Origin of the sequence: Mesorhizobium sp. (assembly GCF_004963255.1) — a bacterium.
Lineage (GTDB): Bacteria > Pseudomonadota > Alphaproteobacteria > Rhizobiales > Rhizobiaceae > Mesorhizobium.
This window is the reverse complement of the sequence record NZ_SUGA01000021.1, coordinates 57,672-104,637: the sequence shown is the minus strand read 5'-3', so window position 1 is coordinate 104,637 and position 46,966 is coordinate 57,672. Positions and strand designations below refer to the sequence as shown.

The following is a 46,966-nucleotide window of genomic DNA, read 5'->3' as shown; positions in this document are numbered from 1 at the left end:
GACCCTCCCCACAAGGGGGAGGGTGAGGAGCGCAACATCTGCCGCGCCTTGTCGATCGCCATATATTCGAGCTGGCCGCCGCCGATAGTGCCGAAAATGGCCGATGCCGAGACAAGCATGAAGGCGCCGGCCTCGCGCGGCGTCGAGCCCTTGGTGGCCGCGACCTCGACGAGGGCAACACGGCCGGTTTGGCCGAGGAACGCCTTCAGATCTTGTACTTTCGAGTTCATCGTCTGCATTTCCATTCTGGAAATATAACGTTTTGCCCCTCGATTTGCACGTTTAGGCAGATTCAGGCCGGCTGCCTGGCCTCCCGCTTCAGCCTCTCGATCGCCATCAAGACACGCTCCGGTGTCGCCGGCGCGTCGAGGCGCGGGCAGATCCTGTGGTCCGCGACGCTCGCGACGGCGTCGGAAAGCGCATGCAGAACCGACATGCCGAGCGGGAAAGGCGGCTCGCCGACGGCCTTGGAGCGATGCACGGTCGGCTCATTCGCCTCCGACCAGTCGGCCAGCGTGACGTTGAATATCTTCGGCCGGTCGGAGGCGAGCGGTATCTTGTAGGTCGACGGCGCGTGGGTGCGCAGGCGGCCCTTTTCGTCCCACCACAGTTCCTCGGTGGTCAGCCAGCCCATACCCTGGATGAAGCCGCCCTCGACCTGGCCGAGGTCGATGGCGCGGTTCAGCGAGCGGCCGGTCTCATGCAATATATCGGTGCGCTCGACCACATATTCGCCGGTCAGCGTGTCGACCGAGACCTCCGAGCAGGACGCGCCATAGGCGAAGTAGTAGAAGGGGCGGCCCTCGCCCTTGTCGCGGTTCCAGTGGATCTTTGGCGTCTTGTAGAAGCCGGCAGCCGACAGCTGGATGCGGGCCATATAAGCCTGCTTGACCAGATCGCCGAACGGTATCTCCTGATTGCCGATGCGGACCCGGTTGGGCAGGAACAGCACCTGGTCGCGCGGCACCTGGTACTTTTCCGAGGCGAAGTTGGTCAGCCGGTCCTTGATCTGGCGGGCGGCATTCTGCGCCGCCATGCCGTTGAGGTCGGAACCCGAGGATGCCGCGGTGGCCGAGGTGTTCGGCACCTTACCGGTGGTCGTCGCGGTGATCTTCACCTGATCGAGGTCGATCTGGAACTCCTCGGCCACCACCTGCGCCACCTTTAGGTAGAGGCCCTGCCCCATCTCGGTGCCGCCATGGTTCAGGTGAACCGAGCCGTCGGTATAGACATGCACCAGCGCGCCGGCCTGGTTGTAGTGCGTTGCGGTGAAGGAGATGCCGAACTTGACCGGGGTCAGCGCCAGCCCGCGCTTGATGAAGCGGCTGTTGGCGTTGAAAGCGCTGATCTCGCGCCGGCGCCGCGCATAGTTCGAGCTCGCCTCCAGCTCGGCCACGATGCGCTGGATGACATTGTCCTCGACCGTCTGGTGGTAGGGCGTGACGTTGCGGTCGCCCTCCTTGTCGCCACTCGCCCCATAGAAGTTCTTCTTGCGGATCTCCAGTGGATCCTTGCCGAGAGCAAAGGCCACCTCGTCGATGACGCGCTCGGCGCCGATCATGCCTTGCGGGCCGCCGAAGCCGCGGAAGGCGGTGTTCGACACCGTGTTGGTGTAGAGCGGCGCCGACTGGGCGTGCACCGCCGGCCAGAAATAGGTGTTGTCGCAGTGGAACAGCGCGCGGTCGGTGACCGGGCCGGAGAGGTCCGAGGAGAAGCCGCAGCGCGCGGCGAACATGAAGTCGACGCCGAGGATGTTGCCGTCGTCGTCGAAGCCGACCTCGTAGTCGATCAGGAAATCATGCCGCTTGCCGGTGGCGGTCATGTCGTCGTCGCGATCGGGCCGTATCTTGACCGCACGATGATGGCGCTTGGCCGCGATGGCCGCGAGTGCGGCGAACTGGTTGCCCTGCGTTTCCTTGCCGCCGAAGCCGCCGCCCATGCGGCGGATCTCCACCGTTATGGCGTTGCTCGGGATACCCAGCGCATGGCTCACCATATGCTGGACCTCGCTCGGATGCTGGGTCGAGGCATAGATGGTGACGTCCTGATCCTCGCCGGGGACGGCCATGGCGATGTGGCCTTCGAGATAGAAGTGTTCCTGGCCGCCGAGACGCATCTTGCCCTTGAGCCTGCGGGGCGCTGCCTTGATCGCCGCCGCCGCATCGCCGCGCCTCAATGTGAGCGGCGGCGTGACAAGCTTGTCCTTGCGCGGGTCGAGCGCGCCTATGTCGGTGACGAAGGGCAACTGCTCGTACTCGACCTTGGCCAGCCTGGTGGCGCGGCGGGCCTGCTCGCGTGTTTCGGCGATGACGCAAAAGATCGGCTGGCCGTAGAACTCGACCTTGCCGTCGGCGAGCACCGGCTCGTCATGACGGCCGGTGGGTGAAATATCGTTCTCGCCCGGCACGTCCTTTGCCGTCAGCACATCGACGACGCCAGGCGCGGCGCGCACGGCCGAGAGGTCCATCTTCGTGATCGTCGCATGCGTCGCGGCGGACAGGCCGAGGCAGCCATGCAGCGTGCCGGCCGGCTCCGGCATGTCGTCGATATAGACGGCCGTGCCACTGACATGCTTGTGCGCTGAATCGTGGCGCTGGTCGCTGGCGACGCCACCGGAGATCTTCTGCGCCTTGAGGTTAGGGACATGCTTGGTCATCAGGCCGCCTCGCTGCGGGAAACCTGGAGCGGCGCCTTGGTGCCGGTCGTCTCGGCATAAAAGCGCAGCAGAAGGTTCTTCGCCGCCAAGGCCCGATATTCGGCGCTCGCCCGCATGTCGGTGAGCGGCGTGAAGTCACTGGCGTATTCGGCCATGGCCGCCTCCACGGTCGCTTCGTTCCAAACCTTGCCAATCAATGCCTTCTCAACCGCTGGGGCGCGCTTCGGCGTCGCCGCCATGCCGCCATAGGCGATGCGGATATCGGCCACCGTACCGTCTTTTGCCAGGGTCAGATAGAAAGCCCCGAGCGTCGCCGTAATGTCCTCGTCACGGCGCTTGGTGACCTTGTAGACGGCAAACTTTTCGCCCTGTGCCGGCACGGGCACGTGGACTGCCTCGACGAATTCGCCGGGCTGACGGTCCTGCTTGCCATAGGCGATGAAGAAGGTTTCGAGCGGGATCGTGCGGCGCTTTTTGCCCTTGCGCAGGGTAAGCTGCGCGCCGAGCGCGATCAGCGGCGGCGGCGTGTCGCCGATTGGCGAGCCGTTGGCGATGTTGCCGCCGATCGTGCCCATGTTGCGCACCTGCTCGCCGCCGATGCGGTCGACCAGCGGTCCCAAGGCCGGGATGCGTTTCGACAGCGTCTCGAAGGCTTCGGTGTAGGTTACGCCCGCGCCGATGGTGATGACGCCGTCCTTCTCCGACATGGCGCGCAGGCCGTCGAGACCGCCGATGAAGATCGCCGGCGAGATGTCGCGCATATGCTTGGTGACCCAAAGGCCGACATCGGTCGAGCCGGCGACGATGGTGGCGCCCGGGTCCTTCTCGAGCACGGCGGCGAAGTCGTCGACGCCGGCCGGCACGATCAGCCGCGCCTTGCCCGACCCGATCTCGACTCTCGCGCCATCGCGCAATGCCTTCAGCCGCGCGGTGATGTCCTTGCGCTCCACCGCCAGCGGATCCTTCGCCGCCTTGCCGTAGCTCGAAATGGCATGCGCGGCGCGCATGATCGCCTCATAGCCGGTGCAGCGGCAAAGATTACCCTGCAGCGCCTTTTCGATCACGGCGTTGGACGGATCGGGCGTTTTCATCCAGAGCCCGTAGAGCGACATGACGAAGCCCGGCGTGCAGAAGCCGCATTGCGAGCCATGGAAATCGACCATCGCCTGCTGCACGGGGTGCAACTTACCAGGCTCGCGCAGATGCTCGACGGTGACGACATGGGTGCCGTCGAGCGAGCCCACGAAACGAATGCAGGCATTGACGCTTTCATAGACCAGGCCTTCGGAGGAGAGCTTGCCGACCAGCACCGTGCAGGCGCCGCAGTCGCCCTCGGCGCAGCCTTCCTTGGTGCCGCGCAGCGAGCGGTTGAGCCGCAGCCAGTCGAGCAGCGTCGCATCGGGCGCGACGTCTTTCAGGGCCACGTCGCCGCCGTTCAGGATGAAACGTATCTCGTTGCGGATCTTGGTATCGGCCATGTCTCAGCTCCCCCGATAGGTCGAGTAGCCATAGGGCGAAATCAAGAGCGGGACATGATAGTGCCGCTCTTCCGCCATGCCGAAGCGGATCGGCACGATGTCGAGGAAAGCGGGCTCGGGCAGGTTGGTGCCCTGGCCGCGCAGATAGTCGCCGGCGGCGAAGACAAGCTCATATTCGCCGGTGCGGAACTCGGCGCCGGCCAGCAGTGGCGCGTCGCAGCGGCCGTCATCATTGGTGGCCACGGTCTTGAGGTGGGTGCGGTTCTGGCCGTCGATGCGGAAAAGCTCGATCGACAGGCCTTTTGCCGGCCGTCCGGTCGCGGTGTCCAGCACATGGGTCGTCAGGCGCCCGCCATCGGCTTTCGACGTTTCTGCCACTGGCGGCCTCCCATCCCGGTACAATTTCAGGTCAATTGTGCGCCAATTAAAGGCGATGCATAAGCCCCGGTCGAGCGGAGTGCGGCAAAAAGCACTTTCAAAAATTTTCGGGGGAATGCATGCGCGCTCCTTTCGATATCTTCATCTCAACCATCGGGCAGGAGCGACAATGCGTTACGATAGGGACATGCGCGGTTACGGGGCCAATCCGCCGGACCCGAAATGGCCTGGCGGCGCGCATGTCGCGGTGCAGTTCGTCGTGAACTATGAGGAAGGCGGCGAGAATTGCGTGCTGCACGGCGACAAGGCCTCGGAAGCCTTCCTGTCCGAGATCGTCGGCGCAGCGCCCTGGGTCGGCCAGCGCCACTGGAACATGGAATCGATCTATGAGTACGGCGCCCGGGTCGGCTTCTGGCGGCTCTACCGGCTGTTCACCGAAGCTGAGGTGCCGGTGACCTGCTACGGCGTCGCCACGGCGCTGGCGCGCTCGCCCGACCAGGTGACGGCGATGCAGGAGGCCGGCTGGGAAATCGCCTCGCACGGGCTGAAATGGATCGACTATCGCGACCATGCGGCTGAGGATGAGAAGCGCGACCTCGACGAGGCCATTAGGCTGCATTACGAAGTGACGGGCGCGCGCCCGACCGGCTGGTACACCGGGCGCACCTCGGTGAACACGGTTCGGCTCGTCGCCGAGGAAGGCGGCTTCGACTATGTCTCCGACACCTATGACGACGAGCTGCCCTACTGGTTCGACCGCGACGGGCTGGAGACGCCGCAGCTCATCATCCCCTACACGCTCGACGCCAACGACATGCGCTTCGCGACGCCGCAAGGCTTCAACTCCGGCGACCAGTTCTTCGCCTATCTGAAGGACAGTTTCGACACGCTCTATGCCGAGGGCAAGGCAGGCCGGCCGCGCATGATGAATATCGGCCTGCACTGCCGGTTGGTCGGCCGCCCTGGACGGGTCGCCGCATTGAAGCGCTTCGTCAACTATGTGAAGTCGCATGACAAGGTCTGGCTGACGCGACGCATAGACATCGCCAGGCACTGGCGCGAAACGCATCCCTACGAGGCACCGGCGCTGCGTCCCTCGCGGATGGAATTCGAGGAATTCGTGCACGCCTTTGGCGGCGTGTTCGAGCATTCGCCCTGGATCGCCGAGCGCGCCTACGAGCTGGAGCTTGGCCCCGCGCATGACAGCGCGGGCGGCCTGCACAACGCGCTCTGCCGGGTCTTCCGCGCGGCGACGGAGGCCGAACGTCTTTCCGTGCTCAACGCGCATCCGGACCTTGCCGGCAAGCTGGCGGCGGCCAAGCGGCTGACGCCGGAATCGGCCAGGGAGCAGGCCTCCGCGGGGCTCGACGCGCTGACCGACAAGGAGCGCGAGCTGTTCTCGAAACTCAACGCCGCCTATGTCACCACCTTCGGCTTTCCCTTCATCATCGCGGTCAAGGGCAAGAGCAAGGACGAAATCCTGGCGGAGTTCGAGGCGCGGATCGGCAACAGCCGCGGCACCGAGTTGGAAACCGCCTGCAAACAGGTCGAACGCATCGCACTGCTTCGCCTGAAAGACATGCTCCCACTCTGATGTTTGTTTTTGCGCAATTCCGGACGGAAGGCTGCGGCGAAGTCGCCGAACCCAACCCCTTTACACTGGAATTGCTCTGAGGGTCAGGACCCCATGGATATGATCAAGACTGCCGAGCGAACCTATTACGCGCCGCAGGGTGGCCATCCCGGTCAGAACGAGCTTTTGACCGGCCGCGCCGTCTTCACCGAGGCCTATGCGGTCATTCCGAAGGGCGTGATGCAGGACATCGTCACCAGCCCGCTGCCGTTCTGGAACGAGACGAGGGCCTGGATCATTGCAAGGCCGCTTTCGGGCTTCGCCGAGACGTTTTCGCAATATATCGTCGAGGTCCTGCCGGGCGGCGGCAGCGACCGGCCGGAACTCGACGCCGGCGCCGAGGGCGTGCTGTTCGTCGTCGAGGGCGAGATCACCGTTTCACTTGCCGGCAAAAAGCATGTGCTTGCCCCCGGCGGCTTCGCCTTCGTACCGCCGGCGAGCGGCTGGACGGCGCGCAACGAGAGCGCCGCCGCCGCCCGCTTCCACTGGATCCGCAAGACCTATGAGGCAGTCGACGGCCTCGACGTGCCGGAAGCCTTCTTCTCGAGCGACCAGGACGTTGCGCCGAGCCCAATGCCGGGCACGGAAGGGCGCTGGGCAACGACCCGCTTCGTCGATCCGGCTGACATGCGCCACGACATGCATGTCACCATCGTCACCCTGAAGCCGGGCGCGGTCATACCCTTCGCCGAGACCCATGTCATGGAGCACGGGCTCTATGTGCTGGAAGGCAAGGCGGTCTACCGCCTCAACCAGGACTGGGTCGAGGTCGAGGCCGGCGATTTCATGTGGCTGCGCGCCTTCTGCCCGCAGGCCTGCTATGCCGGCGGCCCCGGCAATTTCCGCTATCTGCTCTACAAGGACGTCAACCGCCACGCCAGGCTTGGCGGTTACCTTGGCGGCGGCTACCTTGGAGGCAAGGCGCGGTGAGCCGCATCGTTGCCAAGCCACTGACCCGCGAGACCTTTGCGCCGTTCGGCGACGTCATCGACATGGGCGGCGACAACCGCTACCCGATCAATGGCGGCAAGGCGATGCGCTATCACGACCTCGCCACTGCCGTAGCGGCCGGCCCAAACGCGCGCGTGCTGATCTCGATGGTGCGCGGCACGCCCTACGAGATGCCGCTCAAGCTCACCATGGTCGAGCGCCATCCGCTCGGCAGCCAGGCTTTCATCCCGCTGTCGCCGCGGCCCTTTCTGGTGGTCGTCTGCCATGACACCAAGGACGGCCCGGGTGAGCCGCACGCCTTCCTCGCCGGACCCGGACAGGGCATCAACTACCGCCGCAACCTGTGGCACGGCGTGCTGACGCCGATCGGCGAGGAACAGGATTTCGTCATCGTCGACCGCGGCGGCGACGGCTCCAATCTCGAAGAATTCTATTTCTCGCATCCCTACGAGATCCACCTTCCCTGAAAGCTTTCCCATGACCGACGTTTCGCTGATCGACCGCCTGCTCGACGTGATCGAGCACGACATCGTGCCGAAGACGGCTCAAGGCGTCGCGCATGGCAACAAGCTGTTCGGCGCCGCGATCCTCAGGAAGGACGACCGCTCGCTGGTGCTGGCCGAGACCAACAATGAGATGGAAAATCCGCTCTGGCATGGCGAGGTGCATTGCCTGAAGCGTTTTTATGAGATGCCGAAGGCCGAGCGCGTCGACACCAAGGATGCGTTGTTTCTCGCCACGCACGAACCCTGCTCGCTCTGCCTGTCAGCGATCACCTGGACCGGCTTCGACAATTTCTACTATCTCTTCAGCCACGAGGATTCGCGCGACAGCTTCGCCATTCCGCACGACCTGAAAATCCTGAAAGAGGTCTTCACCCTCGACCCCGGCGGCTACAATGCTGAGAACGCTTATTGGAAAAGCTTCTCGATCCGCCGGCTGGTGCGGGCATTGCCGGAGGCCGAACGTGAGCGGCTGGAGGCGCGCATCGGCAGGATTTCGGAGCGTTATGACGAGCTGTCCGACGCTTACCAGGCAAGCAAGGCGGAGAACGACATTCCGCTGAACTGACGCGGATTGACCAGCCGATTTCGCCGGCTGGCCCACGACGCAACGGCGCGGGCTTCATCATGTGCCCGCATGAAAACCGTCACAGAATTCCCCCGCAAAGTCGTCGAATTTCCCGATATGGGCATCGTCATGCCGGATGGCTGCCGGCTGTCGGCGCGCATCTGGATGCCCGAGGATGCGGCCGACAATCCCGTGCCGGCGATCCTCGAGCATCTGCCCTACCGCAAGCGCGACGGCACCATTTTTCGCGACCAGCTCACCCATCCCTATTTCGCCGGGCACGGTTATGCCTCGATCCGAGTCGACATGCGCGGCAATGGTGATTCCGAAGGGCTGATGGACGACGAATATTCCGAGCAGGAACTGCAGGACGCCTGCGACGTCATCGCCTGGGCGGCGGCGCAGCCCTGGTGCAACGGCAATGTCGGCATGATGGGCATTTCCTGGGGCGGCTTCAACTGCCTGCAGGTGGCGGCGAAACAGCCCCCGGCGCTGAAGGCGGTGATCAGCCTGTGCTCGACCGTCGACCGCTATGCCGACGACATTCACTACAAGGGCGGTTGCCTGCTCTTGGAAAATTTCGGCTGGGCCTCGACGATGCTGTCCTACTCGTCGCGGCCGCCGGATCCGGCGATCGCCGGCGGCAACCGTTGGCGCGATTTGTGGCTGAGCCGGCTGGAGAACCAGCCCTTCCTTTTGCCGCTCTGGCTCGGCCACCAGCACCGCGACGCCTATTGGAAGCGCGGCTCGATCTGCGAGGATTTTTCAGCGGTCAAAGCCGCCGTGCTGTCGATCGGCGGCTGGCATGACGGCTACCGCAACACGATCTCGCATCTCGTCACCAACATCCAGTCGCCGGTAAAAGGCATTGTCGGCCCCTGGATCCACAAATACCCGCATTACGCCGGGCCCAATCCGGCAATCGGCTTCCTGCAGGAAGCGCTGCGCTGGTGGGACCGCTGGCTTAAGGGCGCGGAAACCGGCGTCGACGCCGATCCGGCCTACCGCGCCTATGTCATGGACAGCGTGCGGCCGGCGCGCTGGCACCCGGAGCGTCCGGGCCGCTGGATCGCGGAGCAGGAATGGCCGTCCTCAAACATCAAGATTGAAGCGATCGAGCTCATATCGGCAGGCACCAAGCCCTTGATCGTCGCTTCGCCGCAGACCTGCGGCCTTGCCGGCGGCGAATACTTTCCCTTCACCTTCGGGCCGGAACTGCCCGGCGACCAGCGGTCCGACGATGCGCTGTCGGTCTGTTTCGACCAGCCCGAGCTTACTGAAGCGATCGACATCGTCGGCGCGCCGGAACTAGAGGTCCGGCTTGCCTCTGATCGGCCGCAGGCCAACATCGCGGTGCGTCTCTGCGACGTGCACCCGGACGGCGCCTCGGAGCTTATCTCCTACGGCGTGCTCAATCTGACCCACCGCGACTCGCATGAGTTGCCGCAGGCCCTGGTTCCCGGCGAGACGGTTTCAGCGCGCGTCGTGCTCGACCAATGCGCCTACCGGGTGCCGGCCGGCCACAAATTGCGCGTCGCCGTTTCGACCGCCTACTGGCCGATGATTTGGCCCTCGCCGGAGCTGGTGCGGCTTGATCTGGCGCAGGCGACGTTGAAGCTGCCGCTGCGTCCGCTGGCGAAAGGCAATGAGGTTTCGTTTCCCGAGCCGGAAGGCGCGACGCCCTGGGCGACCGAGACCATCCGGCCGGCGTGTTCCGAACGCCATGTCGACCGCGACGAAAAGACCGGCCTGGTCACGCTTTCCATAACCGACGATTTCGGCGAACTGCGCGATCTCGACCACGGGCTGGTCAATGGCAGCATCGTGCGTGAGACATGGGCGATCCATCCCGACGATCCGCTGTCGGCCACCGGAGCCACGCATTGGACGCAGACATTGTCGCGCGATAAATGGTCGGTGCGGACCGAAACCTTTGCCGACATGCGATCGGACGCAGAGAGCTTCATCGTCAGCGCCAGAATCGAAGCCTATGAGGGCGACAAGCTGGTCTTCGAACGCGATTTCGAGCAGACGATTCCCCGCTCCCGGGTTTGAGCCGAGGCGAGATTGGTCCAAATGCGACGTGCGATTTACGCCACCGCATGTCGCATTCGGCCTTGCCTGCCGCTTTCCCTTACGGTCATTATCTCCTCCAACAGCAAGAAACGACCATAAGGTCGCATACCCAGAGTGAGGAACCATAATGTCCAACGAACTTGACTATCTCAGCCGGCGAGTCGCGGCCGGAAAACTCAGCCGTCGCGACTTTCTCGGTCGCGCCGCGGCGCTCGGCGTCACCGCCACTTTCGCCAACTCGCTGCTCTCCAGCGCCGTGCGCGCTGCCGGCCCGGTCAAGGGCGGCACGCTGAAAGCCGGCCTGCAGGGCGGTGAATCCACCAACAGCCTCGATCCCGCGACCTTCCTCAGCCAGGTTCCGTTCGCCTTCGGCAAGTGCTGGGGCGAAACGCTGGTCGAGCTCGCGCCGGGCGGCGGCGTCGAATATCTCATCGCCGAGGAGATCGGCAGCTCGAAGGATGCCAAGACCTGGACGATGAAAATCCGCAAGGGCGTCCAGTTTCACAATGGCAAGGAAGTGACGCCGGACGACGTGGTGGCGACGCTGAAGCGCCACAGCGACGAAAAATCCAAGTCGGGCGCGCTGGGAGTCCTGAAGAGCATCGATACCATCAAGGCCGATGCCGGCAATGTCGTGGTCACGCTGAAGGATCCGAACGCCGACCTCCCCTATTTGATGGCGGACTATCACCTGATCATCCAGCCGAATGGCGGCAACGATAAGCCGGATGCCGGCATCGGCACCGGCCCGTACAAGGTCACCGTCAACCAGCCTGGCGTGAAGCATGGCGGCGAACGCTTCGCCAATTACTGGCAGGCCGACAAATACGGCCATGCCGACCAGGTCGAGATCATCGTCGTCAACGATCCGACGGCCCGCATGGCGGCGCTGCAGGGCGGCCAGGTCAACATGATCAACCGCGTCGAACCGAAGATCGTCGACCTGGTCAAGCGGCTGCCCGGCGTCACCATCCGCGCCGCCTCGGGCCGCGGCTTCTATCCGTTCAACATGTTCTGCGACACCGCGCCCTTCGACAACAACGACCTTCGTATGGCGCTGAAGCTTGCCATGGACCGCGAGGAAATGCTGACCAAGATCCTGCGCGGCTACGGCGAGGTCGGCAACGACATGCCGGTCAACAAGGCCTATCCGCTGTTCGCAGACGATTTCGAGCAGCGCAAGTTCGATCCGGAAAAAGCCGCCGCACTCTACAAGAAGTCGGGCCATAGCGGCTCGATCCTGCTGCGCACGTCCGACGTCGCCTTCCCGGGCGCCGTGGACGCCGCCCAGCTTTACCAGCAGAGCTGCGCCAAGGCCGGCATCAAGATCGAGATCAAGCGCGAGCCGGGCGATGGCTACTGGACGGAAGTCTGGAACAAGCAGCCCTTCTCGCTCTCCTACTGGGGCGGGCGTCCGACTCAGGACCAGATGTATTCGACCGCCTATCTCTCGACTGCCGACTGGAACGACACGCGCTTCAAGCGGCCGGACTTCGACAAGATGGTGCTTGCGGCGCGCGGCGAGCTCGACGAAGCCAAGCGCAAGAAGATCTACCGCGACATGGGCGAGATCATGCGTGACGAAGGCGGCCTGATCGTGCCGTTCTTCAACCAGTTCGTCGACGCGACCGGCAAGGGCGTCGAAGGCTGGGTCGACAACCCTGCGCAGGAACTCAGCAACGGCCACGCACTGATCGAGTGCTGGCTGCAAGCCTGACGAAGGATAAGGAAGGGCCGGCGCGAGCCGGCCCTTTCCGGCTTTCATGGCCTGCCTGAAAGGCGGGCACCGTCCCTTCTTCACCGTTGCAGGTAGCCGATGTCGTCTCCGATCCTGAGATTGGTCGCTCAGCGTATCTTGCTGGGCCTGGTTCTTCTGTTCGCCGTTTCGGTGCTGATCTTCGCCGGCACGCAGATCCTGCCGGGCGATGTCGCCCAGGCGATCCTCGGCCAGTCGGCAACGCCGGAGGCGCTGGCGAACCTGCGCGAACAGCTCGGGCTCAACGACCCGGCATGGCTGCGCTACGTGCACTGGCTGTGGGGCATCCTGCATGGCGATTTCGGCACGGCGCAGTCGAGCGGACTCGACATTGCAAGCTCGATCGGCACCCGGCTGAAGAACACGCTTTTCCTGGCAGCCTGCGCGGCGATCGTCGCTGTGCCGCTGGCGGTCATCCTTGGGCTGATCGCGGTGCGCTACCGCAACGGCTTCGTCGACAAGCTGATCTCCGGCCTGGCGCTCGCCTCGACATCGTTCCCGGAATTCTTCATCGGCTATGTGCTGATCTTCGTGTTTGCGGTGCACTGGCAGATATTCCCGAGCATCTCGACGGTCGACGACTCCACGCCGTTCCTGGAAAGGCTGCAGGCCGTGGTGCTGCCGGCCACGGCGCTGACCCTGGTGGTGCTCGCCCATATGATGCGCATGACGCGCGCGGCGATCCTCAATGTCATGCAGTCGGCCTATATCGAGACGGCCGAGCTCAAGGGTCTGAAGCCCTTCGACATCATCCGCAAGCATGCTTTCCCGAACGCGATCGCGCCGGTCGTCAACGTCGTCATGCTCAACCTCGCCTATCTCATCGTCGGCGTCGTGGTGGTGGAGGTGATCTTCGTCTATCCGGGCATGGGACAATATCTGGTCGACCATGTCGCCAAGCGCGACGTGCCGGTGGTGCAGGCGGTCGGCCTGATTTTCGCCGCGGTCTACATCACGCTCAACATCGTCGCGGATATCGCAGCCATCGTGGCCAATCCGCGGCTCAGGCATCCGAAATGACGGGGGCATCCGAAATGACGGGCCGGATGCAAGAGAGGGGAAACTGAAGCGAATGGCGCTACGACAAATCCCGTTCACCGCCTGGATCGGACTGATCCTGACCGGCTTCTTTGCGTTCTGCGCCATCTTCGCGCCCTGGGTCGCGCCGCATGGCAATGGCGAGATCGTCGGCGACGTGTGGGAGCCGATGTCGGCGGCGCATTGGCTGGGCACCGACAATCTCGGCCGCGATCTGATCTCGCGCATGATCTATGGCGCGCGCATCACCATGGAGATCGCGGTGGCGGCGACGGCGCTGTCCTTCTCGCTGGGCTCGATCCTCGGCTTCACGGCGGCTGTCTTCGGCGGCTGGTTCGACACGCTGCTGTCGCGCTTCGTCGACCTTCTGATGTCGATCCCGACACTGATCTTCGGCCTCGTCGTGTTGTCGGTGCTGCCGACCAACACGCTGACGCTGATCCTGGTCATGGGCATCCTCGATTCCACCCGCGTCTACCGCCTGTCGCGCGCCGTCGCCGTCGACATCAACGTCATGGACTTCGTCGAAGCGGCGAAGCTGCGCGGCGAAGGCAAGGCCTGGATCATCTTCCGCGAGATCCTGCCCAATGCGCTGTCGCCGCTGGTGGCGGAGCTCGGCGTGCGCTTCATCTTCGCGGTGCTCTTCCTGTCGGCGCTGTCCTTCCTCGGCCTCGGCGTGCAGCCGCCGGATTCGGATTGGGGCGGCATGGTCAAGGAAAACAAGGACGGCATCGTCTTCGGCATTCCGGCGGCGCTGATCCCGGCGGCCGCGATCGCGGTGCTGGCGATCTCGGTCAACCTCGTCGCCGACTGGGTGCTCAACCGCACGACGAGCCTGAAGGGAGGGCGCGGCTGATGGCCGACACCAAGGCAAATTCAGGCAAGCTCCTCGATATTCGCAATCTGCGCATCGAGGCGACCGTCTACCCGCCGGGCGAAGCGCCGAAGACGATCACGCTGGTCCACGACGTCTCGCTGACCTTGGAAAAGGGCAAGGTGCTCGGCCTGATCGGCGAATCTGGCGCCGGCAAATCGACCATCGGCCTGTCGTCGATGGCCTATGGCCGCGGCGGCGTGCGCATCACCGGCGGCGAGGTGATCCTCAACGGCCGCGACATCCTGAAAGCCGGCCCCAAGGGCGTGCGGGCGCTGCGCGGGCGCGAGGTGTGCTATGTCGCCCAGTCGGCGGCGGCCGCCTTCAACCCGGCGCACAAGCTGATCGACCAGGTGGTCGAGGCGGCCCTCCTGCATGGCACAGCGACGCGCGCCGAGGCCGAAAAGCGGGCTGTCGCGCTGTTCAAGAAACTCAGCCTGCCCAATCCCGAAACGATCGGCGAGCGCTATCCGCACCAGGTCTCCGGCGGCCAGCTGCAGCGCGTGATGACGGCGATGGCGCTCTGCTCGGAGCCGGACCTCATCGTCTTCGACGAGCCGACCACGGCGCTCGACGTGACGACGCAGATCGACGTTCTGGCGGCGATCAAGGACGCCATCCGCGACACGCATGTGGCGGCTCTCTACATCACCCACGACCTTGCCGTCGTCGCCCAGGTGTCGGACGAGATCATGGTCCTGCGCCATGGCCGGCTGGTGGAGTGGGGCGGCACGCGGCAGATCATCAAGGAACCGCGCCAGGAATACACCAACGCGCTGGTCTCGGTGCATGAGATCGAGCACAAGGAACAACAGCCCGGCACAACGCCCTTCCTGTCGGTGAAGAATGTCACCGCCGCCTATGGCGGCGGCCATGTCAAGGTGCTGAAGAATGTCTCGGTCGACATCTATCCGGGACAGACGCTGGCCGTCGTCGGCGAGAGCGGTTCCGGCAAGTCGACGCTGGCGCGCGCCATCACCGGCCTTCTGCCGCCCGAACAGGGCACCGTCACCTTCGACGGCAGGCCGCTCGCCAACAGGCTGGCGGACCGGCCGAAGGAGGATCTGCGGCAGCTGCAGATGATCTACCAGATGGCCGACGTGGCGATGAACCCGCGCCAGACGGTGGGCACCATCATCGGCCGGCCGCTGGAGTTCTATTTCGGCATTAAGGGGCGCGAGCGCGACAAGCGCGTCGCCGAGCTGCTCGACGAGATCGAAATGGGCAAGGGTTTCGTCGACCGCTATCCGGCCGAGCTTTCCGGCGGCCAGAAGCAGCGCGTCTGCATCGCGCGCTCGCTCGCCGCCAAGCCGAAGCTGATCATCTGCGATGAGGTGACATCGGCGCTCGACCCGTTGGTCGCCAACGGCATCCTGAAACTGCTGCTCAACCTGCAGCAGCACGAAAAGGTAGCCTATCTGTTCATCACCCATGACCTAGCGACGGTGAAGTCGATCGCCGATTCGATCGCGGTCATGTATCGCGGCGAGGTGGTGCGCTACGGCTCGAAGAGCAAGGTGCTGACGCCGCCTTTCGACGCCTATACGGACCTGCTGCTCTCCTCGGTGCCGGAGATGGAGATCGGCTGGCTGGAGAAGGCGATCAAGGGCCGGCGCATGGAGAGCGCCGGAAATTAGGCCCGCCCTGTCGTCGCCAATCTGATAGTTCTGAAGCGCCGTGCTGCCCGATGGTCGCACGGCGCCTCTATCTCAACAGCCAGTCCGTATGGAGCTATCCGTGGCGCTGAAATCCAAACTGCTGCTCATCATCCTCGACGGCGTGCCCTACCGGAACTGGCGCCGGCTGATGGGCAATCTCGAGGGCTGGGTGCAGTCGGGCGACGCGCAGGTGTGGAAGATGCGCTCGGTGCTGCCGTCGACCTCGGCCTGCTGCTACGCCTCGATCCACACCGGGGTGACGCCGCAGGTGCATGGCATCCTTTCCAACGAGAACCGCTTTCGCGTCACGCAGCCGGACATCTTCTCGGAGGTCTGCAAAGCTGGCGGCAAGACGGGCGCGGTGACCCATTCCTACTGGTCGGAATTCTTCCGCAGCTTTCCGTTCGACCTTGTCGAGGACATGGAGTTCGACGATCCAAGCGGGCCGATCACGCATGGCCGCTTCCACACCATGACTGGCTACAATCTCAAGAACCAGATGACGCCGAGCGACGTCGACCTGTTCGCGACGCTGACCATGCTGGTGAAGCGACACGGCATCGACTACGGCATCCTGCACACCTGCACGCTGGATTCGATGGGTCATCGCTTCGGCCATGACTGCATCGAGATGGACCATGCCTGCTACGCCATGGACGGCATGCTCGCCGCCTTCCTGCCGCAATGGCGCCAAGCCGGCTATGAAGTGATCCTGACGGCCGACCACGGCCAGACCGACCGCGGCCACCATGGCGGCCATGACGACGAGATGCAGGATTTCGCGCTCTATTATTTCGGGCCTGCGAAAGGCCCCGAGGCCGATACGCTGCTCGACCAGCTGCAGCTCGCGCCGACAGTGCTGAGCCGGCTTGGGGTGACGATACCCGAGACGATGAAAGCGAAGGTGTTTTTGGGGTAAGCGCGGCCTCTCCTTCTCCCCTTGTGGGAGAAGGTGGATCGGCGCGCAGCGCCGAGACGGATGAGGGGTGTTCCAGCGGAGTGGGAGGCTGGCTTTCCCTGGAACACCCCTCATCCGGCCGCTTCGCGGCCACCTTCCCCCACAAGGGGGGAAGGAAAAGCGCCCCTACTGGCAACGCCCCCTTTCTTCGGTTAGCCTCCGAAAATCCTTGGCGGAGGGTGAACCTTTTTGGACCGATCAGCGACAGAGCTTCGAGGAGCCAGGCGGCTCGACCGGCCATGAATGCGGCGACGGAAACCGATCGCGCGCTTGTAGACCGGATCGCGAAGGGCGACCGGGCCGCCGTTCGGCTCCTGTTCATGCGTCACCACGCGCGGATCTACCGCTTCGTGGCGCGCCAGACGGGATCGGAAATGATGGCCGACGATATCGCAAACGAGGTTTTTCTGGAGCTGTGGAAGCAGGCGCCCGGCTTCGAGGGCCGCTCTGAAGTTTCGACTTGGCTGCTCGGCATCGCCCGCTTCAAGGCGCTGTCATCGCTGCGCAAGAAGAAGGAAGACTGGATCGACGACGATGACGCGGCGCAGGTCCCCGACAGCGCCGACACGCCGGAAGTCGTCACGATGAAGGAAGACAAGGCCGCCGCCTTGCGCCGTTTCGTCGATGCCCTGCCGGAAGAGCACCGCACGGTGATCGACCTTGCCTATTACCATGGCCAGTCGGTGACCGAGATCGGCGAGGTGCTCGATATTCCTGTCGCGACCGTCAAGACCAGGATGTTCTACGCCCGCAAGAAACTCGGCGAAGCCCTCAAGGCCGCCGGTTACGACAGGGGGTGGCCATGAGCGCCGCTGAAAAGATGTCGCGCCGCGACGAGATGGAGACGCTGCTGCCGTTCTACCTGAACGGCTCGCTGGAAGGCGCCGAGCTGGAGGCCGTCGAGGAATGGCTGGCCACCGATCCGGCGGCGATGGCCGCGCTTGGCGAAGCGGAAGCCGAATTCTCCGGCACCGCCGCCGCCAACGAGGCGATCCGCCCGCCGGCCGATGCGCTAAGCCGTTTCACCAGGGCGCTCGACGCGGAGGCCGGCCCGGTGCGCGCGCCCGGCCAATCCTGGCTGGCGAAAGTCTTCGGCCGGGTGACGGCGATGCCGGCCGGCGTCGCCTGGGCGGCGGCCGCTGCGCTGCTGGCGCTGGTCATCGTGCAGTCCTTCGAACGGCCGGGCGGCAAGGGCAACGACTTCGAGGTGGCCGGCGCCGAGCACGATCTGGCGAAGCTGCCTTTCGTCCTGGTCAAGTTCAAGCCGGATGCCAAGATGGCCGATATCGCCGCCTTCCTCGAGCAGAACGGGCTGAAGATCGCCAGCGGACCGACCGCCGACGGCGTGTTCCACCTGACGATCCCGGCCAGCACGGCGGCCGATTACGACAGGCTCATCGGCCTTGTTGCCGCCCAGCCTTTCGCGGATACTGTGATCCAGGGAAGGAAACCGGCCGATGGCGGCTAACGCAATTCCAGGAAAAGTGCGCCGCAGTTTTCTATCCGGAATTGCGTCGGGACCAAGGATCATTCTGCATGCGGTAATCCTCGCGGCGACATTGGTCGCCGCGCCTGCGTTCGCGCAGACCAATGACCCCAATCTGACGCAAAAGCAGGTCGACTGCCTGAATCGTACGACGGCAGCGGGCGGAGTTTGCGACGAGAACGGTGCGGACACAAAGGGCGCTGGGGCGCTCGAAGCTGCGGCGGGCGGCGCGGTGTTCCTGCCGGCGCTGATCGTCGACTTGTTTCCGAGCCCACCGGCGGACGCTGCCCCGCAGACGCCGGCGCCGTCCAATGGAAAATCGTCCTCGAACGGTTCCGCCAACACGCCACCGCCCGCACCGACGCCGAGCGGGCCTGTCACGGTGCCGCAAGGGCTCAACCTGGCGGAGCCGCCGCGCGCCATTACCGGCGAATTCGTGCCCGACGAAGTGCTGGTGACGGTGGCCGGCGATGCCGGCGTGGTGCAGCAGATCGCCAATTCCTTCGGCCTGCAGGTGCGCTCGCAGCGCCAGTCGCGGCTGCTCGGCTCGACGCTGGTGCGCTTCGGCATCACCGACGGGCGGCCTGTCGGCGTGGTGCTGGCGCAGCTTGCCGCCGACGGTCGCACGCAGCGGCGCGAGCCGAACCATATCTACACGCTGCAGCAGGCGGCCGGCATCGTGAACTATGCCTTCGACCGCATCGCGCTCGATTCAAAGCAGGCGAGCGGCGAGAATGTGCGCGTCGCCGTCATCGACACCGGCATCGACGACACCAACCCCGCGCTTGCCGGCGTCATCGCCGACCAATATGACGCCATGCCCAACGTGCCGATCGAGAAGCGCGACCATGGCACCTCGGTCGACGGGCTGATTGCCGGCGTTGGTCCGCTGGAAGGCATGGCTCCGGGCGCGAAAATCTATCACGCGCGCGCCTTCGAAGGCGGCAAGTCGACCATGGACGTCATCCTGTCGGCGCTCGACTGGGCGGCCGAGCAGAATGTGCGCATCATCAATATGAGCTTCGTCGGTCCGAAGAACGACCTGCTCGGCACCGCCTGCCGCAATGCGCGCGCCGAGGGCATGGTGCTGGTGGCGGCTGCCGGTAACAACGGCCCGAAGGCACCCTATGGCTACCCGGCCGCCTTCGACGGCGTCATCGCGGTGACCGCCACCGACGCCAAGGACGGGCTGATGCCGCAGGCCAACCGCGGCGCCTATGTGTTCATCTCGGCGCCGGGTGTGGAAATGGTGGCGCCGAGCGGCGCCGGCTCGGACGTGGTGACCGGCACCTCCTTCGCCGCCGCGATCGTCAGCGGCGCCATCGCCAATCTGATCCATGCCGCGCCGGAACGCTCGGCCGACGACATCGAGAAGGCGCTGGCGGGAACGGCCAAGGATCTCGGCCCGAAGGGGCGGGACAATGACTTTGGTTATGGGTTGATCGATACGAAGGCGGCGGGAGCGGCGAAGTAGTCGCTGCTCATATCTGTTGTGTTGGCGGGACAGCACCCCCCTCTGGCCTGCCGGCCATCTCCCCTGCAAGGGGGGAGATCAGCAGCTTCAAAGCGCCGGCCCCAACCGGATAGCGCTGCCATCATAGAAGCGCGGCAGCCGGAAGCGGCTGAGATCGTGGCCGGTGTCGTTTCCCTGGATCATGTCGGAAACGACGCGACCCATGCCGGGCCCGATGCCGAAGCCGTGGCCGCTCATTCCCGTCGCGACGAAAAGACCGCCGATCGCCTGGACCCGATCCACGACGGGGACGACGTCGGGCATGGCGTCGATCATGCCGCCCCAGCCGACCTTCAAGCGAGCTTTCTCGAACTGGGGAAAAAGCTGTTTGAAATTGCGCTCGATCGCACGGAGCCGGGCTGGTTCGGGAGCCGGGTTGAGCACCCGCATTCTCTCGAATGGGCTCTCGCTATCCGGCGCCCAATCGCGCGGCGTCGACCAGCCGTCCGGGTAGCCTGACGGGGCGAACGGGAAATAGCGCGCCCCGAACGGATCGTTCCTGAGGGCGGGAATGTATTTGGTGGCATGCCGGAATGCGTCGGGCCCTAGGTAAAGCAAGTGGCTGCCGCCGCCGGCGAGCGTGTATCCGCCATCCTGCCTGCGCCTGAAGGCTATGTGATCGTCGGCGGCCGCGCCCGCATAGATCTCGGGCAAGGGCTCGGTTGCGGCCACGGTGACGCGGACGCTGAGCTGGGGGATGGACACGCCGTGCCGCGCCAGGAACAGGGAGGACCATGCGCCGCCCGCGACCAGCACGGTGGAGGCGTCGATATATCCCGCCTCGGTCCACACGCCCTTGATCCTGCCGGCCGCGATGTCAAGGGTACGCGCCGCGCAATTCTCGATGATCCTGGCCCCTTTTCGCACGGCAAGCCTGGCCAGCGCAGGCACCGCCAGCCAGGGTTCCGCGCGCATGTCGGACGGCGTCGTCATGGCGCCTTTGAACCTGCGCGACATGCCGGTGATGAGTTTCGCGGTCTCGTCCGCGTTCAGGAGACGTGTGTCGAGGTTGTGGGCCGCGGCGATCTTCATGAACGCCTCGAAGCCGGCCATGTCCTTGTCGGTGTTCGCCAGATAGGTCACGCCAGTCTGGGCGAGCCCGATGTCTTCGCCGCATTCCTCGGCCAGTTGCCGCCACAAGCGGATGGCCTCGATGACGATCGGCAGTTCATCCGCGTCCCGTCCCTGCTTTCTGATCCAGCCCCAATTTCGCGAGGACTGCTCGGCAGCGACGCGGCCTTTTTCCAGCAACGTCACCGGAATGTTGCGAGCAGCAAGGAAAAGCGCAGTCGTTACGCCGATGATGCCGCCACCGACGATCACCACCTCCGAAGCCTTCGGCGGAGGACCAGGGTACTCGATTGGATCCGCTTCGGTGAACGGGAATGTGGGCAAAAGGTGCACCCTGAAGGACCGGTTGACAGTCCTGGCTTACCGGTTGTCGCCGTCCAAGATCAGGAGCAGGCGAAGGCGGATCATTGTCCCACGGTGCCCGGAAGTGGGTGGTCGGCGAAGCTGTTGGATCCTGCCCTAGACCGGCGCACCCGCCACCGATCCCCTCACCACCAGATCGACCGGCCAGACCTCGCCGCGCGCTCCCTCCTCCAGCCCGGAAATCCGCGCGGCCAGGCGCTCGGCGACGCGGGCGCCGGCGAGGCGGATCGAGGAGCGCGTCGTCGACAGCGGCACCGGGAAATTTTCCGGCCGCAGCCAGGGGAAGACGTCGTCATGGGCAATTAGCGACAGGTCGCCGGGGATGGTCAGGCCAAGGTCGCGCACGGCGCGCACGACGCCCAGCGCCATGATCAGACTGGAGCAGACGATCGCCGTCGGCGGCTCACTGTCCTCAAGCAGGCGGCGGGCGGCGCGATAGCCGTTTTCCTCGGTCATGGTCACCGAGTGGATGAGACGCTCGCCGAGCGTCATCCCGCTCGCGGCAAGCGCCCGGCGCACGCCGCGCTCGCGGTGGATGGCGAAGGTCTCGCGCTCATTGCCGTTGATCAGCGCCAGGCGCTTGTGGCCGAGCTGAAGCAGCAGCCGCGCCGCCTCGTGGAAGGCGCCCTCATTGTCGATGTCGAGATAGGGATAATCGAAATCCAAACCTTCGCTGCGGCCATGGGCGATGAAAGGTATGCCCAATGTGTTGACCAGGGCCAGCCGCCGGTCAGCCGGACGCGGCGAGGAGATGTAGACGGCGTCGACCTGCCGGTTGGCGACGATGCGGCGGTAGGTGGTCTCCTCATCGTCGGCATCGGCGGGCGACAGCACCAGGTCGAGCTCGTGCGACCGGGCATAGTCGCCGAGGCCGGAGAGGAATTCGACGAAATGCGGATCGATGTCGACGGCGGCGCCCGTCGGCAGCACATAGCCGATCATGCCCGACTTGCCGGTGGCGAGGCGGCGCGCGCTGGGGTTCGGCCGGTAGCCGTGGCGCTTGGCGGCGTCCATCACCCGGCGCCGGGTTTCCTCGCTGACCTCGGGGTAGCCGTTCAATGCCCGACTGACCGTGGTCTGCGAAAGCGACAGCATGTGCGACAGTTGCTTGAGGTTCATCGGAGGCCTCCAGCCTCAAAGCGCTTTCAATTTTGTTCGATCCGATGATGGCTGGCGCAATTGCCAGACGAGATGACCTTAGAGGCGCATCGACCGTGTTTGAAGCCAAAATTGCTGCTGCAGCGCCAAAAAAGCTTGCTGCACTGCACTTTCTTAAAGCATTCGGCCCTTTTTAAATCGATTAGCAGCATGAGCCTCTTGACTTCATGACGATTCAATGGCGAGATCAAGTCAGCCAAAGCGCTTTGGAACACTCTTCGAAAGGTTGCGGTTGCCTTCTCGCTGAGTCACAGTTCCGTGGGCGTCGGCGGACGAAATGGAGGTTTCGTCCGAACTGTCTCAACACTGGGAGGACTGCGATGAAGAAAATGCTTCTCTTGGGTGCCGCGTTCGCTGCGCTCACCCTTGGCCTGCCGGCCCATGCCGAACTGAAGTTCAAGCCGGGCGAGGATTCGAAATTCCACTGGGCGAACTACGACGACCTCAAGAAGGTCGACCTCAAGGGCGAGACGCTGACGATCTTCGGGCCGTGGCGCGGCGAAGACGAGACGCTTGTGCGTTCGGTTCTCGATTATTTCCAGGAAGCCACCGGCGCGGAGGTCAAATATTCCTCGTCCGAGAATTATGAGCAGCAGATCGTCATCGACACCCAGGCCGGCAGCCCGCCCAACATCGCCGTCCTGCCGCAGCCTGGCCTGATCCAGGACCTTGCTTCCAAGGGCGTGCTGACCCCGCTGGGCGATGACGTCGCCGCCTGGATCAAGGAAAATTATGCCGCCGGCGACTCCTGGGCCAAGCTCGGCACCTATACGGGCAAGGACGGCAAGCCCGGCTTCTACGCCTTCCCCTACAAGATCGACGTGAAGGGTCTGGTCTGGTACTCGCCCGACAATTTCGACGAGGCCGGCTACAAGGTGCCGAAGACCCAGGAAGAACTGGCCGATCTCGAGAAGAAGATCGTCGCCGATGGCGGCAAGCCCTGGTGCATCGGGCTCGGATCCGGCGGCGCCACCGGTTGGCCGGCGACCGACTGGGTCGAAGACATCATGCTGCGCACGCAGCCGCCGGAAGTCTATGACAAGTGGACAAAGAACGAGATCCCGTTCACCGACCCGGCCGTGGTCAACGCCATCGACATCTTCGGCAAGATCGCCACCGACGACAAGATGGTGGACGGCGGCGCCAAGGCGGTCGCGGCGACCGACTTCCGCGACAGTCCGAAGGGCCTCTTCACCGTGCCGCCCAAATGCTACATGCACCATCAGGCGTCGTTCATTCCTTCCTTCTTCCCGGAGAACGTGAAGCTCGGCCAGGATGCGGACTTCTTCCCATATCCGCCCTACGCCTCCAAGCCGGAGCTGGGCACGCCGCTGGAAGTGGCCGGAACGCTGGTGATGATCACCAAGGACTCCAAGGCCTCGCGCGAGTTCATCAAGTTCCTGCAGATGCCGCTCGCGCATGAATTGTGGATGGCGCAGAAGAGCTTCGTCACCCCGTTCAAGGCCGCCAACAAGGACGCCTATGGCAGCGACGCGCTGAAGAAGCAGGGCGAGATCCTCGTTGGAGCCACCACGGTGCGGTTCGACGGCTCCGACCTGATGCCCGGCAAGGTCGGCGCGGGCTCGTTCTGGACCGGCATGATCGACCTGGTCGGCGGCAAGTCCGCGCAGGACGTCGCCGCCGACATCCAGAAAAGCTGGGATGCCATCAAGTAGCCATCCGGCAAACGGGCCGCCGCGCGCGGCCTGATATTTTCCTCATCCTCCACCTGGATCCGGGCTACGGCCCGGATCCGACCGGCGGTCTACGCCGGAAGCCTTCGCGTTTCGATCGTTCCGAATAACCGAAAGTCGGTGCATCCGACCGCCAGCCCCGGCTGGCCGGTCATGCGCAGGGAGAGGGACCCATGGCGGCTCAGATTTTCTCGGCCATATTCGTCATCATCATCGGCGTCGGCGGCTGTGTCGCCTATTTCTGGGGCGCCAACAAACTGCTCGATCTCGTTTTCCCGTCGCGCGGCGTCTCAGGCACGGCAGCCGTCGACAATCTGCGCCGGCAGGGACTGGTGCGGCCCTGGCTGTTCGTCGGCCCGGCGATGGTCATCCTCACCATCTATCTGATCTACCCGGTGATCGAGACGCTGCGGCTCTCCTTCCTCGATCGCGGCGGCGAAAACTTCGTCGGCCTCGCCAATTACGAATGGGCGTTCGGCGATCACGATTTCCGCAACTCGATCCTCAACAACATCCTCTGGCTGGCGGTGGTGCCGGCGGCCTGCACCTTCCTCGGGCTGATCATCGCCGTGCTCACCGACAAGATCTGGTGGGGCACGATCGCCAAGAGCCTGATCTTCCTGCCGCTGGCCATCTCCTTCGTCGGCGCCAGCGTGATCTGGAAGTTCATCTACGAGTATCGCGGCGAGGGCCAGGTGCAGATCGGCCTGCTCAACGCCATCATCCAGTATTTCGGCGGCCAGCCGCAGGTGTGGATATCGCTGCCGTTCTGGAACAATTTCTTCCTCATGGTGATCCTGATCTGGATCCAGACAGGTTTTGCGATGGTCATCCTGTCGTCGGCGCTGCGCGGCATCCCTGAAGAGACGCTCGAGGCTGCGGTCATCGACGGCGCCAACCCGTTCCAGATCTTCTGGAAAATCATGGTGCCGCAGATCTGGGGCACGATCGCGGTGGTGTGGACCACCATCACCATCCTGGTGCTGAAAGTGTTCGACATCGTGCTGACCATGACCAACGGCCAATGGAACAGCCAGGTGCTGGCCAATCTGATGTTCGACTGGATGTTCCGCGGCGGCGGCGATTTCGGCCGCGGCGCGACCATCGCCATCATCATCATGATCGCGGTCATTCCGATCATGGTCTGGAACATCCGGCAGGCCAACAAAGAGACGGGAGGGCATTGAGATGGCCGCGTCCACCGGAAAGTCCTTCGTCAGCCGCTTCGGCGTTCATATCGCCGTGCTGGTCTTCGTCGTCATCTGGACCATCCCCACGCTCGGCATTCTCGTCTCGTCGCTGCGCGACAAGGACCAGATCATCGCCTCGGGCTGGTGGAATTCCTTCGCCAGCTCCAGCCAGACCGAGGCCGGGCGGCTGCCGGCCGCCTCGGCGCAGACGCAGAAGGACGGCAAATATGTCATCGAAGGCAACGTCTTCGGCGACGGCGCCAAGCGCGACATCAGCGCCTTTGGCGTCAAGGCGGCGGCGCCGACGCAATACAAGGCCGGCACGGCGGCCGATCTCGGCGATGGCGTCACCTTGCAGGTGAATGCGGATGGCAGCTTCGTACTCGCCTCGCCGAAGGCATTCGAAGGCGACCGCGGTCAGCGCGTTTATTTCGCCTCCTCGGCGCCGCCGAAATTCACCACCGCGAACTACGATGCGGTGCTGTTTTCCGAAGGCATCGGCCGCTCCTTCATGAACTCACTGACGGTGACCATTCCGGCGACGATCATCCCCATCCTGATCGCGGCCTTCGCGGCCTATGCGCTTGCCTGGATGCGCTTTCCCGGCCGGGCGCTGCTGATCGCCGTCATCATCGGCCTGCTGGTCGTGCCGCTGCAGATGTCGCTCATCCCGCTGCTCAAGCTCTATAATGGCGTCGGCACCTTCTTCGGCGTGCCGTCGAAGACCTATCTCGGCATCTGGCTGGCGCATACCGGCTTCGGCCTGCCTTTCGCCATCTATCTGCTGAGGAGCTACATCGCCGGCCTGCCGCGGGAGATCATGGAGTCGGCGCGCATCGACGGCGCCAGCGATTTCGAGATCTTCGTCAAGATCGTGCTGCCGCTGTCGTTCCCGGTGCTTGCCTCCTTCGCCATCTTCCAGTTCCTATGGGTATGGAACGATCTGCTGGTGGCGATGGTTTTCCTCGGCACGGCGCCCGATCAGATCGTGCTGACGGCCAAGCTCAACGCGCTGCTCGGCTCACGCGGCGGCAATTGGGAAATCCTCACGACATCGGCATTCATCACCATCATCGTGCCGCTGATCGTGTTCTTCTCGCTGCAGCGCTATTTCGTCCGCGGGCTGCTTGCCGGCTCGGTGAAAGGAGGTTGAAGACATGCAATCGGCTTTGAAGGCGACTTCGAGACCAGACCCTGCGATCGACCGCGACTGGTGGCGGGGCGCGGTGATCTACCAGATCTATCCGCGCTCCTACCAGGACTCCAACGACGACGGCATCGGCGACCTGAAGGGCATCGTTCAGCGTCTGCCCTACATCGCTTCGCTCGGCGTCGACGCCATCTGGATCTCGCCCTTCTTCAAATCGCCGATGAAGGATTTCGGCTATGACGTCTCGGATTACTGCGATGTCGACCCGATGTTCGGCACGCTCGCCGATTTCGACGCGCTGGTGGCGGAGGCGCACCGCCTGGGCCTCAAGGTGATGATCGACGAGGTGCTGTCGCACACCGCCGACATCCACCCGTGGTTCAAGGAAAGCCGCTCCAGCCGCAGCAATCCAAAGGCTGACTGGTATGTGTGGGCCGACGCCAAGCCGGACGGCACGCCGCCCAACAACTGGCTGTCGATCTTCGGCGGTTCTGCCTGGCAGTGGGATACCAGCCGCCAGCAATATTATATGCACAATTTCCTGGCCGAGCAGCCCGACCTCAACTTCCACAACCGGGAAGTCCAGGACGCGCTGCTCGACATCACCCGCTTCTGGCTGGAGCGCGGGGTCGACGGCTTCCGGCTGGACACGATCAATTTCTATTTCCACAGCCAGGGGCTGGAGGACAACCCGCCGCTGCCGCCGGAACAGCGCAACGACCAGACCGCACCCGCGGTCAATCCCTACAACTACCAGGACCATATCTACGACAAGAGCCGGCCGGAGAATCTCGGCTTCCTCGAGCGTTTTCGAGCGCTTCTGGACGAATATCCGGCACAGGCCGCCGTCGGCGAGGTCGGCGACTCCCAGCGCGGCCTCGAAGTGGTCGCCGCCTACACCGCCGACGGCAAGCGCGTGCATATGTGCTATTCCTTCGACTTCCTGGCGCCGGAGAAGATCAGCGCGGCGAAAGTGCGCGCGGTGCTGGAAGCCTTCGGCCAAGTCGCCAGCGACGGCTGGTCGTGCTGGGCCTTCTCCAACCATGACGTGATGCGGGTCGCCTCGCGCTGGGCCGCCAACGAGGCGGACCCGACCGCCTATCTGAAGGTGATCTCGGCGCTTCTGATGTCGCTGCGCGGCTCGGTCTGCATCTATCAGGGCGAGGAGCTCGGCCTCGGCGAGGCCGAGCTCAAGTTCGAGGACCTGCAGGACCCCTACGGCATCCGCTTCTGGCCGGAGTTCAAGGGCCGCGACGGCTGCCGCACGCCGATGGTGTGGGATGCCGCCGCCAAGAATGGCGGGTTCTCGACCGCCAAGCCCTGGCTGCCGGTGCCGGGCAGACACCTGTCGCAGGCCGTCAACGTGCAGCAGGGCGACGCAAGCTCGCTGCTCGAGCATTACCGCCGCTTCCTCGCCTTCCGTCGCCAGCATCCGGCGCTGGGCAAGGGCGATATCGACTTCATCGAAAGCGATGGCGACAACGTGGCCTTCACGCGGCGCGAGGGCAATGAGCGGATCGTCTGCGCCTTCAATCTCGGCGGCAAGCCCGCCGAGATCGATCTCGGCCAAGGCGCGCTGCAGCCCTTGCCCGGACATGGCTTTTCGGGACAGAGTGGCAGCGGGCCGGTCCGCCTCGGCGGATACGGCGCCTGGTTCGGGCGCATCGACTGAACTTGCAGACAAAGATCAACGGAAGGAGAGAACCATGGCCGATGTCACGCTCAACCAGGTGAGGAAATCATACGGCAACCTCAACATTCTCCACGGCATCGACCTAGACATCAAATCGGGCGAGTTCATCGTCTTCGTCGGACCGTCGGGATGCGGCAAGTCCACCTTGCTGCGGTCGATCGCCGGCCTCGAGGAGATCACCTCGGGCGAGCTGAAGATCGATGGCGAGGTGGTGAACGACGTGCCGCCGTCGAAGCGCGGCATCGCCATGGTGTTCCAGTCCTATGCGCTCTATCCGCATATGACGGTCTACGACAACATGGCCTTCTCGATGAAGATCGGCAAGGAAAGCAAGGCCGAGATCGACAAGCGGGTGCGGCAGGCGGCGGAAATCCTGCAGCTCACCAAATATCTCGACCGCCTGCCCAAGGCGATGTCGGGCGGCCAGCGCCAGCGCGTCGCCATCGGCCGCGCTATCGTGCGCAACCCGAAAGTGTTCCTGTTCGACGAGCCGCTGTCGAACCTCGACGCCGCGCTTCGCGTTGCCACCCGCATCGAGATCGCCAAGCTCAAGGAGTCGATGCCGAACACCACCATGATCTATGTAACGCACGATCAGGTCGAGGCGATGACGCTGGCGGACCGCATCGTGGTGCTGAAGGACGGCGTCGTCGAGCAGGTCGGCACGCCGATGGAACTCTACAAACGGCCAGGCAATTTGTTCGTCGCCCAGTTTATCGGCTCGCCGGCGATGAACATATTGCCGGCAAAAATCGAGAAGGCCGGCAATCCGACCGTGGTCAGCCATGTCGGCGACCGCAAGGCGACGGTGCCGATCGCCACGCCCGCCTCGGCGAATGGCGCGGCGGTCAGCTTCGGCGTGCGGCCGGAGGATCTCGCGATCGCCACCGGTTCCGATTACCTCTTCGAGGGCAAGGTCGACTATATCGAGCAGCTCGGCGAGGTTCAGCTCGTCTATATCGATATTGGCCGCGCAGACCTGCCGCTGGTCGCCAAGCTGCCGGGCAATGTCGAGGTCAAGCGCGGCGAAACGCTGCGGCTCAACGCCAGCGCCGGCGATCTGCATATTTTCGACGCCGACGGCCATTCCTTCACGCTGCATCGCGAGGAAGCGAAAGCGGCCTGAGCGCAGAGCCGCTGCGGCAAAGAAAAAGCGGCGGGCCTTGGCCCGCCGCTCCTGTTTTCAAATCACGGTCGGCTGTTAACGATTGCCGAAGTGGTCGCGGTCGGCGCCCTGCGGAGCCGACTTCTGCCCGTCGCGCGACGAATTCAGCAGCTTGTAGACCGGCGAGTCGTTGCCGATCGACGAGGTGCGGGTGGTATCCACGGCGGGAGCCGGCTGGTTGACGCCGCTGTTGCCGTAATTGTCGCTGCCCGCAAAAGCAGCCGAGGAAACGGCCATGAGAGCCGCAGTGGCAAGAATGATCTTTTTCATCTCAGTACTCCTGAATTTCCTGATCCGACCGAGGCGACGGGCAAACCCGTCGCCGTTCGAAGTCGGTTGTTAGTTGTTACCGAAAAGGTTGCGGTCGGCGCCCGTGGTGACAGGCTTCTGTTCAGCCGGTTCGGATTTGCGGACCGAGGCTGTGTAAGAAGAGTCGACCGTGGCGGCCGGCGGGTTGGCAGCCTGCGCGTTGTAATTGTCGCTACCGGCAAAGGCGCTGCCGGAAATTGCCAGAAGGGCGGCGGCAGTGAGAACAATCTTTTTCATTTTTGCTACTCCAGTATTTTTATTCAGTCCGTCTAGCGGCGTGTCTTGGGAATGAAATCGCGTCGTTCGGACAGCGCTCATTTGGGTGAGCCGACTGCGGGATTCCAATCACGAAGTTTTTTCGTCTGGACCATGAATCCGGCTCTTGAAGTTTTCATAAGCATGCCTAGAACCATATTTTTATTTAATGTAATCAATTCGTTATGCGATTTATGCTGCTGGCTCACCAAGTGTGTCGGAACGCCAACGTTCACAGCGTTCTGCACGCACCGTCAACAGAAACGAACCGTTCGGTTCGATTTTAGAATCTGCTAATAGTCACTTTTTGATACTGTTAACCATCAACGACCCTCCCGAACCTCGTCCGGGAGCACCCCTGGAAGCCGGTGGCATGGCGAGAAGGACGAGAATCGGCAACGTGAATTCGCCCATTGTCGCGCCGCATGGATGCGATGTCGTTTTCATGCCGACGGGAAACCGGCCGTCGTGGTTAGATCAGGCCATCTCAGGTGCCGCTTCGTCGCGACGAGGCGGAGAATTGGGAAGCCGGTCGAAATCCGGCGCTGCCCCCGCAACGGTGGTGGAGTGAGGTCGCAACGGGAGACCACTGGGCCATGGGCCTGGGAAGGTGTTGTGACCGCCCGCGAGGGCAACTCCAAAGCCCGGAAACCAGCCAGAGACATTTTGAACTCGACTGATCGCGGTGGGCGGTCAAGAGGCGGACGGCGCGTGCCCGGCCCTGCCGGTGGCGGTCGTTCTTCTCCATCACCACCAGTTCAGTCCTTGATGCGAGGACAGGACATGGATGCGCGCAACGACATGCTGAGGCTCCTGCAGAGCCGCAAGCCGGGCTACTCGCTCGAGCAGCCCTTCTACATCGATCCCGACTATTTCAAGCTCGACATGGAGCTGATCTGGTATCGTGACTGGTTGTTCATCGGCCATGATTGCGAGCTGCCGAAACCAGGCAGCTACATCACCGTTCAGATCGGCGATTATCCGGTGGTGCTGGTCCGCGACCAGAAGGGAAGGATCAACGCTTTCCACAACTCCTGCCGGCATCGCGGCAGCCGCGTGTGCAACACCGACAAGGGCATCGCCGCCAAGCTGGTCTGTCCCTACCATCAGTGGACTTACGAGCTCGACGGGCGGCTGCTGTTCGCGCGCCAGATGGCGGACGGCTTCGACAAGAGCCAGTTCGGACTGAAGCCCGTGGCCTGCGAGAGCGTCGGCGGCTACATATTCATCTGCCTGGCAAAGGAGCCGGCCGACTTCGCGCCGATGCGCGCCATGATCGAGCCCTATCTCCTGCCGCACCGGTTGAGCGAGGCGAAGGTCGCGTTCGAATCGACGATCGTCGAAAAAGGCAACTGGAAGCTCGTCTGGGAAAACAACCGCGAGTGCTATCATTGCGCCGGCAACCATCCGGAACTGTGCAAGACTTTCCCGGAAGCGCCGACGGTGACAGGCGTGCAAGGCGCCGACAGCGACCCGGAAATGCTCGCCCACTGGGCGAAATGCGAGGCGGCGGGTTTGCCGAGCCGGTTCCGGATCGATCCGGCCGGGCAATACCGCGCGACGCGCGCGCCGCTGCTGCGCGACGCGGTCAGCTACACGATGAGCGGCAAGCGCGCCGTGACGAAAAACCTGTCCGCCAGCGTCGCCGCCGACCGTATCGGCACGTTGATGCACTACCATTATCCGACCACGTGGAACCACATCCTCATCGATCACGCCGTCACCTTCCGTGTGCTGCCGATCAGCGCCACCGAGACCGCGGTGACGACGAAATGGCTGGTCCAAAAGGACGCGGTGGAAGGCGTTGACTACGATCTGGCGGAACTCACCCATGTCTGGACCGAGACCAACGATCAGGACCGCCGCATCGTCGAGGAAAACGCGCTCGGCATACTGTCGCCGGCTTACGAGCCCGGCCCCTATTCCGAGCTGCATGAGGGCGGTGTCATCCAGTTCGTCGAGTGGTACGCCTCCTTCATCGGTCCGCGCCTTGCCGAAGGCGGTCGCCCGGCGCTGCGCAGCGTCGCCTAGCGTATGTCGCCCGAAAGTGTTCAGCGGTTTTGGGAGTACGACATGCGCAAAACAAAAAGGCTAAGGAGATGAACGCGATGACGGATCTCGGCCTCTACCGCCATCTCGACGAGATGGCGCCCTGGAACGACAGGCTGCAGGTGCTGGAAGTGATCGGCGTCAGCGACGAGGCGCCGCAGGTGAAGACGTTCACCTTCCGCTCCGACAATCAGACCTGGTTCCGCTACAAGCCCGGGCAGTTCGTGACGCTGGAATTGCCGTCCGCCGACGGGCCGCTAATGCGCACCTACACCCTGTCGTCCTCGCCGTCGCGGCCGTTCTCGATCGCGGTGACGGTGAAAGCGCAAACCGGCAGCGTCGGCACGCGCTGGATGTTCGACAATCTGAAGCCCGGCGTCCATGTGAAGGCCTACGGCCCGGCCGGCGATTTCTCGCTGCACAGCCATCCGGCGGCCAAATATCTGTTCATTTCGGCCGGATCCGGCGTCACGCCGATGATGTCGATGCTGCGCTGGCTGAACGACTGCGCGCCCTGGACCGATGTCGGCTTCGTCAATTGCGCGCGGCGGCCGGAAGAGATCATCTTCCGCAAGGAGCTCGAACTGCTCGGCAGCCGCATGCCCGGCCTGTCGCTCGGCTTCATGATCGAGGAGCGGTCAAGCCGCGAGGGCTGGTTCGGCCATATGGGCCGCATCGACGCGATCCGGCTGCCGCTTCTGGCACCCGATTTCCGCGAGCGGGAGATCTTCTGCTGCGGACCCGACCCTTTCATGCGCGCCGTGCGGCAGATGCTGGAGGCCGCCGGCTTCGACATGAACCGCTACCATCAGGAGAGCTTCGCCGCGCCGGCCGTGGAAGAAGTCCCGGCGCCGTTCGCGATGCCGGCCGGCGACGACGCCAAGCCGCCCGCCGAGGCGGTGACACCGGTCCGCTTTTCGCTTTCAAACGTCGATGCGGAATGCGTCGCCGGACAGACCGTGCTGCAGACGGCGCGCGCTTCGGGCGTCAGGATCCCGGCGGCCTGCGAGTTCGGTCTCTGCGGAACCTGCAAGGTGAAGAAGGTCTCGGGCGAGGTTTCGATGAGCCACAATGGCGGCATTCTCGATCACGAGATCGATGACGGCTATATCCTGGCCTGCTGTTCGAGGCCGTTGTCGGCACTGGACATCGAGGCCTGAAGGCTTGTCGGTCGAGACGAGGACTTTGCGGGATCATCCTCGTCGAGATCATGCTTCTAAACCCCGTAGCGCTCGGTGCGGATGATCCCCGCCGGAACACCGGCGCCGATCAAGGCGTCGGCGGCGGCCGAGACGAACGCATTCGAGCCGCAGACATAGGCGAGCTTCGGCGCCTTGGGCAGGCGCTCGATGGCCTGCGCCATCATGCGGGCGTCGATGCGCCGGGAATAGTCGGAGGGCCGCCTCGCCGGCTCGCGGGTCAGCGTCAGCACCAGATCGAACCCGTCGCGACGGTCGTCGAGGCCGATCAGCTCATCGCGAAAAATCACCTCGTCCCAGATCCGCGCCGAGAACACCAGCACGAGGGGCACCGCCGTGTTGCGCAGCGTGCGATGGCGCACCATCGCCATCAGCGGCACGACGCCCGAGCCGCCTCCGACCAGAAGGATCGGCCCGCCGTCGCTCTCCTGCCAGATGAAGTGGCCGCCCAGCGGCCCGCGCAGCTCGATCTCGTCGCCGACGGCGGCAACGTCGTGGAAGAAGGGCGAGACCTCGCCGTCGTCGAGCCGCTCGATCGCCAGCTCGACGCCGCCGCCCGCTTCCGGCGCCGAAGCGATGGAATAGGAACGGCGCGCCTGATAGCCGTCCGGCGCCGTCAGCCTGATGTCGACATGCTGGCCCGCCAGATGGGCGAAAGGCCGCGAAGGCTGGAACCAGAAGCTGGCGACGCGCGGCGTGCGCTTTTCGATGCGGGTTATGGTGGCTGCCTGCCAGGGCGATTGCGGCGACGGCTCGGCGCTCATCGATTGCTGCTCACGCATCGCCCCTCACGGGTCGCTGGAATAGCGCTGCTCGCGCCAGGGGTCGCCATACATGTGATAGCCGCGCAGCTCCCAGAAGCCCGGTTCGTCGCGCTCGGTGAACTGCAGCCCGTTCACCCATTTGGCCGATTTCCAGAAATAGAGATGCGGCACCAAAAGCCGCGCCGGCCCGCCATGATCCGGCGTGATCGGCTTGCCCTCATAGAGCAGCGCCACCATCGCCTTGCCGGTGACGAGGTCCTTGGTCGGCACATTGGTGGAATAGCCGTCAAAGGACAGAGCCAGCGTGTAGGCGGTCGGCGGCTCGATGCCGGCGTCGGCGAGGATGTCGTCGATCATCACGCCTTGCCAGGGCGTGTTGAATTTTGTCCAGGCCGTCACGCAATGGATATCGCGCGTCATCTTGCTTTGCGGCAAGGCGTTGAACTCGGCCCAGTTCCATTTCTTGATCGGCTTTGGCCCCTGCTTGAGGGTGAAAGACCAATCCTCGGTGCGCACGCGCGGCGTCGGCCCGGCCGACAGCACGGGAAAACCCTGCTCCAGATACTGGCCCGGCGGAATGCGCGCGTCGGTGTCGGAAGGAGGACGCCGTCCGGAAAAGAAACCGCGCGTGACCATGGAGACGCCTTCCTGCACCGGGGGAACGATGCGGGGAGTGTTCTCGAAGACGCCTTCCGGGGCAATAGAAATCTTGAGGTGGAGCCCACCGGCAAGGCCGGCAGGCTCCGTCGGAGATTTTCTCAGCCGGCGGCGAAGGGCACGGCGACGAAGATCTGCGCGTCACCGCGATCCACCAGCAACAGCACCGACTTCTTGCCCGACCTGGCCGCCTCGGCGATCGCCTGATTGGCCTGCCTCGCCGTCTTCACCGGCGTCTGGTCGACGCCGACGATGACGTCGCCGGGCTGGATGCCGGCGGCCGAAGCCGCCTTGTCCGGATTGACCCGCTCGACCACCGCGCCGCGCTGGTTGCCAGCAAGGTTGAGCTGATCCCGGATATCGGGCGTGAGGTCGGTCAGGCCGAGGCCGAGCGATGGAACACGCAAACCCTGTTCAGCCGACGGGCCGCGGCCTTCATTGCCGTTCGACGCCGTCTTCTGATCTTCGGCGTTGCGGCCGACATCGGCCGAGATCTGCATCGCCTTGCCCTTGCGCCAGATGCTGACGGTCTCCTTGGCGCCAGGCGACACGTCGGCAACGGCGCGCGACAGATCCTTGGGATCCTTGATCTCCTGGCCGCCGAAGCCGGTGATGACATCGCCGGTTTCAATGCCGGCCTTGGCCGCCGGCGACCCGTCGGTGACCTGCGAAACCAGCGCGCCGCCTGGATGGTCGAGACCGATGGCGCTGGCGACGTCCGGCGTGACCGGCTGGATCTGCACGCCGAGATAGCCATATTCGATGTCGCCGCCCTTCATCAGCTTGGCGACGACCTTCTGCGCCTGGTCCGACGGGATCGCGAAGCCGACGCCGACGCTGCCGCCATTGGGCGAATAGATGGCGGTGTTGATGCCGATGACATTGCCGTTGACGTCGACCAGCGGGCCGCCGGAATTGCCGTGGTTGATCGGCGCGTCGATCTGGATGAAATCGTCGAACGGCCCGCTGTGCAGGTCGCGGCCGCGCGCCGAGACGATGCCGGCGGTGACGGTGGTGCCGATGCCGAACGGATTGCCGATTGCCAACACCTGGTCGCCGGTCATCAGCTTGCTGGAATCGCCCCATTTGACGGTCGGCAGCGGCTTATCGGCCTTGATCTTGAGCACCGCGAGATCGTTCTTGGCGTCATGGCCGACGAGCTTGGCGGGAAGCTCGGTCCCGTCATCGAGCGTCACCTTGATGGAACTCGCGCCATCGATGACGTGATTGTTGGTCACGATGGTGCCATCCGCGCCGACGATGAAGCCGGAGCCGAGCGCCTCGGCGCGCTGCCCCTGCTGCTGCGGCGGCGTCCGCGGCATCGGCATGCCCTGGTCGCCGAAGAACTGTTGGAAGAATTGGTCGAAGGGGACATTGCCGCCGAGGGGCGAACCGTCATCCCCCGCCTGTGGCTGCGCCTTCATGATCGATGTGATGGTGACGACCGCCGGCTTGGTGACGGCGATGACCGGGGCGAAGGAGCCGTTCGGGGCGGTGATGCCGGCGACCGGGGTCTGGGTCGTCGCGGCCACGGTGCTCAGGCCGGAATTGCTCTGGGCGAAGGAAACGACGACGGGCGAAATGATCAGCGCGGCGCCCAGCAGGGCGGCGACGCGATGTCTGCGAAGTATGCTTGATGGTGACATGGTCGTTCTGTCCGGGCGAGAGTTGATCCGGCGTCGCGGGCGCTCCCACGAAGCGTCCGTCAACGTGCCGATGACCGGATCTGCCTGTCTCGCCGTGCATGCAGCCGGCCGTCTCGACAGACAAGCATCTAGGTCGCCGAATGGCCCGAATTAGGGTTTTGAGGTGACCTTACAAAGATTTAATTCAGAGGCCGCTTACGAACCGCTCTCGCCTGCGAAGATAAGAGGAGGCAATTTCCCGCATCCTGGCGCGGTCGAAACTTGGGCCATGGCCGCCATGGCCGATGCGGATCGGCAGATCGAGCAGGCGTTGCATGGTGCGACAATAGGCGGTGCGGTCGGAATCCGGCAGATCGTCGATCAGCATGCCGTCGTAAATGGCGTCGCCGGCAAAGAAGAGGCCATCGGCCTCGTCGAAGAGCGCGATGGAGTCCGGCGAATGCCCGGGCAGGTGCAGCACACGGAATTTCCGGTCGCCGAGATCGACGACGTCGCCCTCGTCGAGCGCACGCATCAGCGGCGCGGAAGGAATGCGATAATCGGCCGCCTTCCAGTCCGGCGCCGGCAGCTTTGTGACGGCGCCATCGAGATTGTGGAACATGTAGGCGTAGGTGACGGCATCATCCATGCCGTCGAAACGCGCCGCGCTCATCTTCGGCCCCATGCGCAGCGGAAATTCGTGCAGCGCGCCGACATGGTCGAGATGGATGTGGGTGGCGACGACGATGAGCGGCTTGCCGGCCGGCGTGTCGATCTCGGGCGCCAGCGGACGGATGCCCATGCCGGTGTCGACCAGAAGGTCCGCGTCGCGGCCCTTCAAATGCCAGATGTTGGCGCGCACGAAATCATGCACGAAGGGCTCGGTCAGCAACGTCGTGCCGGCATCGACTTTCGCCTTTCCGAACCAGTCGCCGACCTCAAGCTCGGGCATCGGACCGCCCATCAGACGAACGGCTTCCCGACCTTGTACTTTTCCGGCACCAGCCGCTTCAGATAGGCCATGCCGGCTTCCGAAAGCTGGTTGGCGTCCGGCTGCATGAAATCGTCGGGCATGTGGCGGGTCTTGCCGGCCACCGCCTTCAGCGGCACTTTCTTCAGCACGGTCTTCGACCCGTCATATTGGATCGCCACCGAACCGCCGCCTTCCCCAGCGACGGCGACCGCGAAGGCGCCGGCGTCGAAGGCCTCCTGGGCGTCGACGGCGCTGATGGCGCCGACATAGCCGCGCGGCATGTAGCCCAGCGCATCGACCCGCGCTCGCTTGCCGGGCAGGCCTTCGGCCAGGGCTCGTTCGAGCGCCGCCGGCAGGTCGCTGCCCGACAGCTTGACATTGCCGTGCTGGTCGCGCTCAAGCTTCTCCGGCGGCACCAGGCTTTCGACCAGCGCCTTGCCGTCTGCGGTGCTGACGCCTTCTGAGACGGCGACGATGCAGCGCTTGTGGCGGTCGAGCTTCTCGCGCACTTCATCGATGAAGCGCTTTGCCGAGAAGGCGCGCTCCGGCACGTAAACCAGATGCGGGCCGCTGTCGGGATCGAGCTGCCAGGCGGCCGCGGCGGCGGTGAGGAAGCCGGCGTGGCGACCCATGACGATGCCGACATAGATGCCGGGCAAGGCGCGGAAATCGAGGTCGACGGAGAGAAAGGCGCCGGCGACGAACTCGGCCGCCGAGATGAAGCCCGGCGTATGGTCGTTCTCTTCGAGATCGTTGTCGATGGTCTTGGGCGCATGCACGAAGGCGATCGAGCCGCCGGCGGCGTCGGTCAGGATCTGCTGCGTGCCCGAGGTGTCGTTGCCGCCGATATAGATGAAGGCGTCGGCGCCGGCCTTTTTCAGTCCGTTGAGGATGACCTCGCAATAGGCGGCGTCGGGCTTGTCGCGGGTCGAGCCGAGGGCCGCGCTCGGCGTGCCGGCGATCAGCCGCAGCCGGTCCTCTGGGATGGCGGAGAGATCGACATAGTTGCCATCGCGAATGCCGCGCACGCCATGGATCGAGCCAAGCACCCTGGCGCCCGGATGACGCTTGCGGATTTCCAGCGTGGCGCCGACGACCGTCTGGTTGATGACGGCGGTCGGGCCGCCGCCCTGCGCGATAACGAAGGTTCCAGCCATGCTCGTTCTCTCCCGAAGTTTTCAGGGCACCTTCGCCTGTCTTGCCGCATCGCGCAACGGAAGAGTGGAACCCGATCAGACCACGACGACCGGGTTCTTCTTGGAGACGCGGCTGTAGAGGTCGATGATGTCCTGGTTGATCAGGCGCACGCAGCCCGAGGACATGGCCTGGCCGATGCTCCACCATTCGGGCGAGCCGTGGATGCGGTAGCCGGTGTCCTTGCCGTTCTGGTAGATGTAGAGGGCGCGGGCGCCGAGCGGATTGGTGAGGCCTCCGGGCTGGCCGCCCTGCCATTTCACCAGTTCCGGCTTGCGCTGGATCATTTCCGGCGGCGGCGTCCAGACCGGCCATTCGCGGCCATACTGGATGTTGGCGCGGCCCGACCAGCGGAAGCCGTCCTTGCCGATGCCGACGCCGTAACGGATGGCATCGCCGCCCGGCTGGATAAGATAGAGCATGCGCTCCTCGAGATGCACGACGATGGTGCCGGGCGCCTCGCCGGTCTTGTCGACGACGATCTGGCGGCGGAACTGCGGCTTGACCTTCTGCCACGGCACCGCAGGCACCTCGAAGCCGCCGTCGGTGAGCGAGGCGTACATGACGTCCGGGCCGGTGACGTTCTTGTCGACGCTGATCGCCGGGCGCATCGGCGGCACGGAACCGGTGACGGTGTTGTCGAGCTGCATTTGCGGCAGGTCGAGCGTGTCGGTTGTGCTGCAGCCGGCGAGGCCCAGCAGCGCCATGGCGCCGGCGCCGGAAAGCAAGGCGCGGCGGGAAAGCTGAATTTCGGTATCGATTGCGCCGTTGGAAGGCGGCGTCAGACTTTGCGGCAACTCGCGCATACACCAAACCCTACGCTGCCGGCGGGAAGCACGGTCCGGCCGGATAATCGCATTTTCGTCAGTCATGGTTGAAAAAGGGTGAAAGCGCGGGAGTCCGGCTTAATCCTAACGGCTGGTTGCAGCGGTTCATCGGCCCGCCGGTCAGGCGCCGAAGATTTTTCCGGCAGCCCCTTTACATTCTCGCCTACCCCAGGATTTATCCTGTCTTTGCGCTCAAGGAGTGGGGAAATGTCCTTCGAAAACTGGGCTGCCTTCGCCGCCGCCTCTTCCATCCTTCTCGTCATTCCAGGCCCGACGATCCTTTTGGTCGTCTCTTATGCGCTGGGCCAGGGCTGGCGCACCGCGCTGCCGATGGCGGTGGGCGTGGCGCTTGGCGACTTCACCGCCATGACGCTGTCGATGCTCGGCATCGGCGCGCTGCTCGCGGCTTCGGCCACCGTGTTCACCATCTTGAAGGTGATCGGCGCCGGCTACCTCATCTATCTCGGCATAAAATTGTTCCGCGCCGGCGGCGCGCTCAAGGCTGAGCCGCGCACCGACGTGGTTTCGGCGGCAAGGATGATGGCGCATGCCTGGCTGGTCACGGCGCTGAACCCGAAGAGCATCACCTTCTTCGTCGCCTTCCTGCCGCAGTTCCTCGACCGGCACGCCGACTTCTGGACGCAGATGCTAATCTTCGAGACGACGTTCCTGACCTTGGCCTTCGCCAATGCTTTCGGCTACGCGCTGGTCGCATCGAGGGCCCGCGCCATCGTGCGCAACCCGAAAGCCATCCGCATCTTCAACCGCACCGGCGGCACGCTGCTGGTCGGCGCCGGCATCGCCACGGTGGCAATGCGCTCGGGGAGCTGAGGTCAGCCGGGCAAATGGTAAGGCCTGTTGGCCTCACCATTTAACACTTACGCCCAAATTGCCTTCCAGCACGCGGCGCTTGTCGCCGCCGAGATTGGTGGTGTAGTCGGCGGAGGCGAAGACGCTGACCTTGTCGGTCACCTTGGCGACGACGCCGCCGCCGAATTCGAAGGAGGTGGACCGGCTCTCGGTCGAGATGTCGGTGCCCTCGAAATCGACGCGGTCGGTGCCGCCGAAATGGTGCCAGAGATTGGCCTTGAGATAGGGCTGCAGCGGCATCCCTTCGAGGACCGTCTCACCCTGCAGCCTCAGCCCGATCCTGCCGGTGACGTCATCGTCGGTATCGAACGAGACCGAGGAGAACCGGTCCCTGGCGTCGTCGAGCGACAGATGCTGCCAGACCAGTTGCGCCTGCGGCTCCAGCGTCCAGCCTTGTCCGAGCGCGACCGGATAGCCGCCCTCGAGCGATGCGGTGACGCCGGTTCCGCCGACATCGATGCCGATGTCGCGCGACGAGGAGGCCGAGCCGCCGAAGAAGGTCGCCATCAGCACGCCGTCCAGGTACCAGCCGGCCTTGCCGATACGTGTCCAGTAGCCACCGACGCTGGTGCCGCTGACGTCGAGGTTGCCGACCGCAAGATCATCCTGACCTAGGGCCTGGCCGCGCAGGTCGCCGTTCATGCTGCCATAGGCAAGGAACAGGCCGGCGCGGTCGACCGAGCCTGAGGCGGTTTCCCGGCCAATAAGGTCGAAGCCGGCCTGAAGCCCGAACAAAGTGCCGTCGAAGGAGGGCGAGACCGTTCCCGACCAGCCTAGCTTGGCGTCCTGGCCAAAGATGCGGCCCCAGACGGGCTGCAGATCGGTGTCCGACGACAACAGGCTCTGCTCGCCACGGCGTTCGTGGAAGGTGCCGAGCGTCGCCATCGTCAGATGCTGCGCGACCGGCGGCACGGCCGAATAGACCGGCACCTCGATGCGGTAGAGCAGGATTTCCTGACCCGCTGCCGGCGTCGGCAGATCGGGCACGGCGGTCGGCACCGGGGGCGGAGGCGGCGGCGGATCGGCCGGTGGCGCCTCCGGCGGAGCCGGCGGCGCTTCCGGCTCAGGATCGCTCGCCTGAACCGGCGGCGTCGGGTCGACCGGCGGATTGTTGGCATCGCCCTCGGTTGGCACCGGCACCGGCGGCAGCTCCGACGGCGGCGGCGGCGGCTCGGTCTCCGGCGGCTCTGGCTCGAGCGCGGGCGTAGGCTCGGACGGAGCCGCGGCCGGCGATGTCGGCGTGATCAGCGATGAACGCAGGTACCAGTTCTCCTCGCTGTCGGCGCTGACGCCGCCCTTGAACAGGTAATATTCGAAGGCGCCGGCCGCGACCGGCGCGTCAAGCGCGAACGCGTTGGCGCCCGACGTGGCGCCGTTGACGGCCTGCACGACCATGATGCCGTCCGCCGTGGTCTCGGCGCCGGCGCCGCCGACATTGACCACCGCGATGCCGGTCGAGCCGGAAGCCGTGCCGCCGGACAGCACGAGCCGGTCAGAGGCGGAGGAATCGTCGCCAAGCTCGGTCTGGATCAGCAGCAGGCCGCCGAGCCCGGTATAGTTGCCGTTGATCGTCAGCCGGTCGGTGGCGCCGGTGCTGCCGTTGGTCAGGTCGATGCGGCCGGCATTGAAGACCTCGGCCAGTTGCCCTGACGTAAAGGCCTGGATCGAGGCATTGAAGCCGCCGCCATAGAGCGTGCTTGCCTGGTCGACGTTGAGCGTGCCGGTGCCCGTGCCTGAGTCGCCCAGCACGAGGTTGCCGTCCAATGTCAATTGCGTGTCGTTGGTGGCGTTGATGGTTTCCCAGTTCTGGACCCTGGCGATGCCATCCAGCTTGACGTTGTCGAAGGTGAGCGTGTCGGTGCCGAGACCGCCATTCACGGCGTCGGCGCCGCCGAGATTGGCCTTCGTGAGGTTGCTGAGCTGGGCGGTATCATTGTCGGCGCCGAGATCGACGCTGCCATAGATGATGCCGCCGCCGTCCCAGACGAAACTGTCGGCGCCAAAGCTCATCAGCACGTCGCCGCCGACCGTGCCGCCGGTGATGGTCACGCTGTCGTTGCCGCCGCTGACGCTGATGTTGCCGCCGATCGTGCCGCCGGAAAGGATGATGGTATCCTTGTCGAAGCCGGTGACGAGGTTGCGGTCGATGACACCGCCCGACATGTTGAAGTAGTTCTGGTCGAGCTTCATGTTGACGCGGCCGATGCGGCCGCCGGTCATCACAGCATGGTCGCCATCGTCGAAGAAATCGACGATGCGGCCGCCGCTCATGGTGAAGGTGTCGAGCCCATCGCCCTGGTTGAGCGAGCCGATCTGGCCGCCGCTCATGTTGAAATCGTCGATACCCGCGCCCTGCTGGACGTTGCCGGCAACGGTGCCTGCGCCAATGGTGAAGAAGTCGGTGCCGTCGCCCTGGTCGACCGTGCCGGTGATGGCGCCGGATTGCATGTCGATGCGGTCGGATCCGGCGCCGAAGCTGACATTGCCGCTGATCTGGCCGGTGCCGCCGGAAGGGAAGGTGAGCGTGTTGTCGCCGCTGGTGTCGGTCAGGCTGCCGCCGGAATCGCCGCTGTCGCAGACATAGGCTGTATTGCCAGCGGGTGGGCTGAGCACACATGCGGCAAAAGCCTGGGAGCCCGGCAGCAATGTAAGTGCTGTTGATGCCAGAAGGCCAAGCATCCAAGGATGTACTGGGCCTTTCATCAGTCTATCAGCATTTGCTGATATGACTTTTCCCTCCGAGAACAGTCTCGGAAGAGAATTACCAAAGCGCCGCATCGCGTCCTCGCAATTCGCGATTTGAGCCGCCCCATCCCTGCCGCAATGAAGACATAATTCGTCTCAATTTTCAAAGCCTATTCTGCGCCCAATGGTTGATGAACTGCGATCCCAGGCGAATAGACCAGAGTATTGCTTGATCGAGGCGGCCGTTGGCACGCTCCTCGCCGATGCTTTAGGATCGGGTTCCAAACAGCAAATTCGCGATCGTCGAAGGACACAGAATGGCGCTGAAGGACGCATTCGGCCTGACTTACTCGGGCGCGACCGAAGCCGGGTTTTCATCCTACGCCCGCGCCGTGCATGAGCTGCAATGCTTCATCGGCGATCCGGTCGGTTCCATCGACCGCGCCATTACCGACGACCCGACCTTCGTCATGGCACATGTGTTCAAAGGCTATCTGTTCGGCCTGGCCACAGAGCGGGACGCGACGGCGGTCGCTAGGTCAAGCCATCAGGCGGCGCTGTCCCTTGCCGCCACCGCGCGCGAAGCTGCGCATGTCGCCGCGCTTGGGCATCTCGCCGACGGGCGCTGGCATGAAGCCGGTCGTATCCTGGAGGACATCGCGATCGATAACCCACGCGATGCGCTGGCGCTGCAGGTCGGGCACCAGATCGATTTCTTCACCGGCAATGCGCGCATGCTGCGCGACCGAATCGGCCGGGCGCTGCCGGCCTGGCGGAAAGACATGCCGGGCTACCACGCCATTCTCGGCATGCAGGCCTTCGGGCTGGAGGAAATGGGCGACTACGCCCGCGCCGAATCCTTCGGCCGGCAGGCCATCGAGATCGAACGGCGCGACGGCTGGGCGCAGCACGCGGTAGCGCATGTCATGGAGATGCAGAGCCGGCAAAGGGATGGCATCGCCTGGATGCGCGCCAACCCGGAGGCCTGGTCGAAGGAGAGTTTTCTCCAGGTCCACAATTGGTGGCACCTTGCGCTGTTCCACTACGATCTCGGCGAAACCGACGAGGTGCTCAGGCTCTATGATGGACCGATCTACGGTGCGCGCTCGACATTGGCGCTCAACATGGTCGATGCGTCGGCCATCCTGTGGCGTCTCCATCTCGGCGGCGTCGATGTCGGCGACCGCTGGGCGACGCTTGCCGCCAACTGGGTCCCGAAAGCCGCCGCCGGCAATTACGCCTTCAACGACGCGCATGCGATGATGGCTTTTGTCGGCGCCGGGCTGGAAGCGCCGGCGAAGACGCTGCTCGAGGCGCAGCGCGAAGCGATGCGCGGCAGCGACGACAATGCCGCCTTCACGCGCGATGTCGGCCACCCGCTGACCTTAGCCATCAAGGCCTTCGGCGAGGGCCGCTACGATGAGGCCGTGCGTCTGATCCGGCCGATCCGCTCGATCGCGCACCGCTTCGGCGGCAGCCATGCGCAGCGCGACGTCATCGACCTGACCTTGATCGAGGCTGCATTGCGCGCCGGCGATACGGCACTCGCGCGGGCATTGACCGCCGAACGGCAGTTGGCCCGGCCCGACAGCCCGCTGTCGGCGCTGTTCTTGCGGCGTGCTTCCGATTTGTCTGAGAATTGACCCGCAGCGGATCTTGTCCTAAGAACTGGCCAAGCCAGATTTTTTCGAGATCCGAAAAAATTAATGGCAGTGGGAGGAAATCATGTATCTCGGCCTCGACCTGGGCACTTCGGGCGTCAAGGCGCTGCTGATCGATGACGGTCAGAAAGTCATCGGCGCCGGCCATGGCTCGCTCGACGTCTCGCGGCCGCATCCCGGCTGGTCGGAGCAGGATCCGGCGCATTGGATCGAGGCCAGCGAGACGGCGATTGCCGAACTCAAGGCTTCGCATCCGAAAGAGCTGGCGGCGGTCAAGGGAATCGGCCTTTCCGGCCAGATGCATGGCGCCACCCTGCTGGATCAATCGGACAAGGTGCTGCGCCCCTGCATCCTGTGGAACGACACGCGCAGCCATGTCGAGGCCGCGGCGCTCGATGCCGATCCGCGCTTCCGCAAGCTCACCGGCAACATCGTCTTCCCCGGCTTCACCGCGCCCAAGCTTGCCTGGGTGAAGACCAACGAGCCGGCAATCTTCGCCAAGGTCGCCAAGGTGCTTTTGCCCAAGGACTATCTGCGGCTCTGGCTGACCGGCGAACACATCTCGGAAATGTCGGATTCGGCCGGCACCTCATGGCTCGATGTCGGCGAGCGTCGCTGGGCGCCCGAGTTGCTGGCGGCGACATCGCTCGACGAGAAGCATATGCCGTCGCTGGTCGAGGGCACGGCCAAGGCCGGCGGCTTGCGCGGCGAGCTCGCGTCCAAATGGGGCATCGCGTCGGGCATCCCGGTTGCCGGCGGCGCCGGCGACAATGCGGCCTCCGCCTGCGGCATGGGCACGGTCGGCGCCGGGCATGCCTTCGTGTCGCTCGGCACGTCGGGCGTGCTGTTCGCGGCCAACGCCTCCTACCTGCCCAATCCGGAAAGCGCGGTGCACACCTTCTGCCACGCGCTGCCCAACACATGGCATCAGATGGGCGTCATCCTGTCGGCCACCGATTCGCTCAACTGGCTGTCGGAGATCACGGGAAAAAGCGCCGGCGACTTGACCGGCGAGCTTGGCGACACGCTCAAGGCGCCGACGGGCGTCACCTTCCTGCCTTACCTCTCCGGCGAGCGCACGCCGCATAATGATTCCGCCATTCGCGGCTCTTTCACGGGGCTTGCGCATCAATCGAGCCGGGCCGTGCTGACGCAGGCGGTGCTGGAAGGCGTCGCCTTTGCCTTCCGCGACAGTCTCGAAGCGCTGAAGACGGCGGGCACGACGCTCAACCGGGTGACCGCGATCGGCGGCGGCTCGCGCTCGCGCTACTGGCTGAAGGCGATCGCCACCGCGCTGCAGGTGCCGGTCGATATTCCGGCCGACGGCGATTTCGGCGCGGCGTTTGGTGCGGCGCGGCTAGGGTTGATTGCCGCAACGGGCGCCGATCCGCTGGCAGTGTGCGCTGCGCCGGCGACAGATGCGACGATCGAGCCGGATATCGGCTTGGGCGGCGCCTTCGCAGACGCTTATCAGCGCTATCGCGAACTTTATCCGGCGATAAGGGCTGTAACTGCGTGAGCAGGCGCGAGGCCCCCCTCTCTGCCCTGCCGGGCATCTCCCCCTCAAGGGGGGAGATTGGCAGCTTGGGCGCTGGCTCCTTTCTTTCGGCGTTGGTGGTTGGCGAAGGTCCGCGTGACAGCCGATCTCCCCCCTTGAGGGGGGTGAGGAGTGGTCCGCGCAGCGGGCGGAAAGCCAATTGCTTGGCTTTCCGAACGACGAACGCCCGGAGCGATAGCGAAGGGCCGGAGCCGGCAGGCCAGAGGGGGGGGCCTCGCACCCCACCTCCCCAGCTAGCCTCACTGCGCCGGCACCTTGTCCAAGAACCCGGTCACGCTCTTCAGGCGGCCGTTCTCGATGACGCCGATATCGGTGCCTTCGATGACCGACTCGACACCTTCGGGTCCAAGGTTCCACGAGAAGCGTATCTTGTCGGCGAAACCGTCCGGCTCGCCCTTCAGCGAAAAACGGAAGCCGGCGAAGCGTTGCTGCACGCTTTCGATCAATGCCGCGATGCCGTCATGGCTGTCGCCCTGCATGACCGGGTCGCGATAGCTGACATCGCTGGTGAAGGCCGCCTCGAGCAGCGCCTTGCGGCGGGTGGCATCTGCCTCGTTCCAGGCGGCGATGTAGTTGCGGGCGATCGTGTTGAGGTCGGTCATGGTCATGCTCCTTCGTTGGATCGTTTCGACATGACCTTTTTGGCCCCGCAAAGGACCGAAACCAATTACGCCTGAGGTAATCGGGCGAATGCACCCGGAGAGGAAGGAAACCATGAGCAGCGGATTTTTCGGCGACATCAAGAAGATCAAATATGAGGGACCGGATTCGACCAATCCGCTGGCCTATCGTTTCTACAACCCGGACGAGGTGGTGGCCGGCAAGCGGCTGGAAGACCATCTGCGCTTCGCCGTCGCCTACTGGCATTCCTTTGCCTGGCCTGGCGGCGACCCGTTCGGCGGCCAGACCTTCGACCGCCCCTGGTTCGCCAAGCCGGGCGGCATCGACACGATGGAGCTGGCCAGGCTCAAGGCCGACGTCGCCTTCGAGATGTTCTCGCTGCTCGGCGCGCCCTATTTCTGCTTCCACGACGCCGATGTGCGCCCGGAAGGCAAGGATTTCTCCGAGAGCGCGGCGCGCCTCGACGAGATCACCGACTATTTCGCCGACAAGATGAAAAAGACCGGCGTCAAGCTGCTCTGGGGCACGGCGAACCTGTTCTCGCACCGCCGCTTCATGTCGGGCGCGGCCACCAACCCCGATCCGGATGTGTTCGCCTATGCTGCGGCGACGGTGAAGAAATGCATCGACGTCACCAAGAAGCTGAAGGGCGAGAACTACGTGCTGTGGGGCGGGCGCGAGGGCTATGAGACGCTGCTCAACACCGACC

40 protein-coding genes and 1 riboswitch (1 of these 41 running past the window's edge) are annotated in these 46,966 nt (G+C 64.4%); of the genes, 24 read left to right on the top strand and 16 right to left on the bottom strand.

The genetic code is table 11. The annotated features are described in order from the left end of the window. The 4 genes from E5X34_RS20955 to uraH all read right to left on the bottom strand — a co-directional run. The coding region (locus E5X34_RS20955) for an XdhC family protein (RefSeq protein ID WP_292568485.1) at positions 1 to 230 on the bottom strand (230 nt) is incomplete at its 3' end. 62 nt (positions 231 to 292) lie between these two features. Continuing rightward, complete coding sequence (gene xdhB / locus E5X34_RS20950) at positions 293 to 2,656, bottom strand: xanthine dehydrogenase molybdopterin binding subunit (RefSeq protein ID WP_292568483.1); 2,364 nt, start codon at positions 2,654 to 2,656, stop codon at positions 293 to 295. Continuing rightward, positions 2,656 to 4,134 (bottom strand): xanthine dehydrogenase small subunit, encoded by a 1,479-nt coding sequence (gene xdhA / locus E5X34_RS20945; protein ID WP_292568481.1) that lies wholly within the window; start codon positions 4,132 to 4,134, stop codon positions 2,656 to 2,658. Before xdhA ends, xdhB begins: the two co-directional genes overlap by 1 nt. A gap of 3 nt (positions 4,135 to 4,137) precedes the next feature. Beyond that, entirely contained in the window at positions 4,138 to 4,512 is a 375-nt protein-coding gene (gene uraH, locus E5X34_RS20940) for a hydroxyisourate hydrolase (RefSeq protein ID WP_292568479.1), read from the bottom strand. A 169-nt stretch (positions 4,513 to 4,681) separates the two neighbouring features. Between uraH and puuE the strand changes: the two genes are divergently transcribed. The 13 genes from puuE to E5X34_RS20875 all read left to right on the top strand — a co-directional run bounded on the left by puuE (position 4,682) and on the right by E5X34_RS20875 (position 19,487). Then, positions 4,682 to 6,106, top strand: coding sequence for an allantoinase PuuE (puuE, locus tag E5X34_RS20935; protein ID WP_292568477.1), 1,425 nt, complete (start codon positions 4,682 to 4,684; stop codon positions 6,104 to 6,106). 93 nt (positions 6,107 to 6,199) lie between these two features. Next, positions 6,200 to 7,075, top strand: coding sequence for a bifunctional allantoicase/(S)-ureidoglycine aminohydrolase (locus tag E5X34_RS20930; RefSeq protein ID WP_292568475.1), 876 nt, complete (start codon positions 6,200 to 6,202; stop codon positions 7,073 to 7,075). Then, positions 7,072 to 7,563: an ureidoglycolate lyase gene (locus E5X34_RS20925; RefSeq protein WP_292568473.1), complete on the top strand. Its 492-nt coding sequence runs from the start codon at positions 7,072 to 7,074 to the stop codon at positions 7,561 to 7,563. The genes E5X34_RS20930 and E5X34_RS20925 overlap by 4 nt, the downstream gene beginning before the upstream one ends. Before the next feature lie 10 nt (positions 7,564 to 7,573). Next, entirely contained in the window at positions 7,574 to 8,167 is a 594-nt protein-coding gene (locus E5X34_RS20920; RefSeq protein WP_292568471.1) for a nucleoside deaminase, read from the top strand. 69 nt (positions 8,168 to 8,236) lie between these two features. Further along, entirely contained in the window at positions 8,237 to 10,222 is a 1,986-nt protein-coding gene (locus E5X34_RS20915; protein ID WP_292568469.1) for a CocE/NonD family hydrolase, read from the top strand. A 148-nt stretch (positions 10,223 to 10,370) separates the two neighbouring features. Then, positions 10,371 to 11,960 (top strand): ABC transporter substrate-binding protein, encoded by a 1,590-nt coding sequence (locus tag E5X34_RS20910; protein ID WP_292568467.1) that lies wholly within the window; start codon positions 10,371 to 10,373, stop codon positions 11,958 to 11,960. Positions 11,961 to 12,059: 99 nt separating this feature from the next. After that, positions 12,060 to 13,019, top strand: a complete 960-nt coding sequence (locus E5X34_RS20905; RefSeq protein WP_042645241.1) for an ABC transporter permease — start codon at positions 12,060 to 12,062, stop codon at positions 13,017 to 13,019. A gap of 52 nt (positions 13,020 to 13,071) precedes the next feature. Further along, on the top strand, positions 13,072 to 13,893 hold the full coding sequence (locus tag E5X34_RS20900) for an ABC transporter permease (RefSeq protein WP_042645242.1): 822 nt from the start codon (positions 13,072 to 13,074) through the stop codon (positions 13,891 to 13,893). Then, the gene (locus E5X34_RS20895; RefSeq protein ID WP_292568465.1) at positions 13,893 to 15,548 is read left to right on the top strand and encodes an ABC transporter ATP-binding protein; all 1,656 of its coding nucleotides are present in this window, start codon (positions 13,893 to 13,895) and stop codon (positions 15,546 to 15,548) included. Before E5X34_RS20900 ends, E5X34_RS20895 begins: the two co-directional genes overlap by 1 nt. A 100-nt stretch (positions 15,549 to 15,648) precedes the next feature. Continuing rightward, positions 15,649 to 16,488: an alkaline phosphatase family protein gene (locus E5X34_RS20890; RefSeq protein WP_292568463.1), complete on the top strand. Its 840-nt coding sequence runs from the start codon at positions 15,649 to 15,651 to the stop codon at positions 16,486 to 16,488. 278 nt (positions 16,489 to 16,766) lie between these two features. Further along, positions 16,767 to 17,333 carry a sigma-70 family RNA polymerase sigma factor gene (locus E5X34_RS20885; protein ID WP_292568461.1) on the top strand — a complete coding sequence of 189 codons (567 nt, stop codon included), beginning with the start codon at positions 16,767 to 16,769 and terminating at the stop codon, positions 17,331 to 17,333. After that, positions 17,330 to 17,995, top strand: coding sequence for an anti-sigma factor (locus E5X34_RS20880; RefSeq protein WP_292568459.1), 666 nt, complete (start codon positions 17,330 to 17,332; stop codon positions 17,993 to 17,995). Before E5X34_RS20885 ends, E5X34_RS20880 begins: the two co-directional genes overlap by 4 nt. Continuing rightward, a complete protein-coding gene (locus tag E5X34_RS20875) occupies positions 17,985 to 19,487 on the top strand; it encodes a S8 family serine peptidase (RefSeq protein ID WP_292568456.1) in 1,503 nt (500 codons plus the stop codon). The genes E5X34_RS20880 and E5X34_RS20875 overlap by 11 nt, the downstream gene beginning before the upstream one ends. Before the next feature lie 87 nt (positions 19,488 to 19,574). On the opposite strand, the gene E5X34_RS20870 is transcribed toward E5X34_RS20875, so the two are convergent. Together E5X34_RS20870 and E5X34_RS20865 are read right to left on the bottom strand one after the other, a co-directional pair. Continuing rightward, a complete protein-coding gene (locus E5X34_RS20870; protein WP_292568454.1) occupies positions 19,575 to 20,921 on the bottom strand; it encodes an FAD-dependent oxidoreductase in 1,347 nt (448 codons plus the stop codon). 135 nt (positions 20,922 to 21,056) lie between these two features. Further along, on the bottom strand, positions 21,057 to 22,079 hold the full coding sequence (locus tag E5X34_RS20865) for a substrate-binding domain-containing protein (RefSeq protein WP_292568452.1): 1,023 nt from the start codon (positions 22,077 to 22,079) through the stop codon (positions 21,057 to 21,059). Between the two features lie 359 nt (positions 22,080 to 22,438). Between E5X34_RS20865 and E5X34_RS20860 the strand changes: the two genes are divergently transcribed. From E5X34_RS20860 to ugpC, 5 genes are all read left to right on the top strand, one after another. Then, positions 22,439 to 23,794, top strand: coding sequence for an ABC transporter substrate-binding protein (locus tag E5X34_RS20860; RefSeq protein WP_126063161.1), 1,356 nt, complete (start codon positions 22,439 to 22,441; stop codon positions 23,792 to 23,794). A 191-nt stretch (positions 23,795 to 23,985) separates the two neighbouring features. Further along, entirely contained in the window at positions 23,986 to 24,999 is a 1,014-nt protein-coding gene (locus E5X34_RS20855) for a sugar ABC transporter permease (protein WP_292568450.1), read from the top strand. Position 25,000: 1 nt separating this feature from the next. Then, positions 25,001 to 26,155: a carbohydrate ABC transporter permease gene (locus tag E5X34_RS20850; RefSeq protein WP_127883402.1), complete on the top strand. Its 1,155-nt coding sequence runs from the start codon at positions 25,001 to 25,003 to the stop codon at positions 26,153 to 26,155. A gap of 4 nt (positions 26,156 to 26,159) precedes the next feature. Beyond that, complete coding sequence (locus tag E5X34_RS20845) at positions 26,160 to 27,824, top strand: alpha-glucosidase (protein ID WP_292568448.1); 1,665 nt, start codon at positions 26,160 to 26,162, stop codon at positions 27,822 to 27,824. Between the two features lie 34 nt (positions 27,825 to 27,858). Next, positions 27,859 to 28,971 carry a sn-glycerol-3-phosphate ABC transporter ATP-binding protein UgpC gene (gene ugpC, locus E5X34_RS20840; RefSeq protein WP_292568446.1) on the top strand — a complete coding sequence of 371 codons (1,113 nt, stop codon included), beginning with the start codon at positions 27,859 to 27,861 and terminating at the stop codon, positions 28,969 to 28,971. A 75-nt stretch (positions 28,972 to 29,046) separates the two neighbouring features. Here the strand turns inward: ugpC and E5X34_RS20835 are convergent, their stop codons facing one another. Together E5X34_RS20835 and E5X34_RS20830 are read right to left on the bottom strand one after the other, a co-directional pair. Then, positions 29,047 to 29,280 carry a DUF680 domain-containing protein gene (locus tag E5X34_RS20835; RefSeq protein WP_292568444.1) on the bottom strand — a complete coding sequence of 78 codons (234 nt, stop codon included), beginning with the start codon at positions 29,278 to 29,280 and terminating at the stop codon, positions 29,047 to 29,049. Positions 29,281 to 29,349: 69 nt separating this feature from the next. Beyond that, the gene (locus tag E5X34_RS20830) at positions 29,350 to 29,556 is read right to left on the bottom strand and encodes a DUF680 domain-containing protein (RefSeq protein ID WP_042637362.1); all 207 of its coding nucleotides are present in this window, start codon (positions 29,554 to 29,556) and stop codon (positions 29,350 to 29,352) included. A 490-nt stretch (positions 29,557 to 30,046) separates the two neighbouring features. Beyond that, positions 30,047 to 30,249: riboswitch (cobalamin riboswitch) on the top strand. A gap of 108 nt (positions 30,250 to 30,357) precedes the next feature. Here E5X34_RS20830 and E5X34_RS20825 point away from each other — a divergent pair. Both E5X34_RS20825 and E5X34_RS20820 read left to right on the top strand, forming a co-directional pair. After that, positions 30,358 to 31,605 carry an aromatic ring-hydroxylating dioxygenase subunit alpha gene (locus E5X34_RS20825; protein ID WP_292568442.1) on the top strand — a complete coding sequence of 416 codons (1,248 nt, stop codon included), beginning with the start codon at positions 30,358 to 30,360 and terminating at the stop codon, positions 31,603 to 31,605. A 77-nt stretch (positions 31,606 to 31,682) separates the two neighbouring features. Further along, entirely contained in the window at positions 31,683 to 32,783 is a 1,101-nt protein-coding gene (locus tag E5X34_RS20820) for a hybrid-cluster NAD(P)-dependent oxidoreductase (RefSeq protein WP_292568440.1), read from the top strand. Between the two features lie 56 nt (positions 32,784 to 32,839). On the opposite strand, the gene E5X34_RS20815 is transcribed toward E5X34_RS20820, so the two are convergent. The 6 genes from E5X34_RS20815 to E5X34_RS20790 all read right to left on the bottom strand — a co-directional run bounded on the left by E5X34_RS20815 (position 32,840) and on the right by E5X34_RS20790 (position 38,742). Then, a complete protein-coding gene (locus tag E5X34_RS20815; RefSeq protein ID WP_292568438.1) occupies positions 32,840 to 33,604 on the bottom strand; it encodes a ferredoxin reductase in 765 nt (254 codons plus the stop codon). A gap of 6 nt (positions 33,605 to 33,610) precedes the next feature. Continuing rightward, on the bottom strand, positions 33,611 to 34,222 hold the full coding sequence (locus E5X34_RS20810; protein WP_042637400.1) for a sulfite oxidase-like oxidoreductase: 612 nt from the start codon (positions 34,220 to 34,222) through the stop codon (positions 33,611 to 33,613). Positions 34,223 to 34,344: 122 nt separating this feature from the next. Next, complete coding sequence (locus tag E5X34_RS20805) at positions 34,345 to 35,889, bottom strand: DegQ family serine endoprotease (RefSeq protein WP_292568436.1); 1,545 nt, start codon at positions 35,887 to 35,889, stop codon at positions 34,345 to 34,347. Between the two features lie 184 nt (positions 35,890 to 36,073). Then, complete coding sequence (locus E5X34_RS20800) at positions 36,074 to 36,820, bottom strand: MBL fold metallo-hydrolase (protein WP_292568434.1); 747 nt, start codon at positions 36,818 to 36,820, stop codon at positions 36,074 to 36,076. Positions 36,821 to 36,831: 11 nt separating this feature from the next. Further along, the gene (locus tag E5X34_RS20795; RefSeq protein WP_292568432.1) at positions 36,832 to 37,998 is read right to left on the bottom strand and encodes a diphosphate--fructose-6-phosphate 1-phosphotransferase; all 1,167 of its coding nucleotides are present in this window, start codon (positions 37,996 to 37,998) and stop codon (positions 36,832 to 36,834) included. Between the two features lie 75 nt (positions 37,999 to 38,073). Then, a complete protein-coding gene (locus E5X34_RS20790) occupies positions 38,074 to 38,742 on the bottom strand; it encodes a L,D-transpeptidase (RefSeq protein WP_292568491.1) in 669 nt (222 codons plus the stop codon). Positions 38,743 to 39,069: 327 nt separating this feature from the next. Here E5X34_RS20790 and E5X34_RS20785 point away from each other — a divergent pair, with 327 nt between their 5' ends. Further along, positions 39,070 to 39,693: a LysE family translocator gene (locus tag E5X34_RS20785; RefSeq protein ID WP_292568430.1), complete on the top strand. Its 624-nt coding sequence runs from the start codon at positions 39,070 to 39,072 to the stop codon at positions 39,691 to 39,693. A 33-nt stretch (positions 39,694 to 39,726) separates the two neighbouring features. Here E5X34_RS20785 and E5X34_RS20780 read toward each other — a convergent pair whose 3' ends face one another. Beyond that, complete coding sequence (locus tag E5X34_RS20780) at positions 39,727 to 42,435, bottom strand: autotransporter outer membrane beta-barrel domain-containing protein (protein WP_292568428.1); 2,709 nt, start codon at positions 42,433 to 42,435, stop codon at positions 39,727 to 39,729. Positions 42,436 to 42,734: 299 nt separating this feature from the next. Between E5X34_RS20780 and E5X34_RS20775 the strand changes: the two genes are divergently transcribed. Together E5X34_RS20775 and xylB are read left to right on the top strand one after the other, a co-directional pair. After that, positions 42,735 to 44,060, top strand: coding sequence for a tetratricopeptide repeat protein (locus tag E5X34_RS20775; protein ID WP_292568426.1), 1,326 nt, complete (start codon positions 42,735 to 42,737; stop codon positions 44,058 to 44,060). Positions 44,061 to 44,142: 82 nt separating this feature from the next. After that, positions 44,143 to 45,597 carry a xylulokinase gene (gene xylB / locus E5X34_RS20770; protein WP_292568424.1) on the top strand — a complete coding sequence of 485 codons (1,455 nt, stop codon included), beginning with the start codon at positions 44,143 to 44,145 and terminating at the stop codon, positions 45,595 to 45,597. 278 nt (positions 45,598 to 45,875) lie between these two features. Here the strand turns inward: xylB and E5X34_RS20765 are convergent, their stop codons facing one another. Continuing rightward, positions 45,876 to 46,238, bottom strand: coding sequence for a nuclear transport factor 2 family protein (locus tag E5X34_RS20765; RefSeq protein ID WP_292568422.1), 363 nt, complete (start codon positions 46,236 to 46,238; stop codon positions 45,876 to 45,878). A gap of 112 nt (positions 46,239 to 46,350) precedes the next feature. On the opposite strand from E5X34_RS20765, the gene xylA reads away from it, so the two are divergent. Then, positions 46,351 to 46,966, top strand: partial view of a xylose isomerase gene (gene xylA / locus E5X34_RS20760; protein WP_042637401.1) — the 5' portion only. The gene runs 710 nt beyond the window's last position; the window shows 616 of its 1,326 coding nt (coding positions 1–616); it begins with the start codon at positions 46,351 to 46,353; its stop codon lies beyond the right edge, outside the window.

Bases quoted from the DNA above. Each gene is read 5' to 3' on its own strand.
- xdhB (WP_292568483.1), bottom strand. From the start codon at position 2,656: ATGACCAAGCATGTCCCTAACCTCAAGGCGCAGAAGATCTCCGGTGGC.
- xdhA (WP_292568481.1), bottom strand. From the start codon at position 4,134: ATGGCCGATACCAAGATCCGCAACGAGATACGTTTCATCCTGAACGGC.
- puuE (WP_292568477.1), top strand. From the start codon at position 4,682: ATGCGTTACGATAGGGACATGCGCGGTTACGGGGCCAATCCGCCGGAC.
- E5X34_RS20930 (WP_292568475.1), top strand. From the start codon at position 6,200: ATGGATATGATCAAGACTGCCGAGCGAACCTATTACGCGCCGCAGGGT.
- E5X34_RS20920 (WP_292568471.1), top strand. From the start codon at position 7,574: ATGACCGACGTTTCGCTGATCGACCGCCTGCTCGACGTGATCGAGCAC.
- E5X34_RS20915 (WP_292568469.1), top strand. From the start codon at position 8,237: ATGAAAACCGTCACAGAATTCCCCCGCAAAGTCGTCGAATTTCCCGAT.
- E5X34_RS20910 (WP_292568467.1), top strand. From the start codon at position 10,371: ATGTCCAACGAACTTGACTATCTCAGCCGGCGAGTCGCGGCCGGAAAA.
- E5X34_RS20905 (WP_042645241.1), top strand. From the start codon at position 12,060: ATGTCGTCTCCGATCCTGAGATTGGTCGCTCAGCGTATCTTGCTGGGC.
- E5X34_RS20900 (WP_042645242.1), top strand. From the start codon at position 13,072: ATGGCGCTACGACAAATCCCGTTCACCGCCTGGATCGGACTGATCCTG.
- E5X34_RS20895 (WP_292568465.1), top strand. From the start codon at position 13,893: ATGGCCGACACCAAGGCAAATTCAGGCAAGCTCCTCGATATTCGCAAT.
- E5X34_RS20885 (WP_292568461.1), top strand. From the start codon at position 16,767: ATGAATGCGGCGACGGAAACCGATCGCGCGCTTGTAGACCGGATCGCG.
- E5X34_RS20880 (WP_292568459.1), top strand. From the start codon at position 17,330: ATGAGCGCCGCTGAAAAGATGTCGCGCCGCGACGAGATGGAGACGCTG.
- E5X34_RS20875 (WP_292568456.1), top strand. From the start codon at position 17,985: ATGGCGGCTAACGCAATTCCAGGAAAAGTGCGCCGCAGTTTTCTATCC.
- E5X34_RS20865 (WP_292568452.1), bottom strand. From the start codon at position 22,079: ATGAACCTCAAGCAACTGTCGCACATGCTGTCGCTTTCGCAGACCACG.
- E5X34_RS20860 (WP_126063161.1), top strand. From the start codon at position 22,439: ATGAAGAAAATGCTTCTCTTGGGTGCCGCGTTCGCTGCGCTCACCCTT.
- E5X34_RS20855 (WP_292568450.1), top strand. From the start codon at position 23,986: ATGGCGGCTCAGATTTTCTCGGCCATATTCGTCATCATCATCGGCGTC.
- E5X34_RS20850 (WP_127883402.1), top strand. From the start codon at position 25,001: ATGGCCGCGTCCACCGGAAAGTCCTTCGTCAGCCGCTTCGGCGTTCAT.
- E5X34_RS20845 (WP_292568448.1), top strand. From the start codon at position 26,160: ATGCAATCGGCTTTGAAGGCGACTTCGAGACCAGACCCTGCGATCGAC.
- ugpC (WP_292568446.1), top strand. From the start codon at position 27,859: ATGGCCGATGTCACGCTCAACCAGGTGAGGAAATCATACGGCAACCTC.
- E5X34_RS20835 (WP_292568444.1), bottom strand. From the start codon at position 29,280: ATGAAAAAGATCATTCTTGCCACTGCGGCTCTCATGGCCGTTTCCTCG.
- E5X34_RS20830 (WP_042637362.1), bottom strand. From the start codon at position 29,556: ATGAAAAAGATTGTTCTCACTGCCGCCGCCCTTCTGGCAATTTCCGGC.
- E5X34_RS20825 (WP_292568442.1), top strand. From the start codon at position 30,358: ATGGATGCGCGCAACGACATGCTGAGGCTCCTGCAGAGCCGCAAGCCG.
- E5X34_RS20820 (WP_292568440.1), top strand. From the start codon at position 31,683: ATGACGGATCTCGGCCTCTACCGCCATCTCGACGAGATGGCGCCCTGG.
- E5X34_RS20815 (WP_292568438.1), bottom strand. From the start codon at position 33,604: ATGCGTGAGCAGCAATCGATGAGCGCCGAGCCGTCGCCGCAATCGCCC.
- E5X34_RS20810 (WP_042637400.1), bottom strand. From the start codon at position 34,222: ATGGTCACGCGCGGTTTCTTTTCCGGACGGCGTCCTCCTTCCGACACC.
- E5X34_RS20805 (WP_292568436.1), bottom strand. From the start codon at position 35,889: ATGTCACCATCAAGCATACTTCGCAGACATCGCGTCGCCGCCCTGCTG.
- E5X34_RS20800 (WP_292568434.1), bottom strand. From the start codon at position 36,820: ATGCCCGAGCTTGAGGTCGGCGACTGGTTCGGAAAGGCGAAAGTCGAT.
- E5X34_RS20795 (WP_292568432.1), bottom strand. From the start codon at position 37,998: ATGGCTGGAACCTTCGTTATCGCGCAGGGCGGCGGCCCGACCGCCGTC.
- E5X34_RS20790 (WP_292568491.1), bottom strand. From the start codon at position 38,742: ATGGCGCTGCTGGGCCTCGCCGGCTGCAGCACAACCGACACGCTCGAC.
- E5X34_RS20785 (WP_292568430.1), top strand. From the start codon at position 39,070: ATGTCCTTCGAAAACTGGGCTGCCTTCGCCGCCGCCTCTTCCATCCTT.
- E5X34_RS20780 (WP_292568428.1), bottom strand. From the start codon at position 42,435: ATGAAAGGCCCAGTACATCCTTGGATGCTTGGCCTTCTGGCATCAACA.
- E5X34_RS20775 (WP_292568426.1), top strand. From the start codon at position 42,735: ATGGCGCTGAAGGACGCATTCGGCCTGACTTACTCGGGCGCGACCGAA.
- xylB (WP_292568424.1), top strand. From the start codon at position 44,143: ATGTATCTCGGCCTCGACCTGGGCACTTCGGGCGTCAAGGCGCTGCTG.
- E5X34_RS20765 (WP_292568422.1), bottom strand. From the start codon at position 46,238: ATGACCGACCTCAACACGATCGCCCGCAACTACATCGCCGCCTGGAAC.